The sequence below is a fragment of the Chryseolinea lacunae genome (genome assembly GCF_016735595.1).
GTDB lineage: Bacteria > Bacteroidota > Bacteroidia > Cytophagales > Cyclobacteriaceae > Chryseolinea > Chryseolinea lacunae.
The window spans coordinates 115,344-173,014 of record NZ_JAERRB010000012.1 but is presented as its reverse complement, the minus strand read 5'-3'; the positions used below and the strand labels follow the sequence as shown (position 1 = coordinate 173,014).

50 protein-coding genes (2 of these 50 cut by a window edge) are annotated in these 57,671 nt (G+C 52.2%); 27 read left to right on the top strand and 23 right to left on the bottom strand.

Annotation, left to right across the window (positions count from 1 at the left end):
• On the bottom strand, nucleotides 1-398 hold the 5' portion of the coding sequence (locus JI741_RS26220) for a hypothetical protein (RefSeq protein WP_202014619.1). Its footprint begins 319 nt before the window's first position; 398 of the gene's 717 nt are visible here — the first part of the coding sequence; the start codon lies at nucleotides 396-398; its stop codon lies off the left edge, out of view.
• 211 nt (nucleotides 399-609) lie between these two features.
• Between JI741_RS26220 and JI741_RS26215 the strand changes: the two genes are divergently transcribed.
• The gene (locus tag JI741_RS26215) at nucleotides 610-2,322 is read left to right on the top strand and encodes an amidohydrolase (RefSeq protein WP_202014617.1); all 1,713 of its coding nucleotides are present in this window, start codon (nucleotides 610-612) and stop codon (nucleotides 2,320-2,322) included.
• Nucleotides 2,323-2,383: 61 nt separating this feature from the next.
• On the opposite strand, the gene JI741_RS26210 is transcribed toward JI741_RS26215, so the two are convergent.
• Nucleotides 2,384-2,788, bottom strand: coding sequence for a TerB family tellurite resistance protein (locus JI741_RS26210; RefSeq protein WP_202014615.1), 405 nt, complete (start codon nucleotides 2,786-2,788; stop codon nucleotides 2,384-2,386).
• Between the two features lie 159 nt (nucleotides 2,789-2,947).
• On the opposite strand from JI741_RS26210, the gene JI741_RS26205 reads away from it, so the two are divergent.
• From JI741_RS26205 to JI741_RS26195, 3 genes are all read left to right on the top strand, one after another.
• A complete protein-coding gene (locus JI741_RS26205) occupies nucleotides 2,948-3,628 on the top strand; it encodes a head GIN domain-containing protein (protein WP_202014613.1) in 681 nt (226 codons plus the stop codon).
• Nucleotides 3,629-4,508: 880 nt separating this feature from the next.
• Nucleotides 4,509-6,671 (top strand): glutamine synthetase III family protein, encoded by a 2,163-nt coding sequence (locus tag JI741_RS26200; RefSeq protein ID WP_202014611.1) that lies wholly within the window; start codon nucleotides 4,509-4,511, stop codon nucleotides 6,669-6,671.
• Nucleotides 6,672-6,794: 123 nt separating this feature from the next.
• On the top strand, nucleotides 6,795-8,282 hold the full coding sequence (locus JI741_RS26195) for a M28 family peptidase (protein WP_202014609.1): 1,488 nt from the start codon (nucleotides 6,795-6,797) through the stop codon (nucleotides 8,280-8,282).
• On the opposite strand, the gene JI741_RS26190 is transcribed toward JI741_RS26195, so the two are convergent.
• Together JI741_RS26190 and JI741_RS26185 are read right to left on the bottom strand one after the other, a co-directional pair.
• On the bottom strand, nucleotides 8,279-9,175 hold the full coding sequence (locus JI741_RS26190; RefSeq protein WP_202014607.1) for an alpha/beta fold hydrolase: 897 nt from the start codon (nucleotides 9,173-9,175) through the stop codon (nucleotides 8,279-8,281). The two genes, JI741_RS26195 and JI741_RS26190, sit on opposite strands and share 4 nt — an antisense overlap.
• Nucleotides 9,176-9,180: 5 nt before the next feature.
• Entirely contained in the window at nucleotides 9,181-10,833 is a 1,653-nt protein-coding gene (locus tag JI741_RS26185) for a S41 family peptidase (RefSeq protein ID WP_236676282.1), read from the bottom strand.
• Nucleotides 10,834-10,984: 151 nt separating this feature from the next.
• Here JI741_RS26185 and JI741_RS26180 point away from each other — a divergent pair, with 151 nt between their 5' ends.
• Nucleotides 10,985-13,960: a M16 family metallopeptidase gene (locus tag JI741_RS26180; protein WP_202014606.1), complete on the top strand. Its 2,976-nt coding sequence runs from the start codon at nucleotides 10,985-10,987 to the stop codon at nucleotides 13,958-13,960.
• A 62-nt stretch (nucleotides 13,961-14,022) separates the two neighbouring features.
• On the opposite strand, the gene JI741_RS26175 is transcribed toward JI741_RS26180, so the two are convergent.
• From JI741_RS26175 to JI741_RS26150, 6 genes are all read right to left on the bottom strand, one after another.
• Nucleotides 14,023-15,093, bottom strand: coding sequence for a dipeptidase (locus JI741_RS26175; RefSeq protein WP_202014604.1), 1,071 nt, complete (start codon nucleotides 15,091-15,093; stop codon nucleotides 14,023-14,025).
• Nucleotides 15,094-15,138: 45 nt separating this feature from the next.
• Nucleotides 15,139-16,245 carry a D-TA family PLP-dependent enzyme gene (locus JI741_RS26170; RefSeq protein ID WP_202014602.1) on the bottom strand — a complete coding sequence of 369 codons (1,107 nt, stop codon included), beginning with the start codon at nucleotides 16,243-16,245 and terminating at the stop codon, nucleotides 15,139-15,141.
• A gap of 12 nt (nucleotides 16,246-16,257) precedes the next feature.
• The gene (locus tag JI741_RS26165) at nucleotides 16,258-16,719 is read right to left on the bottom strand and encodes a RidA family protein (RefSeq protein WP_202014599.1); all 462 of its coding nucleotides are present in this window, start codon (nucleotides 16,717-16,719) and stop codon (nucleotides 16,258-16,260) included.
• Between the two features lie 127 nt (nucleotides 16,720-16,846).
• Nucleotides 16,847-18,163 (bottom strand): gluconate:H+ symporter, encoded by a 1,317-nt coding sequence (locus JI741_RS26160; protein WP_202014597.1) that lies wholly within the window; start codon nucleotides 18,161-18,163, stop codon nucleotides 16,847-16,849.
• A gap of 98 nt (nucleotides 18,164-18,261) precedes the next feature.
• Nucleotides 18,262-18,486 (bottom strand): hypothetical protein, encoded by a 225-nt coding sequence (locus JI741_RS26155; protein ID WP_202014595.1) that lies wholly within the window; start codon nucleotides 18,484-18,486, stop codon nucleotides 18,262-18,264.
• Between the two features lie 102 nt (nucleotides 18,487-18,588).
• Nucleotides 18,589-19,590, bottom strand: a complete 1,002-nt coding sequence (locus tag JI741_RS26150) for a 3-oxoacyl-ACP synthase III family protein (protein WP_202014594.1) — start codon at nucleotides 19,588-19,590, stop codon at nucleotides 18,589-18,591.
• Nucleotides 19,591-20,054: 464 nt separating this feature from the next.
• Between JI741_RS26150 and JI741_RS26145 the strand changes: the two genes are divergently transcribed.
• Together JI741_RS26145 and JI741_RS26140 are read left to right on the top strand one after the other, a co-directional pair.
• Nucleotides 20,055-20,555 (top strand): PM0498 family protein, encoded by a 501-nt coding sequence (locus JI741_RS26145; RefSeq protein WP_236676281.1) that lies wholly within the window; start codon nucleotides 20,055-20,057, stop codon nucleotides 20,553-20,555.
• Between the two features lie 297 nt (nucleotides 20,556-20,852).
• A complete protein-coding gene (locus JI741_RS26140) occupies nucleotides 20,853-21,605 on the top strand; it encodes a DUF72 domain-containing protein (protein ID WP_202014592.1) in 753 nt (250 codons plus the stop codon).
• 83 nt (nucleotides 21,606-21,688) lie between these two features.
• Here JI741_RS26140 and JI741_RS26135 read toward each other — a convergent pair whose 3' ends face one another.
• Nucleotides 21,689-22,315, bottom strand: a complete 627-nt coding sequence (locus JI741_RS26135) for a DUF4890 domain-containing protein (protein ID WP_202014591.1) — start codon at nucleotides 22,313-22,315, stop codon at nucleotides 21,689-21,691.
• A gap of 278 nt (nucleotides 22,316-22,593) precedes the next feature.
• Between JI741_RS26135 and JI741_RS26130 the strand changes: the two genes are divergently transcribed.
• Nucleotides 22,594-23,208, top strand: a complete 615-nt coding sequence (locus tag JI741_RS26130) for a CDP-alcohol phosphatidyltransferase family protein (protein ID WP_202014590.1) — start codon at nucleotides 22,594-22,596, stop codon at nucleotides 23,206-23,208.
• 109 nt (nucleotides 23,209-23,317) lie between these two features.
• Here the strand turns inward: JI741_RS26130 and JI741_RS26125 are convergent, their stop codons facing one another.
• The 4 genes from JI741_RS26125 to JI741_RS26110 form a co-directional block, all read right to left on the bottom strand.
• A complete protein-coding gene (locus tag JI741_RS26125; protein ID WP_202014589.1) occupies nucleotides 23,318-23,614 on the bottom strand; it encodes a hypothetical protein in 297 nt (98 codons plus the stop codon).
• 6 nt (nucleotides 23,615-23,620) lie between these two features.
• Nucleotides 23,621-23,815, bottom strand: a complete 195-nt coding sequence (locus tag JI741_RS26120) for a hypothetical protein (RefSeq protein ID WP_236676280.1) — start codon at nucleotides 23,813-23,815, stop codon at nucleotides 23,621-23,623.
• A 353-nt stretch (nucleotides 23,816-24,168) separates the two neighbouring features.
• Nucleotides 24,169-24,864, bottom strand: a complete 696-nt coding sequence (locus JI741_RS26115; RefSeq protein WP_202014585.1) for a LytR/AlgR family response regulator transcription factor — start codon at nucleotides 24,862-24,864, stop codon at nucleotides 24,169-24,171.
• Nucleotides 24,861-25,910 carry a sensor histidine kinase gene (locus JI741_RS26110; RefSeq protein WP_202014583.1) on the bottom strand — a complete coding sequence of 350 codons (1,050 nt, stop codon included), beginning with the start codon at nucleotides 25,908-25,910 and terminating at the stop codon, nucleotides 24,861-24,863. The genes JI741_RS26115 and JI741_RS26110 overlap by 4 nt, the downstream gene beginning before the upstream one ends.
• Nucleotides 25,911-26,189: 279 nt before the next feature.
• Between JI741_RS26110 and JI741_RS26105 the strand changes: the two genes are divergently transcribed.
• The 4 genes from JI741_RS26105 to JI741_RS26090 all read left to right on the top strand — a co-directional run bounded on the left by JI741_RS26105 (nucleotide 26,190) and on the right by JI741_RS26090 (nucleotide 32,074).
• The gene (locus tag JI741_RS26105) at nucleotides 26,190-27,065 is read left to right on the top strand and encodes a helix-turn-helix domain-containing protein (RefSeq protein WP_202014581.1); all 876 of its coding nucleotides are present in this window, start codon (nucleotides 26,190-26,192) and stop codon (nucleotides 27,063-27,065) included.
• 114 nt (nucleotides 27,066-27,179) lie between these two features.
• Nucleotides 27,180-28,199: an aldo/keto reductase gene (locus JI741_RS26100; protein ID WP_202014579.1), complete on the top strand. Its 1,020-nt coding sequence runs from the start codon at nucleotides 27,180-27,182 to the stop codon at nucleotides 28,197-28,199.
• A gap of 234 nt (nucleotides 28,200-28,433) precedes the next feature.
• Entirely contained in the window at nucleotides 28,434-30,803 is a 2,370-nt protein-coding gene (locus JI741_RS26095; protein WP_202014577.1) for an ABC transporter permease, read from the top strand.
• A gap of 185 nt (nucleotides 30,804-30,988) precedes the next feature.
• Complete coding sequence (locus JI741_RS26090; protein ID WP_202014575.1) at nucleotides 30,989-32,074, top strand: SGNH/GDSL hydrolase family protein; 1,086 nt, start codon at nucleotides 30,989-30,991, stop codon at nucleotides 32,072-32,074.
• Nucleotides 32,075-32,163: 89 nt separating this feature from the next.
• Here the strand turns inward: JI741_RS26090 and JI741_RS26085 are convergent, their stop codons facing one another.
• The 4 genes from JI741_RS26085 to JI741_RS26070 all read right to left on the bottom strand — a co-directional run bounded on the left by JI741_RS26085 (nucleotide 32,164) and on the right by JI741_RS26070 (nucleotide 39,675).
• Nucleotides 32,164-33,753, bottom strand: a complete 1,590-nt coding sequence (locus JI741_RS26085) for a hypothetical protein (RefSeq protein WP_202014573.1) — start codon at nucleotides 33,751-33,753, stop codon at nucleotides 32,164-32,166.
• A 41-nt stretch (nucleotides 33,754-33,794) separates the two neighbouring features.
• The gene (locus tag JI741_RS26080; protein WP_202014571.1) at nucleotides 33,795-36,602 is read right to left on the bottom strand and encodes a TonB-dependent receptor; all 2,808 of its coding nucleotides are present in this window, start codon (nucleotides 36,600-36,602) and stop codon (nucleotides 33,795-33,797) included.
• A 1-nt stretch (nucleotide 36,603) separates the two neighbouring features.
• Nucleotides 36,604-37,737, bottom strand: a complete 1,134-nt coding sequence (locus JI741_RS26075) for a phytase (protein WP_202014570.1) — start codon at nucleotides 37,735-37,737, stop codon at nucleotides 36,604-36,606.
• A gap of 291 nt (nucleotides 37,738-38,028) precedes the next feature.
• Nucleotides 38,029-39,675 (bottom strand): tetratricopeptide repeat protein, encoded by a 1,647-nt coding sequence (locus JI741_RS26070; protein ID WP_202014568.1) that lies wholly within the window; start codon nucleotides 39,673-39,675, stop codon nucleotides 38,029-38,031.
• A 176-nt stretch (nucleotides 39,676-39,851) separates the two neighbouring features.
• Between JI741_RS26070 and JI741_RS26065 the strand changes: the two genes are divergently transcribed.
• From JI741_RS26065 to JI741_RS26035, 7 genes are all read left to right on the top strand, one after another.
• Nucleotides 39,852-40,262, top strand: a complete 411-nt coding sequence (locus JI741_RS26065; RefSeq protein ID WP_202014566.1) for a hypothetical protein — start codon at nucleotides 39,852-39,854, stop codon at nucleotides 40,260-40,262.
• A 46-nt stretch (nucleotides 40,263-40,308) separates the two neighbouring features.
• Entirely contained in the window at nucleotides 40,309-40,461 is a 153-nt protein-coding gene (locus tag JI741_RS26060; protein ID WP_202014564.1) for a hypothetical protein, read from the top strand.
• Between the two features lie 195 nt (nucleotides 40,462-40,656).
• On the top strand, nucleotides 40,657-41,196 hold the full coding sequence (locus JI741_RS26055) for an LVIVD repeat-containing protein (protein WP_202014562.1): 540 nt from the start codon (nucleotides 40,657-40,659) through the stop codon (nucleotides 41,194-41,196).
• The gene (locus tag JI741_RS26050; protein ID WP_202014560.1) at nucleotides 41,196-41,939 is read left to right on the top strand and encodes an LVIVD repeat-containing protein; all 744 of its coding nucleotides are present in this window, start codon (nucleotides 41,196-41,198) and stop codon (nucleotides 41,937-41,939) included. The genes JI741_RS26055 and JI741_RS26050 overlap by 1 nt, the downstream gene beginning before the upstream one ends.
• Nucleotides 41,936-42,625, top strand: coding sequence for a hypothetical protein (locus JI741_RS26045; protein ID WP_202014558.1), 690 nt, complete (start codon nucleotides 41,936-41,938; stop codon nucleotides 42,623-42,625). The genes JI741_RS26050 and JI741_RS26045 overlap by 4 nt, the downstream gene beginning before the upstream one ends.
• A gap of 193 nt (nucleotides 42,626-42,818) precedes the next feature.
• Nucleotides 42,819-43,130 (top strand): hypothetical protein, encoded by a 312-nt coding sequence (locus JI741_RS26040; RefSeq protein ID WP_202014556.1) that lies wholly within the window; start codon nucleotides 42,819-42,821, stop codon nucleotides 43,128-43,130.
• 368 nt (nucleotides 43,131-43,498) lie between these two features.
• Nucleotides 43,499-44,176 carry a phosphatase PAP2 family protein gene (locus JI741_RS26035; protein ID WP_202014554.1) on the top strand — a complete coding sequence of 226 codons (678 nt, stop codon included), beginning with the start codon at nucleotides 43,499-43,501 and terminating at the stop codon, nucleotides 44,174-44,176.
• Here the strand turns inward: JI741_RS26035 and JI741_RS26030 are convergent.
• On the bottom strand, nucleotides 44,169-45,734 hold the full coding sequence (locus JI741_RS26030) for an ArnT family glycosyltransferase (RefSeq protein ID WP_202014552.1): 1,566 nt from the start codon (nucleotides 45,732-45,734) through the stop codon (nucleotides 44,169-44,171). The genes JI741_RS26035 and JI741_RS26030 overlap by 8 nt on opposite strands.
• A 137-nt stretch (nucleotides 45,735-45,871) precedes the next feature.
• On the opposite strand from JI741_RS26030, the gene JI741_RS26025 reads away from it, so the two are divergent.
• The 6 genes from JI741_RS26025 to JI741_RS26000 all read left to right on the top strand — a co-directional run bounded on the left by JI741_RS26025 (nucleotide 45,872) and on the right by JI741_RS26000 (nucleotide 53,103).
• Nucleotides 45,872-46,831, top strand: a complete 960-nt coding sequence (locus tag JI741_RS26025) for a glycosyltransferase family 2 protein (protein ID WP_202014550.1) — start codon at nucleotides 45,872-45,874, stop codon at nucleotides 46,829-46,831.
• Nucleotides 46,809-47,687 carry a lysylphosphatidylglycerol synthase transmembrane domain-containing protein gene (locus JI741_RS26020; protein WP_202014548.1) on the top strand — a complete coding sequence of 293 codons (879 nt, stop codon included), beginning with the start codon at nucleotides 46,809-46,811 and terminating at the stop codon, nucleotides 47,685-47,687. The genes JI741_RS26025 and JI741_RS26020 overlap by 23 nt, the downstream gene beginning before the upstream one ends.
• A gap of 64 nt (nucleotides 47,688-47,751) precedes the next feature.
• Nucleotides 47,752-48,924, top strand: coding sequence for a hypothetical protein (locus JI741_RS26015; protein ID WP_202014546.1), 1,173 nt, complete (start codon nucleotides 47,752-47,754; stop codon nucleotides 48,922-48,924).
• A gap of 29 nt (nucleotides 48,925-48,953) precedes the next feature.
• Nucleotides 48,954-50,603: a DUF8832 domain-containing protein gene (locus tag JI741_RS26010; protein ID WP_202014544.1), complete on the top strand. Its 1,650-nt coding sequence runs from the start codon at nucleotides 48,954-48,956 to the stop codon at nucleotides 50,601-50,603.
• An 84-nt stretch (nucleotides 50,604-50,687) separates the two neighbouring features.
• Complete coding sequence (locus tag JI741_RS26005; RefSeq protein ID WP_202014542.1) at nucleotides 50,688-51,482, top strand: outer membrane beta-barrel protein; 795 nt, start codon at nucleotides 50,688-50,690, stop codon at nucleotides 51,480-51,482.
• A 508-nt stretch (nucleotides 51,483-51,990) separates the two neighbouring features.
• On the top strand, nucleotides 51,991-53,103 hold the full coding sequence (locus tag JI741_RS26000; protein WP_202014540.1) for a mechanosensitive ion channel family protein: 1,113 nt from the start codon (nucleotides 51,991-51,993) through the stop codon (nucleotides 53,101-53,103).
• A 100-nt stretch (nucleotides 53,104-53,203) separates the two neighbouring features.
• Here JI741_RS26000 and JI741_RS25995 read toward each other — a convergent pair whose 3' ends face one another.
• The 3 genes from JI741_RS25995 to JI741_RS25985 all read right to left on the bottom strand — a co-directional run bounded on the left by JI741_RS25995 (nucleotide 53,204) and on the right by JI741_RS25985 (nucleotide 56,302).
• Nucleotides 53,204-54,460: a cadherin repeat domain-containing protein gene (locus JI741_RS25995; protein WP_202014538.1), complete on the bottom strand. Its 1,257-nt coding sequence runs from the start codon at nucleotides 54,458-54,460 to the stop codon at nucleotides 53,204-53,206.
• Nucleotides 54,461-54,792: 332 nt separating this feature from the next.
• Nucleotides 54,793-55,647: a phytanoyl-CoA dioxygenase family protein gene (locus tag JI741_RS25990; RefSeq protein ID WP_202014536.1), complete on the bottom strand. Its 855-nt coding sequence runs from the start codon at nucleotides 55,645-55,647 to the stop codon at nucleotides 54,793-54,795.
• Nucleotides 55,648-55,690: 43 nt separating this feature from the next.
• Nucleotides 55,691-56,302: an RNA polymerase sigma factor gene (locus JI741_RS25985; RefSeq protein WP_202014534.1), complete on the bottom strand. Its 612-nt coding sequence runs from the start codon at nucleotides 56,300-56,302 to the stop codon at nucleotides 55,691-55,693.
• Nucleotides 56,303-56,516: 214 nt separating this feature from the next.
• On the opposite strand from JI741_RS25985, the gene JI741_RS25980 reads away from it, so the two are divergent.
• Both JI741_RS25980 and JI741_RS25975 read left to right on the top strand, forming a co-directional pair.
• Complete coding sequence (locus tag JI741_RS25980; protein WP_202014532.1) at nucleotides 56,517-57,551, top strand: FecR family protein; 1,035 nt, start codon at nucleotides 56,517-56,519, stop codon at nucleotides 57,549-57,551.
• A 52-nt stretch (nucleotides 57,552-57,603) separates the two neighbouring features.
• Nucleotides 57,604-57,671, top strand: the beginning of a protein-coding gene (locus JI741_RS25975) for a SusC/RagA family TonB-linked outer membrane protein (RefSeq protein ID WP_236676279.1). It continues 3,487 nt past the right edge of the window; 68 of the gene's 3,555 nt are visible here — the first part of the coding sequence; its start codon is at nucleotides 57,604-57,606; its stop codon lies beyond the right edge, outside the window.

The window sequence follows — 57,671 nt, the reverse complement described above, 5'->3', positions numbered from 1 at the left end:
ATAGCCCGGTCGAGATTTCCGTAGTTGATTTTTTGGCCAAAGCCATAGAAACCAAAGGCTCCCCCCTTGATGTCGAACTCAACACCCTGGCCCTTCAATTGAATCACCAGTTCCACGGGCACCAGCAGGGTGAAGTTCGGACCCACAATGGCGTCTTTGGTTTCGAACGGAAGGTCTTTCACGTTGAGGCCCGACATGCGATAGAGCGATCCCCCGGTTTCGATGGCCAGGAAACGGTTGATGTCGAACCCCACGCCGCGGATGGAGAATGGGCTGATGGGGGTGGAGAAATAGCCGTTCTTGGGAATGAAATACGAGAACGACAATCCGAACTGCTGTGCCTGCGCCAGCGAACAACTCAGGAGCAGTAAAAAGCCAAGGGCCCGAAGGGATTTCATAATTAATGGTTTCAGATTTCAGTTGCCAAGATCCGTAACAACCTGCGTTGTTGCCTATCTGCAAACCGTGACGGACCATACGTTACGCCGAGTGGTCGCCCAGGTGGTTAATATTTTTTGAGCGCGAAAAAATTGTCCGGCAAGATAAGAAGCATTTACTTCTGCCATAAATTCTCCTTAACATTAACCTGAAAACCTAAACCACCCCGTCATGCGGAGAACCTGTATTCTTCTATCCTGTCTGGCCGCCCTCGCATTTTCGTGCGGCAAAAAACAAACCCCGGCCGACACCATCTTTCTCGGCGGCAAGATCTACACCATGGACCCCGAACATCCCAACGTGGAAGCTGTGGTGGTGACGGGCGACAAGATTGTTTTTGCCGGCGCCGAAAAGGAAGCCCGCGAATTTGTGGGCGACAAAACCAACGTGATCGACCTGAAAGGAAAAACCATGACGCCCGGCTTCATAGAAGGCCACGGCCACATCATGGGCATTGGCTACAACGAGCTGAACCTCGACCTCATGGACGCGAAAAGCTTCGACGAGATTGTGGCGCGCGTGAAGGAAGCAGCCAGCAAGGCACAACCCGGTCAGTGGATTGTAGGCCGCGGCTGGCATCAGGATAAATGGGACGTGAAGCCCGAGAAGATGGTGAAAGGATTTCCCTTACACCAGAAGCTTAGCGAAGCGTCGCCCAACAACCCCGTGTTTCTCCGGCATGCCAGTGGCCACGCGGGCTTTGCCAACGCCAAGGCTATGGAGATTGCCGGGGTGAATCAGCTGTCGGCCGAAAAACTGAAACACGAACAAAACGAAGGCGGTGAGATTCTGCGCGACGAACTGGGCAACCCCACAGGCCTCTTCAACGAACGCGCACAGTCGCTCATTGCCGATCATATCCCCGCCGACACACGCGAAACCGACGCCCAGGCATTTGACCTCGCTTTGAAAGCCTGCCTGCGCAACGGCATCACCAGCTTTCACGATGCCGGCGCTTCACGCGAAAACATCGACCTCTTTCACCACTTTAAAGCCGACGGAAAACTGAGCGTGCGCCTCTACGTGATGCTGACGGGTTTCGATCGCGACCTGATTTACGAATGGTTCCGTAAAGGCCCCGAGATCGACTCCACAGCCTGGCTCACCATCCGCGCCATCAAGCTCAACTGCGACGGCGCGCTGGGCTCGCGTGGCGCATGGCTGCTGGAACCCTACACCGACCGCCCCGACTTTTCGGGCATGGCCACGCTGTCGATGGACACCGTGCTGAAAACTTCACAGCTTGGGTTGCAGTATGGCTTTCAGGTTTGCTCGCACGCCATCGGCGACCGCGCCAACCGCGAAATCCTGGACCGCTATGAAAAGGCCATTCAGGAAAATGCCGACAAGGCGAAAGACCATCGCTTCCGCATTGAACATGCACAGCACATCGACCCCAAAGACCTTCCGCGCTTCGCACAGTTGGGCGTGATCCCCGCCATGCAAGCCATCCACATGTCGTCCGATCGGCCGTGGGCCATCGACAGACTAGGGGAGAAGCGGATCAAGGAAGGGGCCTACATGTGGCAATCGTTGTTGAAGTCGGGGGCGAAGATTGTGAACGGCACCGACGCACCGGTTGAACCCGTCAACCCCATTCCCTGCTTCTATGCGTCGGTGACACGGCAGACATTGAAGGGCCAACCCGAAGGTGGCTATGAACCCGAAGAGAAGATGACGCGTGAACAGGCACTCCGGTCCTACACGCTGGACGCCGCGTATGGCGCGTTCCAGGAAAACATGAAAGGCTCGATCACTCCGGGGAAGCTTGCCGATTTCACCGTGTTCACACAAGACATCATGGCTGTGCCTGAGAACGAAATTCTGAAAACCGAAGTCGCCATGACGGTGGTAGGAGGCCGAACAGCTTACGAGAAACCTTAAAGGCATAAAAAAAAGGGAAGGCGTTTTGGCCTTCCCCTTTATATAAGTCTCAGTAAAGGTATTATCCCTTGAAGAACTTCATGGCCTTTGTCTTCACCATGTCGCGGTCGGCCGTGATAGTCGGGTCGCTGTAGACGTGCTGGGAGATTTCGGCTACTACGCCTTTCTTAAAGCTCAGTTTTTCGGCAATGTGCTCGCAGAACACGATCTCGCTGCGGAAAACCTGTCCGTCCATCTTCATGAGCTGGATCAGGTAATAGAGATGTTCAAACTTTTCGTCGTCGGTTAACGTATCGATACTTCCAATGGGTTTGGGATTTTGCAACATGGCGTCAACGTCTTCTTTGCTGATGCCGTTGGCTTTGCCAATGGTATGGATAAGTTTTGATTCGCGCGAGGCCACGTTGCTATCGCTGGCGGCCAGGTTGATCAGCACGTTTAATTCTGCTTTCTTGTCAAAAATCATGGTTGCTCATTTTGTTTGGAGTACAAATGTGAAAAAATGTACATTTAATTTTACTGTAAAATACGATGTTTTCGTACATCGACAAAATAATTACCGATCGTCAGCCAGGATGCAACCCTTATATTTGCGCCCGGTCTTTAGGCTAAATAACATGGATATATGAAGAATTTATGGGCAATAATCTTACTTGTCGGGTCGACCACCCTAATCCAGGCACAGTCGCAGACGCGCGCGGTCGGGTCCTTCACCGGTGTGAAGGTAGCCGAGGGCGTTGATGTCTACCTGGTGAAGGGCGACAAGGAGAGCGTGCGTGTGGAGGTGACGGGCACCAAGCTGGAAAACGTGATCACCGAAGTGTCGGGAAGCTACCTCAAAGTGCACATGCGCGATGGCAACTACCACGGCCACGTGGACGCGAAAGTATACGTCACCTACGTGAAGATCGAAAAACTATCCGCCAGCTCGGCCGGTAACATCTTCTCCGAAACCACCATCGAAGCGACCAGCCTTGAGATCAGCGCCTCCAGCGCCGGCAACGTGGAAGTGTCGGTCAACGCCGAGACGATCGATATCAGTGCCAGCAGCGCCGGTGAAGCCGAACTGAAAGGCAAAGTGAAAAACCTCAACGTCGACGCCAGCAGCGCCGGCGAAATAGACGCCTACGACCTTGAAGCCCAGAACGTGACAGCTGGCGCCAGCAGCGCCGGGTCAATACGCATCAACGTGGTGAACGCCCTCACCGCCCGGGCCAGCAGCGGCGGCAGCATCCGCTACCGCGGCAACCCCAACAAATCCATAACCGACTCCAGCAGCGGCGGGTCGGTGAAAAAATCGAGCTAACGCAAGAACTGAATAGGAAAAGACGACGCTAACCTTCGAAAGAAGGTTAGCGTCGTCTTTTATGTATATATATGATGAGGTGTTTGAAGAGACGGAAGATCGGCGGCCGGAGGCCGCCTTGACATGGTGATTTTTTTTACGGTCGGGTAATTTGCTCGGCGTTGATTTGTGCGTTGTTGTAGAGCGGGGTGCGTGCAGTCAAGTAGTGCAGAAGGTCCGCTCACGAACGTGGGCATTTTTTTGATAGCGTATCAAGGTGAGCGAGTTGAAAGAAAAAGATGAGGGACGATTTTGTCAAAGCCAAAATCGTCCCTCATCTTTTTTGTAAAGAGCATAAAAACACAAAGTGTTTTTATGCATTCCTGCTTGAGGTTTCACTCATGCGCCACGTCCACTTGGCGCATGAGTGAAACCTCAAGCCTCTTCCACGTGCGACTACAAACTTTATCATGGCCCAAAAATATCCAGCGCACGTATACACCGTGCTTCAATCGAGCACGACGTAACGACCAATGTCATTAAATAACTCTCCGTCTCAAGCAAACGAATTTGTCCCGGATTGCTACGTCACGAACCACCACCACCAACCCGTTCTAAGATCACCAAAAGCCTCTCCAGCACAGGAGCCCCACTTCCATATGATATTCCGCATTACCTTCCTCCAAAAAATAGAAATTTGGCATCGCTACAACGATGCCAACCATTCTTCTTTCATTCCTGTTTTTTTCAAAGAAAACCCTAAAAACACCCCCGTGTGTTAAAAAATAAACCCAATGCAAACGTGTTCTTAACAAAAAAATAAAATTGTGCTTTAAATTTTAACGGTGTCTCGAAAATTCCGATAGATTTGGAAACAATTAGATCAAAATTACAACCACCTATGGCGCAATTACGATTCAACGCTCTTAAGAAACTGAGCGAACGTACCCCTGTACACGTAGACATGCCCGGCCCCAACGTTTCCAAATTTTATGGTGAACTTGTTTTCGGCGCGGAGCAAATGCGTGGCACCCTGGCACCTGCTGTTTACAAGAAAGTAAGCCAGGCCATCAAAAACCATGAAAAAATTGATGAAGCTACCGCAGATGCAGTAGCGTCAGCAGCCAAGTCCTGGGCTATGGCCAAGGGGGCATCGCACTTCACACACTGGTTCCAACCCATGACCGGCGGAACCGCTGAAAAGCACGACTCGTTCTTCGACGCGCTTTCCGGCATCGAAAAATTCAAAGGCAGCGAACTGGTTCAGCAAGAGCCCGATGCGTCGTCGTTCCCCAGCGGTGGTATCCGCAGCACATTCGAAGCCCGTGGCTACACGGCATGGGATCCTACATCGCCCATGTTCATCTACGGCACCACGCTTTGTATCCCGACCGTTTTCGTATCCTACACAGGCGAAACACTGGATGCCAAAGCACCTCTTTTGAAAGCCCTGAAGGCCGTTGACCTCGCGGCTACCAAAGTATGTCAGATGTTCGATAAGGACATTCAGCACGTGGTGGCTTCGCTTGGCGCCGAGCAAGAATATTTTGTGGTCGACAGAGCATTGTTCGACGCCCGTCCTGACCTCGTGATGGCAGGCCGTTCGGTGTTTGGTCACGCACCGGCCCGCGGTCAGCAAATGGAAGATCACTACTTCGGTTCGATTCCTCCCCGTGTTTATGATTTCATGAAAGAATTTGAAATCGAAGCCTGGAAGTTGGGTATCCCCGTACGCACCCGTCACAACGAAGTGGCTCCCAGCCAGTTTGAAGTAGCTCCCTTGTTCGAGGAGGTGAACGTGGCCAACGATCACAACCAATTGATGATGGATGTGATGAACCGCGTAGGCGAGAAGCACAACCTGAAAATCCTTTTCCACGAAAAACCTTTTGCCGGCCTCAACGGATCGGGTAAGCACAACAACTGGTCGCTCATCACCGACACCGGTGTGAACCTGTATGCACCCACCAGCAGCGCCCGCGACAACCTCCTCTTCCTCACATTCTTCATCACCACCATCAAGGCGGTGCATGAACATGCCGACCTGCTGCGCGCCAGCATCGCCACACCGGGCAACGACTTCCGTCTCGGTGCCAACGAAGCACCTCCGGCCATCATGTCTGTGTTCATCGGATCACAAATGACAGCCGTGTTGGACGAGCTTGAGAAGAAAGGCAACGTGAAGATCGAGAAAGGCGACAACATGTACATGAAGCTTGGCATCGATCAGATCCCTGAAATTATCCTCGACGCAACAGACCGTAACCGTACGTCACCGTTTGCCTTCACCGGCAACAAGTTCGAGTTCCGTGCTGTGGGTGGAAGCGACAACTGTGGCACAGCCATGACTGCGCTGAACACCATTGTTGCCGAGCAACTTGAGAATTTCTACGAATTGGTGAATGCCGAAATCGAGAAAGGCGAAGAGAAAAGACTGGCCATCGTGAACGTGTTGCGCACCTATATCAAAGAATCGAAAGACATCCGCTTCGAAGGCGATGGCTACTCCGATGATTGGGTAAAAGAAGCTGCAAAACGCAAACTTGGCAACGTGAAAAACATGGTTCGTGCCCTGGATGCTTACACCACCAAAAAATCGGCAGCATTGTTCGAGAAACACGGTGTGATGTCGCACAAGGAAAACGAAGCCCGTGTGGAGATCAAACTGGAATCGTATATCAAGCGCGTGCAAATTGAAGCGCGTGTGATCGGCGATCTGGCCATGAACCACATCGTGCCTACGGCCATCGCATACCAAACAAAACTCATCGAAAACGCTAACGGCCTCAAAGGCTTGGGAGTCGACAACACGGCAGTGGTGCAAACCATCAAGGAAATTTCCGGCCACATCGACGCCATCAAAGCCAACGTACGTGCCATGGTTGAAGAGCGCAAGCGCATCAACAAGGTGACGGACACCCACAAGCGCGCCATTGCCTACTGCGACGACATCAAAGAGAAATATTTCGACGTGATTCGCGACGCTGTAGACAAACTGGAATTGCTGGTGGACAACGAAGACTGGCCATTGGTGAAATACAGAGAATTGTTGTTCCTCCGCTAGAACTCTGATACTTTCTATACCTAAACCTAAACCTGTAGATTGGACAAACGGACCCCCTAACCGGGGTCCGTTTTTGTTTTTGCACGGATTGAATTCTACCTTGGTAGCTGGATTTATCTTCGTATGACCCTGACCCGAACCGCCCTCTTCTTAACGGCTTTTATGCTGACCAGCCTGGCCACGATTGGCCAAAAAAAGATCGTTCAGGCCGTCACCCGCACGGTGACTGCGCAAGACGCCGAAGCCCATCTAACCTTTCTGGCTTCCGACGAAATGCGCGGCCGCGACACGGGCTCGCCCGAGCTCGACATTGCCGCCAACTATATCGTGGCGCAGTTCCGGAGCAACGGCATTGGGCATGTGCCTGGAGCGTCTGGCTATTTTCAGGAATTTTCGCTGGAAAAAATTGTGCCCCCGGCAACGGGTTCGTTTTCCATTGGCGCCGAGTCGTTTCCCTGGAAAAACGAAGTGCTTGCGTTGAATGGGGTTGGAGCATCATTGCAGGGTGACATCGTGTTTGTGGGCTACGGCCTTCCCAAAGATTTTGATACCTATGACGTGCGCGGAAAAATAGCCCTGGCGTTGGTAGGTTCACCGGAGTCGACAAAGCCCGTGCGTGCCCTTGTGAAAGACTCGCCCGAAAAGAACAAACTCGCGGCGGCCCATGGTGCCGTGGCCCTGGTGGAGGTGATGACCATTCCAGGAATTCCCTGGCCCGTGCTGATGAATTATCTGTCGGCCGACCGGTTTGTTGTGAAAAATAATGAGGAAGCATCGTTGCCACACCTGTTGCTCCGCAATAGCGAGTCGGCATCCCTAAAAGCGTTGCTGGAAAGCCGCCACGCCAAGGCCGCCCTCGACGTGAAGGGCACAGCGTTGAAGACGGTGAAGGCAAAGAACATTGCCGCCGCCATCAAAGGCAGCGACGCCACCCTAAGCCAGCAATGGGTGGTCATCAGCGCGCACTACGACCACGTGGGCGTGAAGAAGAATGCCAGCGGTGACTCTATCTACAACGGCGCCCGCGACAACGCCATTGGTGCTGTTGCCCTGTTGGAAGCTGCGCGATTCCTGAAGCAACATCCACCGAAACGCTCGGTGTTGCTGTTGGCCGTAACGGCCGAAGAGAAGGGCCTGCTAGGAAGCGACTGGTATGCTAACCATCCGCTCATTCCCCTGAAGCAAACCGTGTTTAACTATAACTGCGACGGCGGTGGCTACAACGACAAAAGCATCGTGACCATCATCGACGTGAACCGCACCACCACCGACGAACAACTGCGAGAAGCCTGCAAAGCCTTTGGCCTGACCCTGGGAGGCGACCCGGCGCCACAGCAGAATTTGTTCGATCGATCCGACAATGCCAACTTCGCCATAAAGGGTGTGCCCGCGCTCAACATTTCTCCCGGCGTGAAAGCCTTTGACGAAGAGCTGCTGAAATACTATCACCAACCTCCCGACGAAGTGGGTTCGCTGGACATGGTGTATCTCGAAAAATTCTATCGCATTTTTGTGTATGGCATCTACAAGATTGCCAACGAATCGGCCTTGCCCCGCTGGGTGAAAGGCGATAAATATGAAGAGGCGGGCAAAGCGCTCTATGGGCGCTAGTGTAGGCTGGAGTGTTGCACGAGGGGCTGCTTCTCTATCATTTTCAGAATGGCATCGCGTATCAACTCCGGATTGCTCCACGGCACAAAGTGATCCATGTCGTCTTTAAAAACAAACTCTACCGGAGCGTTCACCAGCATCTTGCGTGCAAAGTCGGCATTGGCCGCCGGCACCAGCGAATCTTTCTTGCCCTGAATCACAATGACCGGACAGGTGATCGACGACCACAGGGGCAGCATCATTTCCAGTTGTGGTTTCAACTGATAGATTTCTTCGTTTGATGCCCGAAAGGACCGGGGCAATAGCCAGCTGAGAAACGGTGTGGCCAGGGGTGCGCGGAACCACGTTTCGTTTGGCTCCAGCTCCGGATCGATAGACCCCGCCACAATGATGAGGCCGTCTACCAACTGAGGATAATCTATGGCCATGCGGGCAATGAGCGGTCCACCCAACGAGTGGCCTACCAGGATGATGGGGCGATTCTTTTTGTATTCTTCCAGAATGGGTTTCAGAATTTCGCCCTGCTTTTGCAGTGAAGTTTCGCCGTTGCCGAAATTGGAGTAGCCAAAACCAGGACGGTCAGCGGTGACGAGAAGGGCGTGATGCAGCAACGCGGTGTCGGCCAGAAAATCGATGAATGCGCTGAGCGATCCGGGCGAGCCGTGCACAAACAGCACCAGCGGTTTTAGCGAGTCGCCGGCACTAACGTAGTGCATGTTGCGAAAGCCGGCGCGGTACGTCTTTTGGTGTGCCGAAACGTTCTTTGCTTTGAAGAACGTGTCGATCTCTTTGGCATCCATGCGAAACGTCATGCAGGAGTGTGAGGCGATCATCACGCCCGCAAACAACACGAGCAATGTCCATTTCACTTTCCTGCCGATGCCGGAGGTCATGGGTGTTATTGAATGTTAAGCAGCTTTTTGTATTGAGGCGTGTTGTGTAGCAGGTCCGTTGCCTGACGAATGTCGTCGTCGTATTTGAAGCCTGCCTCGATGCCACCTTTCTCGAGGTGATAGTGCGACGCGATCTCTTCTTCGAGCAACATTTTGATTTCGTCTTTGTAGAGCGACAGCTCATTCTTTTTGTTTTCGGCAATGCGGTTCTGGATCTGGTCCAGTTGAGGCTTCAACTCGGTGTAGTATTTTTCCTTGTTGGCTTCTTCCGTGAATTGCTGGAGTTGATATTCCAGGTAGGATTTATAGGAGTAGTTTTTGTCTTTCATCCAAACCACAAACTGCTGGTATTCGTCGCTGCTGAGAGTAAATGTTTTGGGATCTACCGGTTCGGAATGTTTGAAAACATATTGCGCGGCAAAGTCAAAGATAAAGCCTTTTTCGAACAGCACCTGTGTGAGCACGTGGGCTTCGTGTGCTTCGGTTTTCACGTCGGGGTCAATGCCGCCGCCGTCGTAGACCACGCGGCCGTTGGCGGTTTTGAACGTGCGTTTCAGCGAGTCGGGTATCGAGCCCACGCTGCCGTCTTCGCGGCGGTGGGTGTAGTCAAGCACCTGGATGCAGCGGCCTGTGGGTGTATAATATTTTGCCGTAGTCACTTTCAATTGCGAGTTGTAGGAGAGGGGGCGGCTCACTTGCACCAGGCCCTTGCCGTATGACTTCTCGCCTACAATCACGCCGCGGTCGTAATCTTGCAAGGTACCCGCCACAATTTCGGAGGCCGATGCGCTGCCGCGGTTAATGAGCACGCTCACGGGGATCTCGGTGTCGACCGGGGCGTTCAGGGTTTCGTAGTTGAGATTGTTTTCGGGGATTTTCCCTTTGGTACTCACCACCAATTTGCCTTTTGGCAGAAATAGGTTGGTGATGTTCACAGCTTCAATGAGAAGACCGCCGGGGTTGCCACGCAGGTCGAGGATAGCGCCTTTCGCGCCTTGTTCTTTCAACGACACCAGGGCGATGCGCACTTCTTTGGCGGCGTCGGGCGTAAAGTCGGTGAGCTGGATATAGCCGATGTCTTTGCCTACCATGCCGAAATAGGGCACGTTGTTCAGCTTAATTTTTTCGCGTTTAAATTCCAGACGCACAGGTTTTTCGGCGCCCAGACGTTTCACGGTGAGGCTCACGGGAGTGCCCACCTGGCCTTTCATGAGCTGGCCCGATTCCTCGCGCGACAGTTTGGAAAGGTCGATGTCGTCGATCTTCACCACCTCGTCGCCGATTCTGAGGCCGCCGCGTTGGGCACCATAGCCCTGCATGAGCATGGTCACCACGGTGCGGTTTCCGATTTCGCGGGTGATGGCCCCGATGCCGCCGTATTGGCCGGTGTTGATGGTGCGGAAGTCTTCCACTTCATCTTCGGGAATATAGTTGGTATAGGGATCGAGCGATGTGAGCATGGCGTCGATGCCGGTGCGCACCAGTTTGTTGGGGTTCACTTCGTCAACATACAGGGCGTTTACTTCTTTGAACAGGGTGGCGAAAATGTCGAGGTTTTTGGCAATTTCGAAGTAGCGTTCCGACGGGCTGGTGAAGGATAAGGCCACGCAGGCGCCGATAAAAAACGTGAGGAGGAGAATCTTTTTCTTTGTCATCATACCCGTTATCTTAAAACTAAACGGCGCGCCGCCGCATCTGTTTCTTTACTACGGAAAATTGAGCATTAAAATGTAAAAATCAGCCGTTATGTATGTTATTCTTTCAGTATTTTCCCCAATCCAATCGAAACCCAACCAACCGTTCCAGTTTATGAAACCATTCCTGCTAGTTATCGTCGTCGTGGCGACGTTTTTAACGTGTTGTCAGCCCGAAAAGACCTATACCGTCGCCACCGCGGAGAGTGGGGGATACACGTATTCGTATGTCTCAAACGATCCCCTCAAGGTAAGAATTTATACCCTTAAGAACGGTTTGAAGGTTTACCTCAGTCAGTACACCGACGAGCCCCGCATTCAAACACAGATCGCCGTGAAAGCCGGGGGTAAAAACGATCCCGCCACCAACACCGGACTCGCCCACTATCTCGAACACATCATGTTCAAAGGCAGCCCCGATTTTGGCACACTTGATTGGGCCAAAGAAAGTGTTTACCTCGACAGCATCGAACACATGTTTGCGCACTACGGCACGCTGACCGATGCAGAAGCACGGAAAAACTATTATGCACAGATCGACCACGTATCGAACGAAGCTTCGAAGTTTGCCATCCCCAATGAATATGATAAAATGGTGAGCGAAATCGGCGCCAACTATACCAATGCCTACACGTCGGAGGATCGCACGGTATACATCAACGACATTCCCAGCAACCAGGTGAACAACTGGTTGCAGATTGAGGGCAATCGCTTCCGAACCATCGTGCCACGCCTGTTTCACACGGAGTTGGAGGCTGTTTATGAAGAGAAGAACCGCGGACTCGACAACGACTATAACAAGACCTACGAGGCGTTGTATGCTGGTCTCTATCCCCAGCATCCCTATGGAACACAAACCGTGATCGGCACCATCGACCATTTGAAAAATCCGTCGATCACCGCCATCAAAAAATATTTCGATACCTATTACCGGCCCAACAACGTGGCCATCTGCATGAGCGGCGACCTGGACTATGACAAGACCATTGCTGCCATCGATAAATATTTTGGCGATTGGAAGCCCAACGAGCAGCTTCCCGAATGGAAACCTACACCGGCCACCGCCCTCACGGCACCCGTGGTGAAAGATGTGTACGGCCCCGAAGCCGAATGGGTCACGCTCGGTTTCCGTTTCAACGGACGCAACAGTGGCGACTACCGCATGCTTTCACTGATCAACCTCATCCTGAGCAACGACCAGGCAGGCCTCATCGATGTGAATTTGAAGCAGGCCCAGAAAGTGCTTGACCCCGGCAGCTATGTAGACTTCAGCAATGACTATAGCGCACACACGTTCACGGCGCGTCCGCGCGAGGGACAAACGCTGGAGCAGGTGAAGAGCCTGCTGCTGGAACAAATCGAGATGTTGAAGAAGGGCGAGTTCGACGACTGGCTCATCGACGCCAGCATCAACAACCTGAAGAAACAGAAAGTGCAAGGTTCGGAAAACAACTACTCACGTTCAAATGACCTTGTGGTAGCCTTCACCAACAACATCGCATGGGAAGACTACACTGCCGAAATAGACGAGCTGAAAAAGATCACCAAAGAAGATGTGGTGAAGTTTGCGCAGGAACACTACGGCAACAACTATGTGGTGGTGCTGAAGCACACCGGCAAAGATGCAAACGAAGTGAAAGTGGAAAAACCCGCCATCACCAAAGTGACGTTGAACAAGGAGAACAAGTCGCCGTTTCATGAAACACTGCTGAAAAATCCCGTAGACAAATTGAAGCCGCGCTTTGTGGATTTTGACAAGGACGTGCAGAAAGGAAAAATGAACAAAGACCTTGAAGTGCTGAGCACCCCCAATACGGAAAACGATCTGTTCACACTCACGTTCCTCTCGGACGTGGGCACCAACAACGACCCGCGCATGGATGTGGCGGTAGACTACCTTCAATATCTCGGCACCTCGAAGATGCCCGTGGCAGAATTGAAAAAGGAACTGTATAAGCTGGGGTGCTCACTGGGCGTGGAAGCGGCCGAAGATGAAACGTATGTATACCTGGAAGGTCTTTCCGAAAACATGGAGAAAGCCTTGAAGCTTTTTGAAGACCTGCTGGCCGATGCCCAGCCCGACGAAGAAGCTTTGAAGAAACTGATTGACGGCAAGCTGAAGGAGCGCGAAGACCAGAAGAAAGACAAGAGCGCGATTTTGTTTGGTGGCCTCATGAACTACGGACTGTATGGCGCAAAGTCGCCGTTCACCAACGTGTTGAGCAACAAAGCCCTTGGCGAATTGAAGGCCGACGAACTGGTGGATATCATTCACAACTTCACAAAGATGCAACACCGCGTGTTGTATTATGGCCCGCGCAACCAAACGGAATTGATTGCCGTGTTGAATGCCGATCATAAACTTCCCGACGCCCTCAAGCCAACACCACCACCGGTAAAGTTTGAAATGCCGGAGGTGAAAAATCCAACCGTGTATTGGGCCGACTATGACATGGTGCAGGAAGAAATCATGTTTCTGTCGAAAGGTGGAGTATTCGATGCAAAGCGCATTCCCATCACGCGCATGTTCGACGAATACCTGGGTGGCAACATGAGCTCGCCCATCTTCCAGGAGCTACGCGAGGCGCAAGGCCTGGCCTATTCGGCATTTGCTTACTATGGCACGGCCGATCGGAAAGAAGACAACGATTTGTTCTATGCCTACATCGGGACACAGGCCGACAAGCAGTCAGAAGCCATGAAGGCGATGAAAGGATTGCTGGTGGATTTTCCCCGTGTGGAAAGCAACTTCGACGTGGCGCGCAATGCCATTCTCAGCCGCATTGAAAGTGAACGCATCACCAAAGGCAGAATTTTGTTCACCTACGAGCGCGCACGCAAACGCGGCATCGACTACGACATTCGCCGCGACGTGTACGAACAAGTGCAACACTTCACGCTCGACGACATTGCTAAATTTCAGGAGCAGCAAATCAAGGGCAAGCCATTCAACGTAGTGGTGATTGGCGACAAGAAAAAGATCGACTTTAAAGCGTTATCGACCCATGGAAAAGTGCAGGAGTTGACGCTGGATCAGATTTTTGGCTATGAGAAAGTGGAAAAGATAAATGTGGAGGGGCCACATCAATGAGTAGCTAGTCTTTTAGCATTCAGATAAAACAAAACCCCGTGGAAGCACGGGGTTTTGTTTTTTTATGCCCAGGCTTTTCGCAGGAAGCGAAGCCAGTTGCCATGCATCACCTTTTCGATGTCGGCGGAAGTGTAGCCTCGCTTGGCTAGCAAGGATGGAAAGTTTTGGAGGTCGGCAATGGTTTCGATGTCGTAGGGGCTTTGTTCTTTGCCATAGCCGCCGTCGAGGTCGGAGCCGATGCCGATGTGGTTGGCGTTGCCGGCCAGCTGGCAGATGTGGTCCATGTGGTCGATGAGCACGTCGAGGTTGCAGTTTGTTCCTTTAGGTGTGGACACACCGCGTTCCCAGTTGGGCACCAGCATCCAGGCATCCATCACCCCGCCGATCACGGCGCCGCGGGCAATGAGCTCTTTCAGTTGGTCGTCGTTGAATTGACGGTTGTGATTCACCAACGCTCTGCAGTTGTGATGACTTGCCCACACGTGGCCATTAAAGTTGTCCATGGCTTCGCGGAAGCTGTCGTCGCACAAATGGGTAGCGTCTAGAATGATGTTGAGGCGTTCCATTTCTTTTAACAAGGCCTTGCCGTCAGAACCCATGCCACCCGTGGCGTTGGTGCCTTGAGCATAGCGGCCAGGGCCGTAGTGCGCCGGGCCCACGGCACGGAGGCCTTGTTCGTAGGCGCGCTCCAGGTGTTTCAGTGTCACGATGGAATCTGCGCCTTCAAGGCTCCGAATGTAGCCGATGGACCGACGTGTATCGGAGGCGTTGTTTTTCCAGTATGCAATATGGTCATCCAGTGCGTTCAGTGTTGTTATGGCTTTTAGTTCGCCCACCTCTTCCATTTCGCGATACCAGGCCAACTGAGCCTGCGTATGTGCCCAGGCCTGGGATGGGGAGTGCCATCCGGGAAGGGGATTGTTTGGGGCCACATAGCGCGCAATCTGCGTGGCCACCACCACACCGATGTCGCCCTGACGCAACGCTTCAAAACTCACCACATTGTTGCCGCGATCGGGTTTGTCGGTCATGCCTTTTTCGCGGGCGCGGATTTCGGAAACGGAGCGCGTGAGGTCGCGGTTCCATTCCATGGCGTTCATGCTAAGATCAAGGTGGGCATCGATGGTGAACATGTGGAATGTTAGTTAAGCAGTAAAGGGTTTTTCAGGAGTGATCGATCAAACGGTGATCTTGCGATTGCGCGACAGCGTGGTCCAATATCCCGAAAGGGTATGGCCGTCCACTACGGCCACACGATCGTGCAGCGCAATGGTGGGGCATACGTGAAAGGGCACACCATAGAGCACATCGCCTACGGAATAGGTTTTGTCGTCGTCCACTTTAAACACCATGTGTTCTTCGCTGTGACCCGTTGGTATGAGGGCACCTGCATTCAGGAAGAAAACACGGCTGGTTAATGCATTCTCCGACGCAATGGATTTATGCCCCAGGTCTACACAAATGGAATCATGTGTTGGTTTGGAGATGACGCGGGTCACCACCAGCGCGGCAAATTTATAATGTTGTTCTTGGAGAATGGTGTCGTAGCCTTTGTCCCAATAGATAAACGTGCCGGGGCTGCATTCCACCACTTTTCGTTTGGAGTGAACGGAATAGGTAGGTGTGCCGCCCATCACTACCGTTAGATTTTTGCCCGTAGCATTCAAAACGTCGCGCTGAAGTTTTTCCACACGCGCAAACACTTCGTCGCAGCGTTGCTGACGCACGGCCATGTCGGGATCGCGGAGGTGGCCATCGTAAGCGTGCAGACCTTTCACGTCAATGCCGGTGAGGGCCTGGCAGGCTTGGATCAGCACCAGCGTTTCCTCCGGCACAATGCCTGTGCGGTTCATGCCCACATTGAGGTCGATGAACACGGGCAGGGGCTTATGATGCCCGATGAAGATGTCGGACAATTGCCGCGCCGACGTTTCGTTGTCGATGAGGCAGGCGAAAGTTGTCTTGGGAAAATGCTGTACCAGTTCCGCCAGGCGTATGGCTTTTGGTCCCACGGGTTGATAGGCCAGCAACACATCGGGTGCGCCGGCGGTCGCCAGCATTTCGGCTTCGGCAATGGTGGCGCATTTAAATTTTCGGATGCCGGCCGCCAGCATCATGCCCGTTACCTCGGCCGACTTATGAGTCTTGATGTGGGGGCGGAGTCGCGTCACATCGTCGATACTGTTCACCAGCGTGTCGATGTTTTGGCGCACGTGGTCAATATACACCGCCACGGCCGGGCTATCTAACATGTCGATATTGTCGATTACGAACCAGTCTTTCATTTTACGTTTTTGTTAGGCCAGCTCGAACATGGCTTCAATTTCCACGGGAATGTTGTCGGGCAGCGAGCCCATGCCCACGGCGCTGCGCACACCCACACCGTTTTCTTCGCCCCACACTTTGGCAAACAGTTCGCTGCAGCCGTTAATGATGTAGGGGTGACGTTCAAAGTCGGCCGTGCAATTTACCATGCCCAGCACTTTGATGACGCGTTTGATTTTATCGAGGCTTCCGAGGTTCTTCTTCAGGGTGGCCAGGATGGCCAGGCCCACTTGTTGTGCCGCCTGCTTGCCTTCTTCCATGGTCATGTCTTTGCCAATGCGGCCGATGATGAGGCTCTTGTCTTCCTTCACCGTGCCATGGCCGGAGACGTACACAAAATTGCCAACGATCAGAAAGGGTTTATAAACCCCAAGAGGGGTTGGGGCAGGAGGCAGGGTGAGGCCGAGTTGTTCAAAGTTTTTATCTGCTGACATGGAGCGAGGTGTTTAAATGGGAAGTAAAAATAATGCGCCGTGCGCGACAAGCCACCGTTCCCGACGCGAAAAGTTTAAACAACGCTGCGTGCAAAAAGCACATCGCGAAAAATGAATTTAGATTTCTTCAGGAGACAAAGGCATTCAACACCATAACTCCCCCGAGGCCGGCAATGGCCACAATGGTTTCCATAAGCGACCATGACCGGATAGTGTCTTTGATGCTGAGGCCGAAATATTCCTTGAAGAGCCAGAAGCCCGCATCGTTCACATGCGAGAACATGAGGCTTCCCGCTCCGATAGACAGCACCATAAGATTCGGGTTCACATCCGGCCGGCTCATCACCGGCATGATGATGCCCACCGCGGTGAGACCCGCCACGGTAGCAGAACCCACGCACACGCGAATGAGACACGCCATAGCCCACCCTAACACCAGCGGATGCACGTCGAGGCCATTAAGAATCTGGCCAATCTCGGCGCTCACGCCGCTGTCGAGGAGGATTTGTTTGAGCGAGCCAGCGCCACCCATGATGAGCAGCAGCATGGCAATGTCTTTCACAGCGTCGCCATAGATGTCCATGATGCGTTTCATGCCCATGTGCATGCGCAGGCCCAGCGTATAGGTTGCCACGGCCAGTGCCAGGATCATGACAATGGCGGGGTCGCTGATGAAGCTGATGAAGGTTTTGAGCGGCCCGGCTTCCTTCACTGCGCCACCCAAAAAAGTGGTGAGCGCAAGCAGAATCACAGGGAGCAACGAAGAAAATATGCTGATGGAAAGACTGGGTAGCTGATCGTCGGGCAATGCTTCCGATTTGAAGGTTTGCAACATGGGCGCCTTGATTTTCTTCAGCGTGCGCGAAAAGACCGGCCCCGCAAGAATGACGGTGGGAATGGCGATGAGCACACCATACATAAGGGTCTTGCCCATGTCTGCATGAAACGCCGCCACCAAGGCAGCGGGCGACGGATGGGGCGGCAGAAAGCCGTGGGTGACCGACAAGGCGGCCAGCATTGGCAGCCCAACATAGACCACGGGCAGTTTATATTTAGCCGCCACCGAAAAGATAAGTGGAATAACCAACACAAACCCCACGTTGTAGAACAAGGGAATGCCGATGATGAAGCCCGTGATCATGAGCGCCCACTGAATGTAGCGTTCGCCAAAGAGTTTCATGAGGCCCGACGCAATCTGCTGTGCTGCGCCGCTGTCGGCGGTGAGCTTGCCCAGCATGGCCCCACAGGCCACCACAATGATGAGCGAGCCCAGCATGTCGCCCATGCCTTTCTGGATGGAGCCGGTGATCTTGGCGGGTTCTATGCCCAGCAACAGCCCCGCCAGGATGGCAATGAGCAGAAAGGCAAGAAAGGCGTTGAGTTTGAGTTTGGTGATGAGCAGGACCAGGAGGCCGATACAAAACAGGATGATCAGTATGGACATGGAGGTACGGTTCTAATGGCTTGATTAGGGTGACTTCAAAATGAAATGTAACTAAAAAAACCGTTGGAACGAACGGCGCAATCGGATGAATGCGCAGATCAGAATTTGTCCGGTATCTGGATGATGCGGATAACCACCTCGTGGGGATCGCCGTCTTTGTCGAGCAGGCTGAATTTCACCATGGGATTGTCGCGCCGGAGGTTGCTTTCTACGTGGATGACCTGGTTGTCGTGGAGGTGTTTTTCCAGCTCTTTCTGAAGACTGTAGAGTGCGTTGGCAAAATCCACTTCAAGCGGGCTGGGGTTGTAGGAGGTGGTCTTCATGGTGTTGGGTTGCAGGGTTTAACGTCTCAACGTTTTGCGTTGGGCCGTCCTTTCTTTAGGGTCGTTCTCGTTCTGTTCAGGCTAAGCGTTTCAGGCAAACCATCACCACCGGAGCAGTGCCGAAGCCCAGGTGAACCCACTGCCAAAGGCGGCTAAACAAATTAAGTCATTTTCTTTGATTTTCCCTTCGGCCCACGCTTCACTTAAGGCAATGGGAATGGACGCAGCCGTGGTGTTGCCATAGCGCATAATGTTGTTGTAGACCTGCGCGTCGGTGAGGCCCAGTTTTTCCTGGATGTATTGGCTGATGCGCAGGTTGGCCTGGTGAGGCACCAGCAGGTTGATGTCGTCTTTCTTGAGGTGGTTGGCGTCGAGTGCCTCGTTGATCACTTCCATGAAGCGCACCACCGCGTGCTTGAACACCTGGTTGCCATTCATCACCACCTTGAAGGAGGAGGTGTCGGTGATCTGCTCGGGCTGCCGCTCGGCGTGTGGGCGACTGCTGCCCGGGTCTTTCACATAAAGCTCTTCGGCAAAGTTGCCATCGGAGTGGAGGTGTGTGGAAAGGATGCCCGGCTTTTCGGAAGGTTGAAGGATGACGGCTCCGGCACCATCGCCAAAAATGACGGCCGTGTTGCGACCTCTTGTGCTGATGTCGAGCGCGGTAGACTGAATTTCGGCGCCCACCACCAGGATGGTTTTGTACATGCCGCTTTTGATAAACTGGTCGGCCACCGACAGGGCATAGATGAAACCCGAGCATGCATTGCGAATGTCGAGCGCCCCGATGCGTCCATCCAAGCCCAGCTCGCGCTGCAGCAGCACGCCGCTGCCGGGAAAGAAATAGTCGGGGGTGATGGTGGCGAACACAATGAAGTCGATATCTTTTTCGGTGAGCTTGGCACGGGTCAGGGCCATGCGTGTGGCTTTGGCGGCCATGTTGGCCACGGTGTCTTTGGCGGGGTCCATCCACCGGCGCTCCTGAATGCCCGTGCGCTCCACGATCCACTCGTTGTTGGTGTCCATCACGGTGGACAGGTATTCGTTGGTAATGACAGTTTCGGGAACGTGATGGCCCAGGCCCACAATTTTGGAATAGCGCATTCGATTGCTTTTAAGGACCGCTAAGTTAATAAATGTTCCCAAATGGGCGTTCGGTGGTTTGGAAAAGGTAGTGGGATGGTAAATTCAGGGCCACAGGAAATAAATATCTCGGTGTTGTGTTTGAGCTGGTGGTCGTCGTGACGGTTCTGGTGGACATACTTTGTAGTGCCGTGCTCTACAGTCGCCCGGCTTTTCGATTTCCGGATTCGATTATGTCATGAAGCAGATGGCTAAAAGAATATTACAATCGCTATTTCAATGGCTTCTGGGGATAATCTTTCTGATCGTTGGTCTAGCAGCATGGGTAAAAATCCTTGGGTAATTAATTTGACATATTATTTTTGATACGATGGACTCCAGAAAACGCTTCCTTGCATTGCTTTCGTGGGGACTAGACCAGCATTGGTTTGACGTTCGTGACTGAACCGATAGCAGCAAAAGATTAAATTCGCAAAGTAAATTGTATGATAAAACGGCTAAACGATCAAATGGCCATCCATCTGAAAAATTTAAACTATGACGCTTTGACGACGGATTATGCGCTCCCAACGGATTTGGTCACGCTTCTGGAAAGTCCGATAGTCGAGTGCAACGGATGTTTTCTCCTGAGCTCATGCAGGGACAGTGCCCCAGAAGGAATGAATGACTTTGACAAAACCGTTTACGAAGATTTCGAAAATCACTTTCATCCAGACGCCTACCTGGAGCGTGATGCACAAGCTGACATTGAATATTTGAAACTGGGCCTGGAGAGTGCAAAGCGGTTGGCAGCACGCTTGAAACAAATACAGTCTACCCGATTCACCGTGTGCTTAGTATATTCTGAAACGGAGCGCGAGGGAGATATCGTGGCTGTGTACGGTAGCAGCACCGTGAGGTTTTATGCCCTACGTCCCGGAGTGAAAATGGGCGTTGATGATTTGAATAGCTATGAATCGGAGGCAGTTCTGGAAATGGATGCGTAAGTAGGGGGCCTATCGAACATCCACAGTTTGTCACAAAGGTCAGTCTAGCAAAAAACCTATTGTGACCAACTATGCGATGCAAACTAACACTGACGCGTGAAATTTGTGACAAATAAAGGTTGGACCCATCCTTGCTACGTGCGTGTCTAGAGCAACGCTGTGGCATAAGTTCAGCACGAACATGTGGGAACATTCCCCTATAAGGCAGGCGCCATTCTAAGAAACAAGCATTCACGAGACTTTTAGCAACGTTTTCTCCTGGCATTTAGTAGGCACTGCTTTTGAGGCGACAAGGGCATGAGCGGCAAATTGATGATCGGCACAAGCGGCGTTGTTGTGCCCGGAACCAAGCAAACTTTTCCGGAAGCGTTTAAGGAGGGGAGCCGTCTTCAGTACTACAGCAGTTTGTTTAATTCGTTGGAGGTGAATAGCAGCTTTTATCGCGTTCCCATGCATGGCACGTTTGAGAAATGGGAGAAAGAAGTGACTGATGACTTTGAGTTCACCATGAAGCTTTGGCGCAACGTCACCCATGTCAAGGCCCTGGCTTTTAACAAGGCGGATATCGATTCTTTTATGCGCGCGGTCAATGGCGTGCATCACAAAAAAGGATGTGTGCTGGTTCAGTTTCCTGCAAGCATAACCTTCGCGCAGTTGCGGCAAGTCAAGAAAATTCTACATCACCTCGATCGCGCAAATCTTAAAAGCGCATGGCGTATTGCCGTTGAATTTCGCGACGTGAGTTGGTATACAGACAAAACATACGACATGCTGGAAACCTACAATGCCTGTTTGGTGGAGCACGACATGCCGAAGTCGAAGACGCCGGCGGTAGACTTGCCTGTGCGCACCGCCTATCTCAGGTTTCATGGCATGTACGGAGACTACAAAGGGAGCTATTCCAACGAGGACCTGAATGCCTGTGCCCGGCGGATCGCAGCCTGGCGTGATGCGGGAAAGGATGTATATGTGTATTTCAACAATACCATTGGAGGTGCTTTTGAGAACGCGCAGCGGCTGAAAGAAAAGTTGGGTAGCGTCGGATGTTAGGTTGATACGATCACGCGGAAAGTAAAAAAAACACCGTCGGTTTCCCGGACGGTGTTCCTTCCAAATCCCCTCTACCTACTTCACTATTTTTTTGGTTTCCGATCGCCGTGTTTCTTTTTCATGTCGGCTTTCATCGTGTTCCACTTTTCGAATTGTTGTGGTGTGAGGATGGCCTTCATGGCAGCGTCGTGGTCGGTCTTCAGCTTTTCGATCTCGGCTTTGTCTTTTTTGTCTTTGTGTGCAGCTTCGAACTTGGTGCGGAAGTCTTTGTTGGTGGTTTGCACCTTGGCAAATTGCTCGTCGGAGAGTGACAGTTGTTCTTTCAGACGGGCTTCATTCTTTTCGGCATGTTCCTGGCGACGTGCCTTGTGTTTGGAAGCCTCTTCTTTTTTGTAGGTAGTCCACTTCGTTTTTTGTTCGGGGGTGAGCACGCCGTTGATTTCGGATTCGCGGGCAGCTTTCAGTTTGCCAAACTCCGTGCGTTTGGTGTCGCGGGCTTGTGCGGAATCGTTGCGCAGGTCCGAAAACTTGGCGGCGTATTTTTTGTCGATGCCCTGGATGGTGGCATACTGTGTGTCGTTGAGCGACAGGACCTTCTTCATGGTCTCGCTGGCATCGCCGCCCTTGTGGTGCATGTGCGATGATTTGTGTTGGGCGAAGATGACGCTACTGGTCAACATCGCTGCAATAAGCATTACTCTCGTTCTCATAATCTTTCCGTGTTTGTTTTAGTGCTTAGAGACAAGAAACGGTCCAACGTTTAATTTGGGTTTGGTCATTTAGACTGGATAATGCAATTAGTATACCATCGGGTTGAATTCTTCGACGCACGGGTTTCTTCCGTTTTTAGCGTCGAACGTTTTAACATTAATTAACATTGGGATTAGGTTGGTCTGTCATTGTTTTCGTCTTTTTCTTCATATTGCAGGCAAGCTGTCGCCTATTCTCGTTCACACTGCGGCTTCGTACTTAGTCAGTAGCACCTATTATGCATTCCTTTAAGACCAAAATCCCTGCAACTCTCATTTTCGCACGCCTTGTGATTGGCTTTGTTGTGGTAGCTCTCAGTTTGTTGCGCGTGCAGCACTATGCTGAGTGGGCTATTGTGTTGCTTGCCGTTGGTTTGCTCACCGATGTTTTTGATGGCATTGTGGCACGGCGGCTGGGCATTTCCACCCAAAAGCTTCGCAGGATGGACTCTACGGTCGATCAGGTTTTTTATGTGTCTGTAGCCGCGGCAACGTTCATCCAATGTCCTGAATTTTTTAGGGCCAACGCTGTCACGCTGATAGTACTTTTGTCTATTGAAGCGTTGACGTATGTGGTTTGCTTTTTGAAGTTCCGGAAGGAGATCGCCACGCACTCCATAGGCGCCAAGGTGTGGTCGTTGCTTTTGTTTGCCACACTGGTACAGATCATTTTGCAGTGCGACTCGGGCGTGCTGTTCACGATTTTCTTTTGGATGGGGTTGATTACTCGGCTGGAGATTATCGCGATTGTGCTGGTGCTTCGGCAATGGACCAACGACGTGCCAACGGTTTATCACGCTGTGCAGTTGCGACGGAACAAGCAGATCAAACGGAACAAGCTTTTCAATGGCTAGCGTGGCGCAGCAATGATTAGAATATACTCACTGAAATTCACCAAGTTTCCACCTGCTCATGGGGCCATCATTATCAACGTGCTTGGCCGAAAGTGTATTAAGCGGATTTTTAGAATGTGCTGTTGGCCACGTAGAGAACTTCGTTTACGGCTACCAGCGATGACTTCAGAGAGAGGAAATGATTTTCTTCGATGATGATGTAGGTGTTGTTGAGCACTTTCACGACGCGGGCTTTTTTGTAGTCGCCGCTCTTGAGCTGCCAGTTCAGTTTAGTTTTTGTTCCCTGTTCCGTCATGGCCATCTGCAGAATTTCTTCGGGGCGTGTAATGACCAATATGTCGGCGACAGATGCCGGGTGGGTGTAGTGATGAATGAATTTGCGGAAAGGTTCAATGCTTATTTTCATACGAGTTCATTTCTGTACAAAGGAGGTGGTCACTTGATAGTGAATGTCTTGCGCAGTCAACAACAAAATCACCGCCATAAGGTTTCCGGGTTTGGGAATAGTTGTGGTCACGGTGCCATCCATTTCCAGGTGTTCGCAGAGGGCATGAAGTTTGGCTTTCATGCCGGGTATGCGAACCAATTGTTTCTGATCCAGTTTCACGCAAAGTGGCATGTTCACTAGTTAAAGTGGCCTTTGCGGCTTTCGCACGCAAAGGCCCGATTGATGAAAGGTTCACGCTCTCGGATGGGCTCCCTTCTCGCTTTTATCCACCAATCGTTTTTCTGGTGGTGGTTTGGTAAAGTTCGTTCCCTGCTTTCCTGATCTCAACTGTGAAGTACGGCAAATCGTTGATGGGTGTGGAGAGTTAGCGATGTATGCGGTCAATGTGTAGAAGAATGATTGATGCATGCGTGTGTGGACGCCAACACGCGAATCGACAATTCGCGTCGAACAAACGTGAATCTGACGGATGTCAGAAATGCAATAAAAAGAGATGAATTAGGATGGTCTACTCACGCGCCTTTGAACGCCTTTAGCACAGCTTCTTCATAGCTGGCACCGATGGGTATTTCTTTGTCGGCGAGGTACAGGTTTTTGTTGCGCATAGACTCAATTCGACTGAAGGGCACAATGAACGAACGGTGCACACGGATGAATTCAGTTTCCGGTAACCGCGACAATATGCCTTTCATGGTCATGCGCGCCAGCACAGTCTTGCCGTTTTGTTGATGGATCTTCAGATAATCGGCAAGGCCTTCAATGTAAAGGATGTCGGAGAGTTGAATTTTGATGAGGCTGTAGTCGGCACGGATGAAGATGTGCTTCGACTCGGTGGCGTGTTTCTGGTGCAGGAACTGGTGATACTCATGTGCCTTCCGCGCGGCCACCGTGAAGCGTTCGGGCGAGTAGGGCTTTAGCAGAAAGTCTACTGCGCTTAACTCAAAGCCGTCGATGGCATATTGCGCGTGGGCCGTGGTGAAGATCACCATGGTTTCCTGGCGGATGCCCCTGTAGAAATCGATGCCCGATATTTCCGGCATGTTGATGTCGAGGAACAATAGGTCTACGGGGTACTTTTGCAGATAGTTTTTGGCTTCGGCTGTCCGCGTAAATACTTTTTCGAGCGAGATGAAGTCAAGCGTGCTGCAATAGGCTTCCAGTATTTCCAGGGCCAGGGGTTCGTCGTCGATGGCGATGGCTGAGATCAATCCAGTTGAATGTTTAGTTGCACTCTGTAGGTGTCCGGATCGTCGCTAAGCGAAAGGAAATGTTTTCGGGGATACAGCAATGCCAGTCGTGCCTTTGTGTTTTCGATGCCCACACCGCTCTTGCCGTGCAAGTCGTGCGAGAATTTCACTTTCTGATTTTCAACCACCAGCACCAATGCGTTTTCGTGAATATCGATCCGGATACTAAGATACGCTGCCTGGTCGGGATTCACGCCATGCTTGAATGCATTTTCAATGAAAGGGATGAGCACGAGGGGCGCGATGCGTTGCCCGCCAATGACACCCGCCACCTGGTAGGACAGGTGCACGTTGCTGGTGAGGCGCATGCGTTGCAGCTCGATGTAGTCGTTGATGTAGCTGATCTCTTTTTCGAGCGACACGCGATCACCCATGGTTTCCGTGACCACATAGCGCATCATGCCCGACAGCTTCAGAATGGCGGACGCACTCGACGGCGACTTTTCACGAATGGCCAAAGCATAGATGTTGTTGAGTGTGTTGAACAGGAAGTGTGGATTGATCTGGCTTTTCAGGGTTCCCATTTCCGCGCTGTGTCTCAATCGTTCGGTAACGTAAAGTTTTGTGCGCACGCGCAGCAGGATGGAAAACAGGATCACCACCACATAGAGAAAAACATTGTGTTTCACCTGGGTGAGAAACGATGTGCCCTCCAGCATGGGCGGATAGTTTTTTTGAAGGGCGTCGGCGCTGGCTATGTTAGCCGCGGGAGGATTCCAGGGCACATAACCTGTGAGCAACGAAGGCACCAGGCTCACGAACAGAAAACCCGCCACAATGATGCACGCATAGGCGACCTGTTTTTTCTTGAAGTATACTTCGGGAATGAAAAGATAGTAGTTGAGATAGAAGATGAGCAACATAAACACATTGGCCAGCACGTCGCGCAGGGTTGGGGTGGACATCAGGGGCATGCCGGGCGGCCGTGGCGAGAGCACAATGGGAACGATCAGAAAGGCAATGCAACCTGCGATGTGAAGAATGAGATGTTTGGGCTTGATGGTCATGGAGCAAACGTGCCGTTCGTTTCGGCAAATTAATACAACCCGTCGTGAAGTTGCCGTAGCAGCCACTTTTTTCACGGGCCCGTAAAGCTAACCCGTCGGCTAGTAAAATCACGCCTTGTATTTCGCAGGATAGACCCTATTCATCGCAAACATCGAGCATGCCGCGGTCATCGTTTCAGACGCAGTATTCTCTATGCGACAACGCAGGGTTGGGTTGACCTATGCAAAAATGTTTTGCTGTCGGGCCAGGGACTGCTTTGAATTTCTTAATTTTGGGGCATGGGCGCGAGAGAATCAATTTCCGAGTTTATAGAACAGGCGAAGACCGACCAGCAACTGGCCAGCCAGGTGCGCGCCTTGAAATTTGATCCGTCGGCCAAAACCACCGTCATGCCCTACAGTCGGCGCGACTACTATAAAATCTGGGTAACGGTGGGCACGAGCAGGCTACACTATGCCACGCACACGGTAGAAATACCCGAACGGGCGCTCATCTTCTCCAATCCCCGCGTGCCCTATTCGTTCGAGAGCGACGGACGGAACAGCGGTTACATGTGCATCTTCATGGAAGAATTTGTGAAGGGCATGCGAACGGAATCGCTCCAGGATTCTCCGTTGTTCAAGATCGGGGCAAAGCCCGTGTTTTTCCTCGACGATCATCGCTATGCGGTGGTCAGCGATCTCTACGAAAAGATCCTTGCCGAACTGGAAACTACCTATGTATATCGCTACGAAGTGATCCGTAACTATATCAACCTCATCATACACGAGGGGCTTAAAATGGAGCCTGCCCTCAGCGCGGTAAAGCATCACAGTGCCAGCAGTCGCATTGCCAGTCTTTTCCTGGAATTGCTCGAACGGCAATTCCCCATCGACTCGCCCCGGCACGCCCTCACCATGAAGAAGGCCAGCGATTTTGCCACCAGCCTTTCGGTGCACGTGAACCACCTCAACCACGCCGTGCGCGAAATCACGGGCAAGTCAACCACCACCCACATTGCCGACCGTGTGGTGGCCGAGGCCCGTGCGTTGCTGCTGCATTCGGACCTTAGCATATCCGAGATCGCCTACTGCCTCGGTTTTGAGTATCCCAACTACTTCAACAACTTCTTCAAGAAAAACACGGGCACCACACCCATGACGCTACGGAAGTGATCCTTTGAATTTTATAGTTTTTACTTTGAAAGTTGGTGTGCGCCGACAACGTTGGCCGCTACCTTTGTTGCGCGATTAATCGAATTCCAAAGCAAACAAAAAAGTAAAAACCGTATGAAGTATAATGTATTGGGAAATACCGGCCTCAAAGTGTCGGAGCTATGCCTCGGCACCATGACGTTTGGTGGTAAGGGGTTGTTTAAAGTGATCGGCAGCCTGCAACAGGAAGCTGCTGACGAGTTGGTGAAACGTTCGGTGGATGCCGGCATAAATTTTATAGACACAGCCAACATTTATTCAGAAGGGCTGTCGGAAGAGATCACGGGCCAGGCCATTCACAACCTGGGGCTTACACGCTACGACATCGTGCTGGCCACCAAAGTGCGCGGCAGCATGGGCGAAGGTCCGAACGACAAAGGACTCACACGCAAACACATCGTGCACCAGGCCGAAGCCAGCCTGAAGCGTCTGAAGACAGACTATATCGACCTCTATCAAATTCACAGCTACGATCCGCTCACACCCCTCGAAGAAACGCTGCGCGCGCTCGACGACCTGGTGCGCAGCGGCAAAGTGCGCTACATCGGTGCCAGCAACCTGGCGGCCTGGCAGCTCATGAAAGCGCTTGGCTATTCCACCTACAATCACGTGGAGAAATTTGTGTCGCTGCAAGCCTACTACACCTTGGCGGGCCGTGACCTGGAGCGCGAAATCATTCCGTTGTTGAACGACCAGAACGTGGGCTTGCTGGTGTGGAGCCCGCTGGCGGGTGGTTTTCTCAGTGGCAAATACAAACGCAACGCCACCGGCGAAGAGGGCAGAAGAACCGAAACATTCGACTTCCCGCCGTTGAACAAAGACCGCGCATTTGATGTGATTGATGTGCTGGAACCCCTGGCGAAAGCAAAGCAGGTAACGGTTGCTCAATTGGCGCTGGCCTGGCTGTTGCACCAGCGCGCCGTCACCAGTGTGATCATCGGCGCCAACAAAGTGATCCAGCTCGACGACAACCTGAAAGCTGTTGACGTGGTGTTCACACCCGAAGAGTTGGCATCGCTCGATGCGGTGAGCAAGCTGCCGTCGGAGTATCCCGGCTGGATGCTGGATCGCACCGGCTATGACCGGGCCAAGTAAAAGATTTTGTGATGTTGGATGACCGGGCGCGGTGTTCAGGGGCGTGAGCTGCTATTGAACATCGTGCCCGTTCGTGTTGCATGGATAGGTGGCCTACGCTACCTTCGTCCGCGTGCGCACAGCATTGACCGGAACTGACCTCGCTACCGGAACAGCAGGCGCGTTTTGTTACTCCTATGACCATTTTCGAAGTTGGCCTGAATTTGGGATTGGGATGGACGCTAACGGACCATTATGCTCCAAAACTATTTTAAAATTGCCCTTCGCTCGCTCCGCCGCAATGGCGCCTATTCCATCATCAACATCGCCGGGCTTTCTGTCGGCATTGCCGCCAGCATCCTCATTTTGTTGTGGGTGCACGACGAGCTGACCTTCAACCACTATTTCTCACGCTACGAAACGCTGCACCAGGTGAAGCTCAACACCCACGTGGACAACGGCGTGATGACGGGTGGGTTCACGCCACTTCCTTTGCGCGAGGCCCTTACTCAGGATGCCCGCATCAAACATGTGGCGGTGACTGTGGGCCAAAGCGCCTTGCTCACCGTTGGCGACAAAAAACTCAATAAGCGCGGTCTTGATGCCAGCGAAAGTTTTCTTGAAATGTTCGACTTCCGTTTGCTTCAGGGACGCGCCGAAACGGCTCTTGCCGATCCACGTTCCATCGTGCTCACAAAAGCCACGGCCATCGCCTTGTTTGGTGACGAAGATCCTATTGGCAAAATGGTGCAGGTGAAAATTGAAGGCAATGACGAGCTGAAGGTAACGGCGGTAGTGGCCGACCCACCACCCAACATTTCCTTCTCGTTCGATTTCATTTTGCCCTTCACCTACTTCGAGGCCACCTCAAGCTGGATAAAATATGCGCGCACCAACTGGAGCAACAACGGCTTCGAAACCTACGTGGAGCTTCAGCCAAGCGCTGACAAAGGCGCGGTGGACGACGCCATCCGAAGCCTGGTGAAAACCAACAGCTCCGAAGCCCGCAATGCCGAATTGTTTCTGCATCCCATGAGCCATTGGCGCCTGTACAACAATTTTGAGAATGGAAAAGAACAAGGCGGATTGATAGACTATGTGATGCTGTTTTCAGGTATCGCCGTTTTTATCCTGGTCATTGCCTGCATCAACTTTATGAACCTGGCCACGGCGCGGTCCGAACACCGGGCGCGCGAAGTGGGCATTCGCAAGAGCGTTGGCTCGAGCCGCAAACAACTCATCGCGCAGTTCATGGGTGAGTCGCTGCTCATCTCGGCGCTGGCATTTGTGTTGTCGGTAGCCCTGGTGGAAATGGCGCGACCGTTTTATAATACACTGCTCGGAAAACATCTCACCATTGACTATACGTCGCCGCTCATTTGGATATTTGGTGTTTCGCTGGTGTTGATCACCGGTGTGATGGCGGGAAGTTATCCTGCCTTTTATCTGTCGTCGTTTCAGCCGGCAAAAATTCTGAAAGGAAAAGTACAGGTTGGAAAGGGTGGACGCTTGCCGCGCAAAGTTATGGTCACCCTTCAGTTTGCCTTTTCAATCCTGCTCTTTATTGGCACGGTGGTGATCTACCGGCAGATTGAGTTTCTGAAAAATCGTGAGGTGGGCTATGATCGTGAAAACTTGATGCTGGTGTGGTCCACGTCCGACCTCGAGAAAAACTATGCTGCGCTAAAGCAGGAGCTTGTCAACAGCGGTGCTGCATTGTCGATGGCAAAGTCAAACAGTCCCATCACCAGCATCTTTGCCTCCAGTGCGGTGGAAGGTTGGACGGGCATGCGCAGCGGACAGCACGTGGAGGTGACCAACATTGCCACGGAGTATGACTACACCAAAACCATGGGCATAAAGATGCTGGAAGGTCGAGACTTCTCAGAGGCTTTTGCCAGCGACACCGCAGCCGTCATCCTGAACCATGCCGCCGTGCGTGCTCTGGACCTTAAAGACCCTGTGGGCGACAAACTAAAAATGTGGGGACAAACGTGGACCATCGTGGGCGTGATGGACGATGTGTTGATGGGCTCGGGCTCGCGCAACATCGACCCGCTGGTGATGAACATGGACCCTTCCTGGTCGACCACCCTCACAGTGCGTCTGCCCAAGACCAACGACTTGCAAGGTTCTTTGCGCCGCGTGGAAGCGGTGTTCCGGAAATACAATCCAGACTATCCCTTTGAATATCGTTTTGCTGACGATGAGTTTCAGTTGAAGTTTTCAAACATCACTATGATTAGCCGTTTGGCGGGTGTGTTTGCTGTGTTGGCGTTGTTCATCACGGGACTGGGATTGTTTGGTATGGCGGCGTTCACGGCAGAGCAACGCACAAAGGAGATTGGCATACGAAAGGTGATGGGAGCGAATGTGACGGGGCTTGTGCTGTTGCTCACGAAAGACTTTTCGTATTTGGTGTTGATTGCTTTTGTCATTGCAGCGCCCATAGCAGGCGGGTTGGCGAATGCGTTTTTGGAGCGGTATCAGGTGCGGATTGGTGTGCCGTGGTGGGTGTTTCCGCTGGCGGGGTGCGTATCGTTGGTGATTACGATGATTATTGTGAGTGGGCAAGCGATGAGGGTTTCGTTGAGGAATCCTGTGGATTCGTTGAGGAGTGAATAGACTTTTTCTTTTTGTGCGATAAGTGGTGGTTGTGTTTTATAGCATGCTTCCATCAGGGCCTGATCCTATCCGCAAATGCCCATGCCAGGCCGAAGATTGGCTCAGACCTTTTTTTAAATCATTTTTCTTTTGGGATTTGTTTTCTTTCCATCATCTTTTGGATGTGGATTTAAAATGAATTAGTTATGATGGTTATGAGATGGTGTTTGGTTTGTTTGGTCTTTGTCTTTTGGAGTGGTGGTGTTGAGGGGCAGAGTAAGTTTGTTTCTTTTGGGGATTCGGCGATTTCGTATGAGGGGAGGGTTGTGTTTGGGGAGAAGGCGGCGGCGTTTGCGTGGTCGGGGACATCGGCTACGGTGTGCTTTAAGGGGACTTCGATTTCGGCTGTGTTGAAAGATCGTGACACGGCCAACTTCTATAATGTGATTGTGGATGATAAGGTGGTGGCGAAGATCAATACCGATTCTTCGAAGCGGACCTATGTGTTGGCTTCCGGACTTGCCAAGGGAGCGCACAAGGTGCAGTTGTTCAAGCGGACAGAGTGGGATAAGGGCACGACGTTGTTCTATGGCTTTGAAGTGAAAGCAAATGCCACGGTGTTGCCACGTCACCCCAAGCCTGCACGGAAGATTGAATTCTATGGCAACTCCATCACGTGTGGCTATGCGGTGGAAGACACGCGGGGCAAAGATTCGGGCGATGGCTATTTCGAAAACAACTATGTAACCTATGCGGCGCTGACGGCGCGGCATTTTAACGCGCAATATTCCTGTATCGCCAAAAGCGGCATTGGCATCACCATCAGCTGGTTTCCACTCATCATGCCCGAAATGTATGACCGGCTCGACCCCAACGACCCCGCGTCGAAATGGGACTTCACCCGGTATACACCCGACGTAGTAGTAATCAACCTTTTTCAGAACGACTCCTGGCTGGTGAACATGCCGACACACGGCCAGTTCAAAGCACGCTTTGGCACACAAGCTCCCGACGAGGATTTTCTCGTTACGGCCTATGCCGACTTCCTGGCCGACATCCGCGAAAAATATCCAAACGCCCAGATCATTTGCGCCCTGGGCAACATGGACGCGACACGAGAGGATTCACCCTGGCCCGGCTATGTCGACAAGGCCGTGGTGCGCCTAGCAGATCCGAAAATCTATTCTCACTTCTTCAAATACAAAAACACACCCGGACATCCCCGTGTGTCGGAACAACAAATGATGGCCGACGATCTGATCGCGTTCATCGAGCAGACCATTAAATGGTGAAAGCACTAGTGGTTCATTCATAGATAGTCCTTCAACAAAAGAGGCAGCCCGGTTAAGGCTGCCTCTTTTAGTTTGCGATAATTGGATGCTTAGTTTCCGTTCGCGCCAATGTAGGCTGCAGGTGCAGGCACGGTGTAGGTTGCGCCGCCTACCGAGTGCGTGGAGAACTTAGTGGTGAATGTGGTCTTGCCTTTGTTGAGGGCAGGCGAGTCTGTTTTCAACTTCAGGTTCATGGTGGGAGGGAAGTTGAGGTTGTCGGCATTCTTGGCGGCATCGTGATTGAAGGTGGTCACGTCGAAGTTCACAAACTTCGGATCATTTTCGCCTTTGGCGCCTTGCACGTCGTTGGTGGTTTCGAAATCGCCATGTGCGATAGAGCCTGTTGTGGGATAGAACTCGGCCGCGATCACATCGTCATAGCCATAGTAGAGGTTATAGCCCACGGCGCTGTTCACCACGTCTGGATTGTCGGGCGACTTGGGAAAGCGTGTGCCGTAGCGGCAGTTCACCACCAGGTTGTTGTAGGCTTTGCCGCGTCCACCTTTTTCGAGGTTGAAAGAACCGCCGCGTCCGGATTTTGTCTGACGCCATCCGCCGTTGATGGCCGTGTTGTTGTAGACGTTCACATCCATCTGTGGTGTGCGGTCGTCGGAGTTAGACCACTTCACGCCGTTGGTGGCGGGTTGATAGAAGACGTTGAAGGCCACATCGCCCACCGAGCCGCTCTTGATGTTGAGGGCTTCGCCACCGGTTTTGCCGTTGAGGTAGTAGGTGTTATAGGCCACCAGCAGTTGACCTTGGTTGATGCGCATGCCGTCGTCTTTGGTGTAGGCAACGGTAGAGTGCATGAGCACGAACTTGCCATTGGGGTTGTTGAAGTACAAACCAAAGCGGGGGTCGCCTTCTTCCAATTCTCCCGAGTTCACGATAGGGCTACCGGCCACGGCGGGAGCACCGGCATATTCAATGGTCGTGTAAAGCACCACCATCTCCTGCGAAGTGGATGTGCCGAGGATGCCGCCCCAGAGGCCGGCGAAAATGTTTTCTTTGGTGCGTTTGGCTTCGGCCACGGTGAAGCGCACAGGTTTGTCGGCGGTGCCAAGGCTATAGAAGTTTCCTTCCACGTTGATGCCCGGGCTGTTACTTTGCGAGCCGTCGCCTTCCACAATCACAGTAACACCTTCTTTCACGGTCAGTGTTTTACCAGCAGGTATTTTCAGGTCGCCACGAATGATGTAGGTGCGCGACGGTCCCCACACACCTTCCACATCGCCGGCAGTCAGTTCCAGGGGAGGTTGTTCAGTGATGTCGACCGAAACTTCTTTTGTTACACGTTGTTCCGATAGGTCGTTCATCACCACAGTGATCTTGGCCGAGCCGGCTTCGAACAGGGCAGTGTAGTTGATCTTGGCTGAGCCGGTGGTCTGGCCCACACCGGTCACCTCGGTCACCGTCACGGTGCCTTTGTCGGTGGTGGCGGTGATGTCTTTCACTTTGCCCGCGGCGGAGATGCTCACCGTGAACGATTTGGTTTCGCCAAACTTAATGGGGAGACTGGATACGTCGGAGGTCAACAGCGGGGCGCTGGGCTTTTGTTCGTCGTCGCTGCTGCAACGGGTCATCAATACGCAGGCGGCAAGGGCAATCCCGTACAGCAGTTTGTTCAATCCTGTTTTCATAGGGAGATTTCGTTTAGTAGTTATGTTTGTTTTTGGTGTATTCATTCGCTTTTGTTCCAGAGCACGCGCACGCCCAAACGGAACGATTGATAATATTGATCGCGCCGGATCAGCGTCTTATTCTCAGGATCGTCCTGGTAGGGATATTTCACCGTGCTGCCTTCTTCCTGGAAAATCGGTTTCTTAATGTAGACCTGGTAGGCGGAGTTAAGCAGGTTGGTGGCCTTCAGAAAAACGTCGACGCGTTTTGAAATGCGTTTCTCCAACGCGAAGTCCAGCAACACAATGGGTTTGGAGAAAAGGTCGTTGTCGAGAAACGGCGAGATGAGTTCGAGACGTTCGCCGGTATAGACCATCGACAGCTGCGACTCCCATCCGCGACGCGTGTCCTTATACAACAGCGCCACGTTGCCAATGTGATTGGCTTGTCCTTGCAGCGGCCGGGTCTGGTTCACCGTCTTCAACACAAGCTGGCTCGCTTGATCGTCGGGATTTTCGCGCGCCCGAATCACTTTTGAGGTGGTAATGTGCGAGCGCGTGTAGGTGTAGTTTATTTTGATGCCGAACTTGTTGAAGTAATGAGTGAAGTCCATCTCCAGCCCCATGTTCTGCGCGGTGCCGAAGTTGTTGGGTTGCATCACCGGTGTGTTGTTCACACCGGTTCGCACCAATGCATATTCGATAGGGTCCTGAAGACGTTTGTAGAAAACGCCGACGAGCAACTGATTGGCAGAGCCCGAGAATTTCTCCCAGCGCAGGTCTATGTTGTCGGCCTTTGTTCTTTTCAATGCGGGGTTTCCGTATTCGGCATAACCATCGTCGGGCATTTGTGAGGGAACGATTTCAAAGAAACCCGGACGCGACACCGCTTTGTAGTAGGTGAGGCGCAGGTTCATGCCTTCGGCCAGTTTGTATTTGGCGCTCAGGCTTGGCAACACATCGGTGTAGCGTTGACTGCTGTCGGGCGTTTGTCCGGTCTTCGGATATTTGAGGACATAGCCCTGGTCGGTGTGCTCTACACGTGCGCCGGCGTTCACCTCCAGGTTGTGCCATTCGATCTTTCCCAGCAGATAGTAGGCAAAGATGTTTTCGTTTGCTTTGTAGTTCTTTTCGTCGGTGGCGCTGCCCGCAGGATTCACGATTTCCCAGGTCACGTCAGAGTAGGTGTTCCAGTCCACACCTTGAGTTTGCAGGCTTGGGTTGGGGTCGAAGTAATAGATGTTGTAATAGGCATCGCGTTTCTTGTTCCGATACATGCCACCCGCTTTCAAAAGACTGTTGCCCCAGGCTGCGGGTTGGAAAATGAAATTGCCATAGCCGGTCAGGTCGGTGTCGGTGTTGCGTGTCCACTCGCGTGTGTTTCTGCGTTCTACGGTTTGTGGTTGCTCCACAAAATTATTCAGACCGCCGTCGCGCATAAACCGCGCGTTGTCGGGTTGGTCGTTTGTGGCTTGCGAATACACGCCCGTCCATTGAAAGGTGAGGGGAGAAGCCAACCGGTGGTCGCCCTGCAACGACGTGGTGAAGATGCCCTGGTCGGTGTTTTTGGTGCGTGTGCTATAGGATAGAATGGCGTTGCCGGCGTTGCTGTCGTAGAGGCGGCCATCCAGATATGTTTCTTTGATCTCGCGTGCTTCGTGGTTCACCAGCTTGTAGTATCCGCTGTAGAGTTTCAACACCTGATGCTCCGCAAATTTGTAATCAACACGTGTGTGAAAGGCGCCCCGCAGTTGATGGGTGGAGTAGCGACGATCTTGCACGGAGCGAAGCGAGGGCAGGTTGGCACCATAGCGATCGGTGTCGTAGTCAAACCAGAGACTGTTTGTGCCGCGATAGGTGTTTTGGAAACTTCCGCCTACCATCACACCCAAACGGTTGTGCAGAAAGCGATTGCCAATGGAGAGGGAGCCCAGCAGGTCAGGCATCGGCTTGATGTTGGATACTTCCAGGTTTTTCTTGGTGAAGTCTGTGGCCTGTGCCTGAAAGCCCTCGCCGTATTTTTCGCGCGGTGTCTGGTAAGCAACGCCCGTTGACTTGTAGCGATTGAAGCCGTCCTGCACGTTGATGTAGTTGTAGCCCACTTGCAAATCGCCCTTCACTTCAAATTCTTCGGGCGCCGATTTCATCACCATGTTGATGGCGCCGCCCACGGCATCGCCTTCCATGTCGGCCGTGAGACTTTTGTAAACCTCAAGCCGGTCGAGGAGCGAAGCGGGAAAAATGTCGAGCGGAATGTAGCGGTTCTTGTTGTCAGGACTGGGAATCTTCACGCCATTCACCAGCGTGTAGCTATAGCGTTTGTCCATGCCCCGCACAATGGCATATTGCGGGTCGCCGTTGCTGTTGCGTTCCACCGACAAACCCGACACGCGCTGCACCACGTTGGCCACCGAAACATCGGGCGATAGCGCAATGGCTTTCGCCGAAATGATGTTCATGGTGTTGGGCGACGTGCGTTCGATGAAGCGCGCCTGCGCATCGGTGCCACCCAGGGTTTGCGCAGTCACAACAATTTCATCGAGCGACGTGCTGTCGGCTTCAAGCACCACGGGCAACGTCACCACGCCTTCGCCTGATATGGCTACGGTAGCCTCGAGGGGCTTGTAGCCGATAAAGCTGATGACTACTGTATAGCTTCCTGCCTCGATGTTGTAAATGGCAAAACTTCCATCAAGACCGGCCACGGCATATTGTGATTTTCCCTGCAACACAATGTGTGCACCCACCAGGGCTTCCTGGTTTCGGTCGGTCACTTTACCCTTTAGCGAACCGGCATGCGTCAGAGTCACAGCCAGCATCATCCACACAACAAGGGAGAGCTTTTGCAAGGATGGGGTTGTGTGCGACATACTAGTTATGTTTTCCATGGGGTGCTATCATCAGATCTTTTCCGGCAATGTCTTCCCAGCGGTAGAAGTGAAATGTTTTGTCTGTCGACATCACCACAAACAAACCGTTGGCGAATGTGCCATTCAGCGGAGTAGCTGTCACATCCGATCCGTCACTTTCCGTGGCGGCCACCTTCACGATTTTTTTCAACACATGATCGTGTGGATTTTTGGCAGACCCTTCGCGGGTATAGATGTAGAATTGGTTGGCCTGTTGATCGGACACGAGGATGTAGCCCGTGCCATTGTCGGCGGTGTAGATAGAGATGCCTTCGTGATCTTGTGTAAAGCCTGTGGTGGCAAAGAGTGCCAGCTCATTGTTTCCTTTTTCGGGGTCGGCATAATATTTACGAACACCTACTCCTTCGTCGGAGTAATACACATAACCCAACGCGTCGTCCACGGCGATGGCCTCAATTTCCTTGTTGCCGCTGTAGCGACCAAACTTGCGCACCAACGTGGCCTTCACGTTTCCTTTGCCGTTGTCTTCCAGTTTATATTGCCAGAGGTATGAACCTTCTTTCGGTCCACTCTTCCGGCCAACGATGGCATAGATGTCGTTTGTGTTTGGATTCTTATAGAGCGCAATACCCATAAGGTCTCTGAACAGCGGTTCTGTTTCGCCTTCAAACACCGGAAGGCCTCCATCATCGAGGGACTTCATGTCGGGCAGTCTGTAGACGCGCAGCTTGTGTGTGATACGTTCGGTGGTGACGGCTATGTCGGTTGATGTGCCGTTCAGCATCAAGCCGTATTCAATGTCCACGTTGTCGGGGCGCTTCAGGCCGTTGATGGTCTTCACGATTTTTCCGGCGAGATCATACACGTATAGCCCTCCGTTTTCATCCTTGTCGGTGCCCACAATGAGGCTCTGTTCGGGATGTGTTGCGTTCAGCCAGATGGCAGGATCGTCGGTGTCAAAACGCACCGTGTCGGTCACTATGGTAGGTTGGATAACCTCCGGAGGTCTCGCCACCAGCGGTGTCCCGGAAGTGGAATCTGTGGGCGAAGGCTCAACCGAAGCCGACGGTTTCGAACAATGCACCAGCGAAAAGGAGAGCAGGGCTACGGTGATGGATCGGTTTAAAGGAGACATGCGTTTGGAATATTTCGGGCGCTAAAAGTTTCTACAAGATTAGGGTGGAGAGGGGCCGCAGGGCAACAAAAGTGCATTATCAAAAAGGCAACAAGCGTGGAAACGACCGTTAACAAGAAGGCAACAAGATTTTGAAAATAGGGTGTAAACAATTGTTGATCAGTGGAATGTAAAATGTTAACAAGAAGTTAAATAATCATTACGGGCAGCATAACAGGAAACAACGCTACCCCGGCACGCCCGTTTATGTCCGCGAACATCGACACCGAAAATGCAGGGTTTGGTTGATCATTAAATGCCGAGAATGAAATTGGTGAGGCTGTCGCCGGCGTTGAGCTTCAGTTTTTTCCGGAGACGGTAACGCGAGATGCGCAGGCTGTCGGGAGAAATTCCCAAAATGGTGGCGATGTCTTTCGATGGCAGGTTGAGCCGGATCAAAGCCGCAAGACGCGCGTCGGAAGCTGTGATGTCGGACGAAATCTTTTGGAGCTGCTCGAAGAAGTTCTGGTGCACCTGTTCGAAGATGCTGCGGAAGTCGTCCCAGTCTTTGTCCTGCACAAAGTTGTGGTCGATGAGCTTCACGAGGTTTGTGATTTTTTTGCGCTGTTCTTTGGCTTCTTCCTGTAGCGTGTCGTGCAGCTTGGCGCGAATGTCTTCCATCATCTTGTTTTTGCTGATGATGTGCAGCGTGTGAGCTGTGAGCGATTTCGATTTGTTTTCCAGTTCATGCTGCAACTGGCGTTCGTGCAGGTGGGCGTTTTCGAGTTCGGCCTGCATCAGTTTCTGTTGCGACTCCTTGCGTTCGATCACTTCTTTGTCTTGCCGGATCTTGAGCCGTTGCCGGCTGATGATGGCCGCGGCCAACAACGCGAGCAACACGATGCCCGCGATGAGCGATACTTTTGTGACGGAGTTGAGCTGACGGTCGCTTTCCAGCACCTGTATCTCTCCGTTTTTGCGTTCCAGTTCAAACAAGGTCTGAAGCAGCGCCACCTGACGACGTGTTTCTTCGCCGTAAATTTCCTCATAGAGTGTGCGGCCTTTTTCCAGGCTTTGGTAGGCCTCTTCATACAAGCCCGCCTGGCTATAGACTTTGCTCAGGTCTTTGTAGGCGCTGGTGACCTGATATTTGTCGTTGAGGCGGCGGGCAAGTTTCAGGGCTTGGGTGGAGTATGTGATGGCAGGTTCGTTCTTTCCTGTTTTGCGATAGACGTCGGCCAGGTTGTTCAGGTTCACAATCATAGACAGACTGTCGCGGGTCAATTCATTAAGGTGGAGCGAACGTTGAAAGTAGTGGCTGGCCGTGTCGAACTTTTCGAGGTCTTCATAGATGCTGCCGATGTTTTCGAGGATGGTGGATGTGCCGCGGATGTCGTTCACCTTTTCGTAGTGGGCCAGGGCTTTGTGCTGGAAGTCGAGTGCTTCGGGGTAGCGTTGTTTTTTTTCATAGAGCCGCCCGAGGCAGCCATAGGTATAGGCCATGCCGCTGAGGTCTTTGGTGTCTTCATAAATTTTCAGGGCTTCGCGGTGCCGGGCCAGGGCCACGTCGGGTTGTCTTATATTATAATAGACAAGGCCCAGCTGGTTGAGGTTTTGTGCCCGCTGTGTTTCGCGGTTTTCGCTCTCGAAGAAGGTCTCTGCCTTTTGAAGATGATTGAGGGCTTCATAATAAAATCCCTGGTGATAAAAGATTTCGCCAACAATGCGATGGCTGTTGGCGATGCCCATGGCGTAGTGTTCGCGTTCTGCCGTTCGCAGGGCGTCCTGCGCAAGCACAAATGCCGAGTCGGGATGTGTGAACAATTTCTGTTCGGCCTTGCGGCACAAGTCGTCAACGCCGGTGGTGCTGCCTTCGGGTTGCGGTTGGGCATTGACCATGGGGATGGTCAACAGGGTGAGACAGAGGATAACTATCGCTTCGAATGGCCTGAAGTTCACGAGGTGCTGGGATGAGACGTAAAAGTATAACCGCGATGTTTCCTTAGGTTTACCGGAATGTTATGAGTGAACATGAGCTTCGGGCGAGACAAAGCAAAACGTTTTATAATATGCCGGTAATGATCGAGTAATACGATTTGCCGATTTTCAGCCTCAGAATCAAACACCAAAACACTATGCCATCCACGCTGATCGTCACCGATTTTGTTTTGCCGGCCGCCGTTGTAAAAAACGCTGGTGCGCCGCGTGCTGTTGTGAAGTCACTGATGGCGTACACCCCATGGGTTGTGGATGCTGTTACGGTTGACGGTGTAGACCAGACTGCCCTCTATGGCGATTTTCGGCTTATGTTTTCCGACGAAAAATTTCTGTCGTCGGGTGGTGGCGATGTGTGGCCTGCGCGTGGCACGTGGTGCTTTGCCGACGCCTCGCGTCAAACGTTGCAACGGCACGATGGCGTGGTGGTGCACATCGATGAGATGACCCCCGCGGCCTTGATGCTCTCGCTGCGCTGGCACAAAACAACCTTTGCTATGGGGCGACTTCATTCCCTGCAAGGCCTTCACACGTTTTCCCTGATCCGTTAAATTTGATTTGTTGTTGATTGTTGACTTTGGACTGCTGTTACGACTCATGATATTGAAGATTATCGTTTTCATAGGACTGCTTTTTGTATTCGCCTGCATTGCCATCCTCATAGAAGCCCGGTTTGGTCTTGCCATTGGCTTCGCATTCACCATGTTGCTGGTGCCCATCACCGTGAAGCTTATCCGGGCACGGCTTTAATGTAAAGTCTGTTTCATAGACGGAATGGTGATGCGCAGAACTTTCTTTCTACATGATTTTATTTTGAAAGTCATTCCAACGTTTAGCAGGCAAACGGTGTCCATGTTCAGGGCGTGGCACGCTGTTGATGTGTGAAATGAATAGACCCGATGTGCACGCCCCTTATTCTTCCCGTCTTTGCAACCTTCTTGTGTCATGAAAAAGTTAGTGCTGTCTGTTCTGGTATTGCTCACGGTTCTTTTCTTTCCTGGCTGCTATCGTGAGCCACCCTTTGTGCCCGAATTTCCGGTCGGAGAAGTGGAAGGCTATCGGCCCGTTTATGCTTCGCGCGACGATGCGTCCATCGTGTTTCAAAGTCCACGCGCGTTGGTGCACCCCGGCAAGATCTATGTGGTGTCGAACTACCTGCTCATCAACGAAAAGTATGAAGGCATTCATGTGTTCAACAACGCCGACCCGTCGCATCCGGTAGCACTTGGGTTTCTACGTATGGCTGGCAACACAGAAGTTGCCGTGCGCAACCAGGTGCTCTATGCCGATCACCTGGCCGACCTTGTTGCCCTGAATGTTGCCGACTGGCATAACATCCGCGAGCTAAGCCGGGTGCGTCAGAATTTGTGGGCACAGCGCGTGCCGCCGGGCAACGGTCGCTACTTCGAATGTGTCGACAGTTTGAAGGGTGTTGTGGTGGGCTGGGAGTTGAGCACATTGAAAGATCCTAAATGTTTCCGCTAATGAAAACCAAATTCTATATTCTATTGATGATGGTGCTGGCGGTTTTTGCCTGCGATGATTCCGGCGGACCCACCGCCAACACCCTCACTGGCAGGGGCGGTTCGCTTGCGCGCTTTGCCGTCACGGAAACACACCTCTATGCCGTGGAAGACGCCACGATGAAGGTCTACCAATTTATGGACGATGGTGCGCTCGAAAAAATCAACGAAGTGGATCTGGGTTCGGGTGCCGAAACCATTTATGCCACGGGACAACGTGTGTTTATTGGAAAGAATGACGGCATGGTGGCCTTCGATATCACCAATCCGGCCAATCCTGTTTATTACACATCCTATGCTCACTTTGTGTCGTGCGACCCGGTGGTGGTGCAGGACACGATGGCCTATGTCACGCTGCGCTCCAGTGGTTGCCGACCCAGCGGTGCAAACCAGTTGGACGTTGTCAACATAAAAGATCCGATGCACGTGTCGGTGGTGGGAAGTTATGCGCTCACGGAGCCCTATGGATTGGGCATCGATGGCGGGTTGCTGTTTGTGTGTGAAGGCGACCATGGCCTCACGCTGCTGGACGTGTCTGAACCGCTCAACGCAAAGATCATCAAACATTATCCTGACTATCATGCCTACGACGTCATTCCCAATCACGGCACACTCATTCTCACGGGCAACGATGGTGTGGCACAATACGACTACACCGATAAAAATGCAATGAAGAAGTTAAGCCTTATTCCGGTAGCAAAATGAAAACACATCGCGCAGCCTGTCTGCTTATTTTTATGCTGGGTGTTTTCCAAAACACCTTCGCGCAAAGTGGCCGTATTGAAGCACCGCGATTTGCCGTGAAGTGGAGTCCCGCACACCTTGTCTATTTCTTTCCTTCGCTGCAAGTGGCGGCCGAGGTGAAAGTGTGGAAGAATGTTACGGTGCAGTATGATGCAGGATGGGTATTTAATTTCAGGAACTATGATTCAGACGACTACAGCAACCGCCAGGGATTTCGCGGCATTGGCGAGGTTCGTTATTATCTGCCACAGTCGCCATCCAAAATTCCGTTCTATCTGGCCGGGGAGTTTTATTATGCCCGCATCACCTTCGATCGCTCGAAAGTTGCAGGCTTTGGTTGCTCCAGCGGTGATTGTGATTATTTTCAGTACGTGCAATATCGTGTCGTGCACCACAATGAAGGTGGCGGCTTGAAGGTTGGTATATTGCTCTTTCCGGGCTGGAACTATAATCAGAAATTTTTCTTCGATCTCAACCTTGGTGTGGCCTATCGCAACATCACTTATACCGATGTGGGGCTTCCTGTGGGGGAGGGTGATGTTAAATATTTCAGCAACGACACCGATCATTTGTTTGCGCCCCGCGAGAACGACCGTGCCGAATTTCGTCCGGTTATCGGGCTTCGGGTGGGCTATCGTGTTTTCTGACCCCCACAATCGTTCATTCAACGGCTAATGGTATAATCCCTTACGGATGAAGGTGTTGTGCGGGCAACGCCAGGGTTGCGTCATAGGAAACTTATGTTTACAAAGAGTGAATATTAAGTTTTTGTTAACATGGGTAACATTCAAATAACATACTGTAGCTTTGAAAAACAATAACCTATCAATGACGTAACGCATGAAAAAAATCACCAAAAAGGAAATCCGCAGTTCCGTATCGGACTCCCTGCAGCAAGCCTTGCAGAAGTTGGAAGTGGTTTCCCCCTCTAAGAAGACAAAGAAGCTCGTAGAAACTGTTTCGAAAAAAGTGACGAAGCAAATTAAAGACGATGCAAAGAAGGAAGCCAAAAAGCTGAAGAAGCAAATCACGAAGGAGATCGACAAAGCGAAGAAAGCAACAAAGGCTGCCGCAAAAACAGACAAGAGAAAGAAGGACAAGGGCGAGAAGAAAGCGAAGGATGTGAAGAAGGCTAAATTGAATGTCGCCTAAGCCCCCGCTGCACCCGCCGGCCTTAGGCTGGACGGTGATTGACGGATAGCGCCGGAACAATTTTTGTTCCGGCGTTTTTGTTTTCGGCCTCGTTCACGTTGTTGCCCGCAGGCTGTTATGCCGTGGTTATGGTTTCGTTAGCACAAAGAGCAAATTTAATATGACCGGCGATCGCAAGTTTTTCTTGTTGCCCGGCAACGGATCATGCGGTAGAAGTTAAAACACAGCGACTTCAATCCATTGCGAAATGCGAAGACGGTGTGATCGTGTGGAGAAAAATCAGCACGATGTTTTTTAAAATCTGCTTTACGCATCATTAACGTTCAGGTCTTTCGCGCGCTTTATTTTTGACATATCAATTTGTTTGTATGTCGGAAAAAGATAAGACACATCTCACGTTCACGTACCGGAGTTTTGGTTTGACATTGTTGGCGCTCGCGTTGTTGAGCATCGCGATGCCGCCGTTGGAGGCGGTGACGTGGATAAACGGGTGGCATTCGCCTGTGGCCGATCGTTTCTTCACGGGGCTCACGCAGTTGGGCGAAGGCGTGTTGCTGGTGCCCGTGTTTGTGGCGTTGCTGATCTTTCAGAAGATTTATGTGGCCCTGGCGCTGGCGGTGAATGCCGGCGTGCAGGGTGTTGTGGTGACACTGCTGAAACGTTTCCTGTTTCCAATGGCCAAACGCCCCATGGCTTTTCTCGATGCGAACGACGTGCACTTTGTGCCGGGCGTGGAAGTTCACACATTGTATTCATTTCCCTCAGGACACACGGTCACCATCTTTGGCCTCTGTGTGTTTGTGGCCCTTTGCATGCGCCAGAAATATCTGACACTGGTGTTGGTAATAGTGTCGTTGCTGGTGGCCTTGTCGCGTGTTTACCTGCTGCAACATTTTGTGACCGATGTGGCGTGCGGTGCGCTTGTGGGCACGCTGGCCGCCGCCGGGTCATTTCATATTTTTGAAAACATGAACAAGCCGCAGTGGATGCAGGGCCGCCTGAAAGATAAAGTGAAAAGCTCGGGTCCCAAGCCGAAGTTTAGTTAGCCAGCAAAATTGTTTCTGAACTTTCAAACAAATCGCGCTGACGAAATACCACCCGAAAGGGCGACGTTGTGGGAAGTTCGTGAAGGTATTCTGCACGCGTGAGCACCACGATCTTTTGCCCGTTTTTTATACGATCGTGAAGTTCAACGGGTGAGTCAATCACGTCTACGACACGCTGCAGGTTGAAGACGTAGGAAGGATTGAAGAGGTGATAGGCCACCACCTTTCGGTCGCCATAAGTAGAACGAAGCAGCGGCAAAGATTGCGCTACAGGATTCTTCTGATCCAACGCCGGGTTGGCCACCGCGAAAAACAGGACACCCACCAACATCCACGAGCCAGCCCACGCATAGACCAGGTGGTGATTTTTGTGTTGACGATAGGCATACCATCCCACCAGCGAACCGATGGGAAGCGGCAGAAATATCCAAAGAACGGGAAGCAGGTCATTCAACTCTTTCTCGTGCAGCAAGGCCACACACCCGCCAAGCGCAATGAGCACACCAAGACACGACTGAACCACAAGCGCTATTTTTATTTTGATAGAAGAAAACGTGTTGTGATGAACAAACCTTTCCAGGAAGGCACCCAGCAAAATGGCAACAAAGGGAAGGGCAGGAGCGGGGTAGCTCGGGAGAAGCGTGCGCGAGAACGAAAAGAAGGTGGCAAAGACAACACCGGTGATGAGGCAAAACCACAGAAAGGAATTTTCCTTTTTCTCACGCACAGCCAATGTCGCGCTCTGGACTATAAAAACTGAAAACGGCAACATGCCCACAAGCAAAATAACAAAGGGTGCCAACGGAAACCCACCATGCCCTTCCATGGTCGACGTGTAGCGTTCCAGGTTGTGGCCGACAAAGAATTCGCGTAGCCATTCACCCTGTGTTGCTACGCCCACGGCCGCATACCACGGCAGGGCAATAGCGCAGAAAATAAGTATTCCGAAAAGCAGGTTAAGCTTTCGCAGACATGCGCCGGTCAGCTGCCGTGTCGAGAGCAGGTAAACAAGAATGATGACACCTGGCAACACCACGGCTACGAGCCCCTTCGCCAGAAAGGCAAGGCCTGCGGCCACATAGACCCAAAGGATGTGACGCGGTGCATGATGAAACCCGGTGTAGAACGAAAGCAGGCAAAACGCAATGCACACAATGAGGTAGGGATCAGGAACCGCCAGGTGAAATTGCACGGCGAGCTGCAACGAACTGAGCAGCACCAGTGCCGAGAAAAAGGCCGCGCTTTCGTTGCGCAAACGTTTCACGTAAACATACATCATCATCACCAGCACGATGCCGGCCACGGCCGAAAAGAACCGCGCAGCAAAAGCGTTGACACCGAACACGGCATAGGCCGTCATCATAAAATAATAGTGCAACGGTGGTTTGTCTGTGCGCAGTGCGCCGTTAAAGGTGGGCACAATGGGGTCGTGTCGCGCCAGCATTTCGCTTGCGCAGCCGGCGTTCTTGGCTTCGTCAAGAATGTAGATGGAAGTGCCGCCGAGGTTCACGAAATAGACGACCACACTCAGCACCAGCAAAATCAGGAAACGGTTCATGTTCACGCAGGAAAGTATATGTGCGAAACTAGAAAGCAGACCCTTAGTTTTGGTTATGGAAATATGAATTAAAATAATTTTATCATAACCGGAATTTAATCGCTATTCGCCCGTCGTGAAGTTCCTTTGTGGTGCGTATGGAACTGTCGATTGTTATCACCCTGTTTAACGAGGAGCAGAATATCAGGCCGCTGCTCGAAGGCCTTCGCGTGGCCCTTCGCGCCTATGCCTACGAAGTGATTCTTGTCGACGATGGGTCGACCGATCACACGGTGAAGCAGGTGAAACTTCATGCCGATCATCGCGTGAAGCTGGTCATTCTCAACAGCAACTACGGGCAAACGGCCGCCATGGCGTCGGGCATTGCTGAGGCGTGTGGCGATTATGTTGTGACGATGGATGGCGATTTGCAAAACGATCCTGCCGACATTCCTTTCATGCTCGAGAAGTTGAAGGCCGAAGGGTGGGATGTTGTGGCCGGCAATCGCCGCGATCGCAAAGACGGAACACTGCTCCGGAAAATTCCCAGCAAGATTGCCAACCGCCTCATCCGAAACCTGACAGGCGTCACCATTCGCGACTACGGCTGCACCCTGAAAGTGTTTCGCAGCGAAACCGCCAAACGCCTCGGCCTCTATGGCGAGTTGCATCGTTTCATTCCCATCCTGGCCGTGATGGAAGGCGGCAAAATCACCGACGTGGACGTGAAACACCACCCGCGTAAATTCGGTGTGTCGAAGTATGGACTAGGTCGCACGTTTAAGGTGATGAGCGACCTGTTGCTGATGGTGTTTTTCAAAAAGTATTTCCGGCGTCCCATTCACTTCTTCGGGCCGTTGGGCATTGGTTGTTTTTTCATCGGGTCGTCCATCAGTTTGTATTTGCTGGTATTGAAAATGTTGGGCCACGAAATATGGGGTCGTCCCATTCTCATCCTCGGCATCACGCTGGTGCTGGCGGGCATTCAGTTTCTCACGTTCGGACTCATTGCCGAACTCATCATGCGCGTCTACTACGAATCGCAGCATAAAAAAACATACTCCATCCGCGAGATCTTCACTAAACGACCGGAGCTTGAACTGGAAGTTGTTCATTAAGATCGGGCTGTCTGCGCTCGCGTTGTTTTGGGTGGCGCGCCAGGTCGACATGGCCTTGCTGGTTGTGTGGTTGGAGCAGGTGCCCGTGTTGTTTTTGGTCGGCTCGTTTTTGCTCTACAACGTGTCGAAGGTGGCCGGTGCCTGGCGTCTTCATAAATTTTTTCACGCCTCAGGAGCGCACATCACCACGCGCGAAAACCTGTTGCTCTATTACAAGGGCATGTTCTATAACCTCTTCCTGCCCGGGGGCATTGGCGGCGATGGCTATAAGATTGTGATCATTTCGAAGGCGCTGGGCATTTCGTGGCGAAACGTTTTTAAGGCCGTGTTGTGGGATCGTGTGAGCGGTGCCGTGGCCTTGTTGTTTTTGTCGTTGTTGCTGGTGGTGTTGCTGCCGGCGTTGGATGCCCTCCCGTTGGTAAAGCTCTTGGTGGGCGTGGCCACGGTGCTGGTGTTTCCGGTGTTCTATGGCGCCACGCGATGGCTGGCGCCGGAGTATGCGGCGTTGGCCGGGTGGGGGAATGGCCTTGCGCTGACCATCCAAAGCCTGCAGGGAGTGGCGGCGCTCCTGTTGTTTGCCGGCATGCACGTTGCGCCCGGCGAAATGGGGGTGTATGTCGCGGTGTTTTTTGTTTCCTCGCTGGCCACCATTGCGCCCGTCACACTGGGCGGCATTGGGGTGCGCGAGCTGGTTTTTGTTTTGGCGGCGCGCTACCTCTCGATCGAGCAAAATAAAGCGGTCGCATTTTCCATGTTGTTCTTTTCAGTCAATGCCGTCAGTGCATTGGCCGGAGCTTTTGTGACGGTCCGGTTTCAGAAGAAAGAAACGTCAGACCTACCGGCACGTGAGGCGTAAACTACACCAGACTGTTTTCAACTCCCGATTTAAAAACTATCTTTGGTTGTAACCCTCTATGACTATGGATGCTCTTTCATGGCCGGCGCCTGCCGAACACAACGCCAAAGCTGTTCCCCTCTATTTGTATGTAACCGTTCTCGCTTCGCTCAGCATCATGGTGGGCCTGATCTGGGACATCTCGTGGCACATCAGCATTGGGCGCGACGGTTTGTTTTCGGCGCCCCATCTAGCCATCTATCTGGGCGGTGTAGTGGCCGGGTTGTTTTCCGGCTATCGCGTGCTCGCGCTCACCTTTAAGGCCGGTGCGGGCCGCGAACGCAGTGTGAAGTTCTGGGGCATATTCTATGGATCGCTGGGCAACCTGTTTTGCATCTGGGGCGCTCTGGCTATGCTCACCTCGGCGCCGTTCGACGACTGGTGGCACAACACCTATGGGCTGGACGTTACCATTCTTTCGCCGCCGCATACGGTTTTGTTGTTGGGCATGATCACCATACAGCTGGGCGCCATCGTGAGTGTGGTAGCCTATCAGAACCTGGACGCTGCCGAATTGACGCCGAACGTGCAACGGCGGTTCACGTTGTTGCAGGCGCTGTCGTCGGGCTTTATTCTGGCCATGATCTACACGATGGCGTCCGAATATCTGGGGCGTCACGAAATGCATAATGTGGTGTTCTATGAAGTGGCGAGCGGGTTGTTCCCGTTGTTGCTGGTTTCGTTTTCAGTGTCGTCGCGTTCCAGGTGGGGAGCCACGCAGGCATCGGCGGTCTATTCGGTTTTGCTGATGCTCATGGTGTGGATTCTGCCGCTCTTTCCGGCCACGCCGCGTCTTGGGCCCGTGCTGAACCCCATCACGTCGTTTCAGCCGTTTGATTTTCCTTTGCTCATTCTGCTGCCGGCGGTGGCTATCGATTTGGTGGTGCACCGTTCGCCCTGGTCACACCGTTGGGTGCAGGCCGTGGTGTGCGGCGCTGTGTTTCTGTTTGTGTTTATATTATTTCAATGGCCCTTTGCCACCTTGCTGATGGCATCGCACGGGCACTGGTTCTTTGGCACTTCAAAATGGTATTTTGGAGCCGATCCCAACTGGGAATACCGCTACTTCTTTCGCCCCCACATGGTCTCGTCGGGCCTGGAACTGGTGAAAGGTATCGCCATCGCGTTTGTGCTGGCGGTGCTCTCGTCGCGTGCAGGGTTGGGTTGGGGAGGGTGGTTAAAACGGATTGTACGATGATGGCAACCAACGTTAGGGCACATCGTGCTATGAAGACACGCCTGGCTGTTTTGATTCTGACGATATGTTTGCCCATAGGGGCGTTTGCGCACGTGGGTAGTCCGGGTGTCAGCTTCGAGGGAAGTGCAGGACAATTTCCGGTGATGGCCCTCATAAACCCACCCGATGTCATACCCGGCACGGCCACGGTCGATATCTTCACCAATGCTTCGGGCGTCAACACCGTGCTGGCAAAACCGGTATACTGGTTTGCCGGCGCAGATGGAACGCCCCAGGCCGACGAAATGCTACCCGTGCCCGGCGAACCCGGTCACTACCGTGGCGTGATCTGGCTCATGGATGTGGGCACCTCGGGCATTGCCGTGGAAATTAAAGGCAAGGCTGGCTCGGGCGACGTGATCATTCCCGTCATGGCCGTGTCGACCACCCAAAAGAAAATGGACGGTTCGCTGGGTTGGTCCCTGGCAGCCCTGGCCACGTTGCTGGTGGTGCTCATGGTCACCATCATCAGCGTGAGTGTGAGCGATGGTTTGTTGCGGCCCGACGATCCATCGGTGATGGCTATACGCCGGAAGCGAAGAGTGGGCGCCCTTGCGGGAACCGTGTTGCTGCTCCTGATGCTTTGGGGCGGCAAGGCGTGGTGGGATGGCTGGGCAACGACTTACGAACGCTACATGTTCAAACCCTTCAACGCCGTGACCCGGGTGGAGACCGAAGGCGCAGAAAAGCTGCTGGTCTTTGCGGTCGACACGACCAAACTCACAAACCTGCGCTTCACACGCAACATCAGCTACATCATTCCCGACCACGGCAAGCTCATGCATTTGTTTTTGGTGAAGGCCAACACACTCGATGTCTTTGCGCACCTGCATCCTAAACGACGCGACTCGGTCACGTTCGTGGCCCCGCTTCCGCCGTTGCCACCGGGCCAATATCTTGTGTTTGCCGACGTGACCCGCGTCAGCGGATTTTCAGAAACCATTCCCGACACGCTCGACATCCCCGAACAGCAGGCCGTGACAGTGGCCTTGCGCGACTCGGTGCCGTCCGACCCAGATAATACTTATTTCTTCACCAACGCCATAGACGCGCGAAAGACCAGCACACCCCTGCCCGCCAACGAAGTGATCTGTGGCAAGCCCGGCGTGCGCGTGCCCCTGGGCGATGCGCTCACGGTAACTTGGCAACACAATCCTACCGAGCGGCTGCTGTCGCGAAGCCTCTATTCGTTAAAGTTTGAGGTGCAGGACACAACCGGCAAGCCCGCAACGCTCGAACCCTACCTCGGCATGATGGGCCACGCCGTGGTGATGAAAGACGATGGCAGCGTATACATTCACCTGCACCCTGTGGGCAGCTATTCCATGGCCTCGCAGCAAACCATGCTGAAACGTTTTTCCACCGAACACGGCCCTGTAAACGTCGACAAAATGCCGCCGCCAAAAGTGTTCCGCGACAGCGTGGACCGTGAGCTGACGCGACTGGAAGCCATGACCGAAGCCGAACGCAACACCCTGTTTGGCGGCGGCATGCAGCACGAAAGCGACACCACCCACGCCGGGCACACCGTGGTGTCGTTTCCCTATAGCTTTCCATCGCCCGGCAACTACCGGATCTGGATTCAAATGAAGCACGAAGGCAAAATTTTGAACAGCGCGTTTGATGCTACGGTAGAATAAAAAAGCGCATCGGGGTATTTGTGGAGTCGTGTAAAACAGTAAATTCGTTATAGCAAGTTTTTGTAATCCAAGGTTCAAACGTCTATGAAGAAAATTCTACTCTCCGTTTTTGTGCTGTCGTCGTTCTGGTGTTCGGCGCAAACCCGTTTCATGTTTGGGGCAGGGGCCAATCTAAGCCACGTTTCTTCGATGTCGAAAGATGTGACGATCGCCGTAGCAATTCCCCAGAGCACAGGTTTCTCCGCCTATTCCATAGAGGCTGTCCTTCACGAACGGTATGAAGGCCGCGCGGGGTTTCAGGCAGGAATGAAAACCGATATCCCACTGTCGTCGCGTTTTTTTATCAGCACAGGGCTAACGGCTTCGTGGATTCGCTACCAGCGCTTCGCTACGCTTGAGAACTTTCCGGTGGGCATTGAACAACTGACCACCGTGACGGCGGGTAGTCCCATGGGCAGCATCGTGATGGGCAATTGGGAAACAAATGTTGCAACGCCACGTCCCGTCGCGTTAATGGCCGCCGGCGATGGCAAGGTGACGCAGCTCTATGCGCAGGTGCCTGTGCTGGCCGGTCTGTCTTTTTTTGATGGCAAGCTTGTGGCACGGGCCGGTGCAACATTCGGGCTGCTGGCGCACGCCAGTGAAAACAAGAATCGCTATGACTTCGCTACGCAAACTTTTGAGACCTACAAAGACACCGACAAGGGCGCATACCAGAAAGCGCAGGTGTCGGGCACCCTGGAGGCCACCTATTTCATTGGACATCGCCTTGGCATTGACCTCTCGGCAAGCCGCGGCATCACGTCGCTCTATAGTGATTCCAACACCCCGCACGTTTCCACCGTGATGCTGGGCTTGAACTATTCGCTCACGAAATAAAAACGATCTGCTAACAACCGTCGGGTTCCACCTGACGAGTATATTATTCCTCGCGAAAGAAAACGATCTGCTGACAATCGTCGGGTTCCACCCAACGATTGAAATTGCATTTCACGTACATTCGCGCCACGCACAAACGACATCGATATTTGAAATGTTCTGGCGCGCGAAGAGCACGTTGCATCAGGTGATGCGCACTGTGCGCCATGAACGTTAATGCGAATAAGAAATGTGAGCGTGGCGCAATGAAAACATGTGGCGATTCTAAATCGTCGGGTGGAACCCGACGATTGTCATGTCATAATTATTTACGGGCGGCAAAGAATGGCATTTCCGTCGTAGCATAGTCTCTCGTTTCGAGTACTATGCGGGATTTGAAGGGAACGCGCTTATTAAAGGCAACGTGTGGATTTATCTACCCGATTGCCTGTAGGCATTGTACACACGTGCAAACGAACTTCTTGCTCATCAGATCATTCCGTTGTTTGAAAATTGAGGCACACTATTTATGGCTATCGAAAGAAACTATAGCATACCTATGGAATCTTCTGAATCGATTTTAGCCCGACAGTATTGGGGCAACACGGTGCAGGCCTATCTCATCGCCCTGGGCATTGCGGTGTTGGGCTTGTTTCTGCTGCGCATTTTTAAACGCTTCATTCTTTCGAAGGTAGAGAAATGGGTGGCGCAAAGTCCGTCGAAAGTAGACGATGAGGTAGTGAAAGGCGTAGAACGTTTTGTGCTGCCCATGCTGGGTTTTCTACTGGTGTATTGGGGAATCAAAACCCTTGAGCTTTCGCTGAAAGCCGAACGCGTGCTGGAAGTAGCCACCGCGGTGGTGATCGCATTTTTTGTTCTGCGCTTCATATCCACCAGCATCCACATCATTCTCACTTCCTATATCCGCAAACAGGAAAACGGCGAAACCAAAGTGCTGCAGGTGGGAGGACTCATGATGATCATCAACATTGTGGTCTGGATACTGGGCGGATTGTTCCTGTTTCAAAACCTGGGCTACGATGTGTCTACCATTCTCACCGGCGTGGGCATTGGTGGCATAGCCGTGGCGTTGGCCGCGCAAAATATCATTGGCGACTTGTTCAACTATTTCGTGATCTTTTTCGATAAACCTTTCGAAGTGGGCGACGCCATCAACGTAGACGACAAGAACGGCACCATCGAATACATAGGCGTGAAGACCACACGGCTGCGAAGCCTCACCGGCGAGCAGATCATCATCGCCAACAGCGACCTCACCAAATCGCGCGTGCACAACTTTAAACGCCAGGAAAGCCGGCGCGTGCAGTTCACTATAAACGTGGTGTATGAAACACCAACGGACAAGCTTCGCGAAATTCCCGGCATCATCAAATCCATCATCGAAAGTGCCGACGACGTGCGTTTCGATCGTGCACACCTCGCAAAATTAACGGACTATGGCATTGGCTATGAAGTGGTGTATTTTGTTACCGTAGCCGACTACCTGAAGTACATGGATATTCAACAAGAGGTCAACATAAAGCTGATGGAGACTTTTGCGCACGAGGGAATTCGTTTCCTCATCCGCGATGACTGGCCACGAACACAGGAGCAAAGTGAAGCGGTGGCACTGGGGAAGTAGCCATGGTGTTTTACATGTGCTTGAAAAAGGAAGGGACTGCCCGTTTGAGGCAGCCCCTTTTTTGTGGCCTTGCAGCCTTAACATTTATGCGACGCGGCTACTAGTCTTTCGTAGACCGTGTGTAGGAGATCGTGTTGTTGCTTTTGCCTGAGCCCCAGGTATTGAAGGTGAGGGTGAAATAGATGTCTTCTTCTACCAACCACACACCAAGTTTTTTGCCGACAAGACCGGGCATATCGGTTCCGGATGATTCATTCACGCCGTCTGTGACGGAGAAATTATCTACTGCGCCGGTCACTGCTGAATTCTGTTCAAGTTGTGTGATCATACTAGCAATGTTGTGGAAGCTGTAGAAGTGTGCGGGATCGCCCAGGGTTCCATACAAGTTGAACTCGCTCCAGGCATCGGTGCTTGATCCGGTGTCGTCGAGGATTGCCCAACGCACACCGTTTGTTCCACCTTGGCGTGTGAACTCTCTTGTGGAGCTGGTGCCATCCCAGAAATCGTCGTTCAGGTCGTCGAAGGTGGCATCACCGTCAAACGTATCAAGCCACCATTGGTAGTTGTAGATTGGTCCGCTGGTCTGGCGGGTGAAGATAACTTTGTCCGAGATCTTGTCGTAATTCTCGGCTTGTGTCCAGTCTGCGCCGCTGGCTTTGGTAAACACCAGGTCTTCGCCTGTCCAGATTATTTTTTGGAGGTTCACTTTCACATTAAGGGCCGCTTGCTTTTTGCCGTTCGATACGGTTATTACGGCGGTTAACGTTTCGTTTTTCTCAAAGTCAAAAAGACTGCTATTCAAAACCGAGAGCACGCCTGTTGTGCTGTTCACAGCAAACGCACCGGTCACGCTTTCCGATTGCAATGTGTAGCTCAGCGTTCCTTTGCTGGTGGTAGCCTTCAGTGTTCCCAATGCCGTTTCTGCTTTGGGGTTTTCATCGATGGTGATTTCGAACGGCGTGACGTCGAGCGCGATCTTCTGGATGTTTACCTTCACGTTGATTTTCGATTCAACGTTGTCGTTCTTCACGACCACCACAGCCGTGATGGCCGTGTTTTTCGAAAAGTCAAACTTGGTGCCATCCAACACGGTTAGCGAGCCCGTGGTGGCGTTAACGGCAAATGAACCGATCACGCTTTCGGAGAGCAGTTGGAAAGCCAGTGTTCCTTTATCAGTAGTAGCGTCTAACGTTCCCAAAACAGTTCCTGATTCAGGCAGCTCGTCAATGGCGACTTCAAAATCAGCCACATCCACAACGGGAGCGGGAGCCGGATCGTCGTCGCGACAGCCCATGGCAACCACGACGAAACCGAAAATACAAAGGAAGGCGAAAGACCTCCATGAAAAAGTACTCATCTGCATTATGTTTAAGTTTATACACAAAGCTAACGGCCGGGCTAGAAGCCAGTCGAGTAGACAAAGGGTAAACCCGTCATTGCAAGTTTTTCTTTGATTTAGGATGCTTGGTGAGCAAGGGGAGGCTGCTGAAGAGGACAGAAACCGAGTTTCTTCCCTTCAGGCAGGGCTGTTGAAGTGTAAGCTTTGGCGTTCAAATGTCAGAATTGGCAGTTATTATGACGGTCGCGGGTGTGTTTGGTGTAGCGCATTCGTTATTGGGCAATTCTCGGTTGGGTGAGGGCACGGGAATTCATTGCGCGCAATATCTCCTTGCATTCGCAGCGTGGTGTTCACGACTTCACATCGGCTTCCCAGCCCGTCTCTTTCAATGCCGGATCATTTTCTTTCTTCAGGAAGTCGGCGTTCGATAGCGACTCGGCTTCCCATTCCAGCACGGCTTCGTCGGGCACTACGTCTACGGGGGTGTGCCAGGAGGTGGAGGTTTCGTTGTAGGCGAGGTTGGATTGGGAGCTGTAGCAGGAGATGAGCGACCATCGCGGGGCATCGGAGAGGTTGGCTTCGGAGCGGTGCAGCAAGTTGCTGTGGAAGAAGAGGGCGTCGCCGGGTTCTATTTCGCAATAGACAAGCTCCATAGTTTGAAGGGCGTTGTTCACCATCACCATGTCGGCGCCAACTTGTTCGCCCGAAAAGCCGTGGTTCACGCGGCCCAGCTTGTGAGAGCCTTTGATCACCTGCAGGCATCCGTTTTCTTTGTTGGCTTTGGTGAGGGCAATCATCACGCTGAGCAATTGGTCGGGAAACATGAATTGATTCTTATACCAATAACCATAGTCCTGGTGCCACTCCCACGCACCGCCTACGCGCGGTTCTTTCTGCATGAGCTTGGAATGGAAATGGCATACGGGTGCGTTGCTGTCGAGCAGTTGGCTTGCGCCGCTCACCATGCGTTCGCTGCGGGTGAGGTAGCCAAACACGTCGTTGCCGGGTTTGAACCAGAGCGACAGCTTTGTTTTTTTTCCGGACTGGTCGTTTAGGTCGAGCGCGTTTTTGCGCATGGCGTCGTCCTGCAATGCCACGGAATAGAGACGGTCTATTTCTTTCGGACTGCAGAATGCTTTCACAAGCACATAGCCGTCGGTGTGAAATTGCTGGATCTGGTTGGGTGTTAATGTAGGCTTCGACATGTTCTTTGATAAATAAAGTAAAACAATACGAAATGGCCGTAGGCTAGAAGGCCAGGCTCAGCAAGGAGTTTGTCAGCGTTTCGCGATTGCCCTTCAGTTTGCCGATGGCCATGTGAACAAGGTTGTAGACTGTCTTTACCTTCAGCGACATGATGGCGGCGGTTTCGGCATACGACAGGCCGTCGAAGTAGATAAGGAAGATAGCTTCTTTCTCTTTCGACGGGAGCGACGAGATGAGATCGATGAGGCGTTGTTTAATGTCTTTGTCGATCTGTTCGTTGAGGTAGTGCGACTTGTGTGACAGCTCCAGTTCGAAACGCACGAAGTTTTCGTCGGGCTGGATTCGGTTGGAGAAGGCGGAGAGTTTGCTGGCGATTTTGTTTCGCAGGCACGTGTAGAGAAACTGTTGGGTGTTGCGCACCTCGTGGAGGGTGCCGCGTTTGTTCCAGAAGTCGATGAAGATTTCCTGGATGGCATCTTCGGCAATGACACGGTCTGACACAAAGCGCGAGCCGTAGTTGAAGAGTCTTTTATAGTAGTGTGTGTAGAAATAGCTCAGAGCTTTTTCGTCGCCATGCTTCACACCGAGCCACAATTCTGCCTCGCCCGAGGGTAGGGCAGGGATAGCGTCGACGTTGGTTTTTATTGACCTCATGAAACATGACCAGTTGAATAGGCTGGGAAATTTTGAGAAATCTGCTGACTAAAACAAACGATTGAATGAATTAAAATGCAATATTCTCTAAAAACGCCCATCCGAAACCCGTCTGAAAATATTTCTTGAACTTCTTCGGGAAAACTCCGGGGCGTCTCCTGTCTTACTGTTAACAATCGATTTCGATACCGAACCATTAAAACCGTTCCGAAGGATGGACTACTCCAAGTTTGACGTTGAGGATTTTGCAACCGATGAATATTTCATCCAGTGGGTGAAGGCTCCCGACGAGTCGTCGAACACGTTTTGGACGGCCTGGTTGTCGAAGAATCCTCATCAGAAGGAGCTTATCAAAAAAGCGCGGCACATTGTGCTCTCCCTGGAAATTAAGGAGAAGGCCATGGACGACAATGCCTTCATTGCCGGGTGGGCCAACATCAGCAAACATATACATAAGACACACGGCGTGGTGCCCATGCCCGAACCGCTCAGCAAACCGCACACGCGACGGTGGTTCTATGCGGCGGCGTCAGTTTCCGTGTTGTTGATGTTGTCGGCGGCGGTGTTCTATCACATCAACCGTTCGGTGGTCATTACAACCGCCTATGGCGAATCGCGAACGCTTTTCCTGCCCGATCAAAGCAAGATCACCCTCAATGGAAATTCTTCCATTCACTATAAACCATTCTACTTCACCTCACAGTCGCGCGAAGTGTGGCTCGATGGCGAAGCTTTTTTTGCCGTGGTGCACGAACACAACAACGCCAAGTTTCTGGTGCACACCGACGAGCTTGCCGTGGAGGTGCTGGGAACAAAATTTAATGTGAACAGCCGCCGTGGAAAAACAAGAGTGGTGTTGGAAGAGGGGAAAGTGCAGTTGAGTACGTCTCATGATGTAGTGGTGATGAAGCCCGGCGACCTGGCCGATGTTTCGGAGTCAAGCCGCGACATCAAAATGAAGTCGGTGAACGCCGGAGACTATGTGTCGTGGAAAAGCAACAAGCTTGTGTTCCGGGCATTGCCACTGGAAGAAATAGCCTTGCAGCTGGAAGACAACTTTGGCTACATGGTGGAGTTTCAAAATGTGGAAATACAAAAGAAGGAGTTCACGGGCGCGGCATCATCCGACGACATCGACGGGTTTCTGAAGAACCTGTCGGAAGTGTTCGGCCTTTCGATCGATCAACACGGAAAAACGATTTATATAAAAGAGCGTAAAGAAAATCCCGGGCAGTCATCACGGCCATGAAGCGCTGCACCGGGAGATAATTTAAAACCAAGTTTAAACTAACCTCAAATCTATGAAAAACATTTTACAGTCCGCAACATGGCTGTTGGTGATCATTGCTTTGTTTCCGCCGGGAGTTTT

What these genes read in the sequence shown, in the direction of transcription:
- JI741_RS26215 (WP_202014617.1), top strand. Translation starts at nt 610, where the DNA reads ATGCGGAGAACCTGTATTCTTCTATCCTGTCTGGCCGCCCTCGCATTT.
- JI741_RS26210 (WP_202014615.1), bottom strand. Translation starts at nt 2,788, where the DNA reads ATGATTTTTGACAAGAAAGCAGAATTAAACGTGCTGATCAACCTGGCC.
- JI741_RS26205 (WP_202014613.1), top strand. Translation starts at nt 2,948, where the DNA reads ATGAAGAATTTATGGGCAATAATCTTACTTGTCGGGTCGACCACCCTA.
- JI741_RS26200 (WP_202014611.1), top strand. Translation starts at nt 4,509, where the DNA reads ATGGCGCAATTACGATTCAACGCTCTTAAGAAACTGAGCGAACGTACC.
- JI741_RS26195 (WP_202014609.1), top strand. Translation starts at nt 6,795, where the DNA reads ATGACCCTGACCCGAACCGCCCTCTTCTTAACGGCTTTTATGCTGACC.
- JI741_RS26190 (WP_202014607.1), bottom strand. Translation starts at nt 9,175, where the DNA reads ATGACCTCCGGCATCGGCAGGAAAGTGAAATGGACATTGCTCGTGTTG.
- JI741_RS26185 (WP_236676282.1), bottom strand. Translation starts at nt 10,833, where the DNA reads ATGATGACAAAGAAAAAGATTCTCCTCCTCACGTTTTTTATCGGCGCC.
- JI741_RS26180 (WP_202014606.1), top strand. Translation starts at nt 10,985, where the DNA reads ATGAAACCATTCCTGCTAGTTATCGTCGTCGTGGCGACGTTTTTAACG.
- JI741_RS26175 (WP_202014604.1), bottom strand. Translation starts at nt 15,093, where the DNA reads ATGTTCACCATCGATGCCCACCTTGATCTTAGCATGAACGCCATGGAA.
- JI741_RS26170 (WP_202014602.1), bottom strand. Translation starts at nt 16,245, where the DNA reads ATGAAAGACTGGTTCGTAATCGACAATATCGACATGTTAGATAGCCCG.
- JI741_RS26165 (WP_202014599.1), bottom strand. Translation starts at nt 16,719, where the DNA reads ATGTCAGCAGATAAAAACTTTGAACAACTCGGCCTCACCCTGCCTCCT.
- JI741_RS26160 (WP_202014597.1), bottom strand. Translation starts at nt 18,163, where the DNA reads ATGTCCATACTGATCATCCTGTTTTGTATCGGCCTCCTGGTCCTGCTC.
- JI741_RS26155 (WP_202014595.1), bottom strand. Translation starts at nt 18,486, where the DNA reads ATGAAGACCACCTCCTACAACCCCAGCCCGCTTGAAGTGGATTTTGCC.
- JI741_RS26150 (WP_202014594.1), bottom strand. Translation starts at nt 19,590, where the DNA reads ATGCGCTATTCCAAAATTGTGGGCCTGGGCCATCACGTTCCCGAAACT.
- JI741_RS26145 (WP_236676281.1), top strand. Translation starts at nt 20,055, where the DNA reads ATGATAAAACGGCTAAACGATCAAATGGCCATCCATCTGAAAAATTTA.
- JI741_RS26140 (WP_202014592.1), top strand. Translation starts at nt 20,853, where the DNA reads ATGAGCGGCAAATTGATGATCGGCACAAGCGGCGTTGTTGTGCCCGGA.
- JI741_RS26135 (WP_202014591.1), bottom strand. Translation starts at nt 22,315, where the DNA reads ATGAGAACGAGAGTAATGCTTATTGCAGCGATGTTGACCAGTAGCGTC.
- JI741_RS26130 (WP_202014590.1), top strand. Translation starts at nt 22,594, where the DNA reads ATGCATTCCTTTAAGACCAAAATCCCTGCAACTCTCATTTTCGCACGC.
- JI741_RS26125 (WP_202014589.1), bottom strand. Translation starts at nt 23,614, where the DNA reads ATGAAAATAAGCATTGAACCTTTCCGCAAATTCATTCATCACTACACC.
- JI741_RS26110 (WP_202014583.1), bottom strand. Translation starts at nt 25,910, where the DNA reads ATGACCATCAAGCCCAAACATCTCATTCTTCACATCGCAGGTTGCATT.
- JI741_RS26105 (WP_202014581.1), top strand. Translation starts at nt 26,190, where the DNA reads ATGGGCGCGAGAGAATCAATTTCCGAGTTTATAGAACAGGCGAAGACC.
- JI741_RS26100 (WP_202014579.1), top strand. Translation starts at nt 27,180, where the DNA reads ATGAAGTATAATGTATTGGGAAATACCGGCCTCAAAGTGTCGGAGCTA.
- JI741_RS26095 (WP_202014577.1), top strand. Translation starts at nt 28,434, where the DNA reads ATGCTCCAAAACTATTTTAAAATTGCCCTTCGCTCGCTCCGCCGCAAT.
- JI741_RS26090 (WP_202014575.1), top strand. Translation starts at nt 30,989, where the DNA reads ATGATGGTTATGAGATGGTGTTTGGTTTGTTTGGTCTTTGTCTTTTGG.
- JI741_RS26085 (WP_202014573.1), bottom strand. Translation starts at nt 33,753, where the DNA reads ATGAAAACAGGATTGAACAAACTGCTGTACGGGATTGCCCTTGCCGCC.
- JI741_RS26080 (WP_202014571.1), bottom strand. Translation starts at nt 36,602, where the DNA reads ATGTCGCACACAACCCCATCCTTGCAAAAGCTCTCCCTTGTTGTGTGG.
- JI741_RS26075 (WP_202014570.1), bottom strand. Translation starts at nt 37,737, where the DNA reads ATGTCTCCTTTAAACCGATCCATCACCGTAGCCCTGCTCTCCTTTTCG.
- JI741_RS26065 (WP_202014566.1), top strand. Translation starts at nt 39,852, where the DNA reads ATGCCATCCACGCTGATCGTCACCGATTTTGTTTTGCCGGCCGCCGTT.
- JI741_RS26060 (WP_202014564.1), top strand. Translation starts at nt 40,309, where the DNA reads ATGATATTGAAGATTATCGTTTTCATAGGACTGCTTTTTGTATTCGCC.
- JI741_RS26055 (WP_202014562.1), top strand. Translation starts at nt 40,657, where the DNA reads ATGAAAAAGTTAGTGCTGTCTGTTCTGGTATTGCTCACGGTTCTTTTC.
- JI741_RS26050 (WP_202014560.1), top strand. Translation starts at nt 41,196, where the DNA reads ATGAAAACCAAATTCTATATTCTATTGATGATGGTGCTGGCGGTTTTT.
- JI741_RS26045 (WP_202014558.1), top strand. Translation starts at nt 41,936, where the DNA reads ATGAAAACACATCGCGCAGCCTGTCTGCTTATTTTTATGCTGGGTGTT.
- JI741_RS26040 (WP_202014556.1), top strand. Translation starts at nt 42,819, where the DNA reads ATGAAAAAAATCACCAAAAAGGAAATCCGCAGTTCCGTATCGGACTCC.
- JI741_RS26035 (WP_202014554.1), top strand. Translation starts at nt 43,499, where the DNA reads ATGTCGGAAAAAGATAAGACACATCTCACGTTCACGTACCGGAGTTTT.
- JI741_RS26030 (WP_202014552.1), bottom strand. Translation starts at nt 45,734, where the DNA reads ATGAACCGTTTCCTGATTTTGCTGGTGCTGAGTGTGGTCGTCTATTTC.
- JI741_RS26025 (WP_202014550.1), top strand. Translation starts at nt 45,872, where the DNA reads ATGGAACTGTCGATTGTTATCACCCTGTTTAACGAGGAGCAGAATATC.
- JI741_RS26015 (WP_202014546.1), top strand. Translation starts at nt 47,752, where the DNA reads ATGGATGCTCTTTCATGGCCGGCGCCTGCCGAACACAACGCCAAAGCT.
- JI741_RS26010 (WP_202014544.1), top strand. Translation starts at nt 48,954, where the DNA reads ATGAAGACACGCCTGGCTGTTTTGATTCTGACGATATGTTTGCCCATA.
- JI741_RS26005 (WP_202014542.1), top strand. Translation starts at nt 50,688, where the DNA reads ATGAAGAAAATTCTACTCTCCGTTTTTGTGCTGTCGTCGTTCTGGTGT.
- JI741_RS26000 (WP_202014540.1), top strand. Translation starts at nt 51,991, where the DNA reads ATGGCTATCGAAAGAAACTATAGCATACCTATGGAATCTTCTGAATCG.
- JI741_RS25995 (WP_202014538.1), bottom strand. Translation starts at nt 54,460, where the DNA reads ATGAGTACTTTTTCATGGAGGTCTTTCGCCTTCCTTTGTATTTTCGGT.
- JI741_RS25990 (WP_202014536.1), bottom strand. Translation starts at nt 55,647, where the DNA reads ATGTCGAAGCCTACATTAACACCCAACCAGATCCAGCAATTTCACACC.
- JI741_RS25985 (WP_202014534.1), bottom strand. Translation starts at nt 56,302, where the DNA reads ATGAGGTCAATAAAAACCAACGTCGACGCTATCCCTGCCCTACCCTCG.
- JI741_RS25980 (WP_202014532.1), top strand. Translation starts at nt 56,517, where the DNA reads ATGGACTACTCCAAGTTTGACGTTGAGGATTTTGCAACCGATGAATAT.